At 57.9% G+C, this 42,331-nt stretch carries 33 protein-coding genes and 8 pseudogenes (1 of these 41 cut by a window edge); 28 read left to right on the top strand and 13 right to left on the bottom strand.

Translation table 11 applies throughout. The features are described from left to right. From J2Z31_RS27185 to J2Z31_RS27175, 3 genes and pseudogenes are all read left to right on the top strand, one after another. Window positions 1-95: pseudogene (locus tag J2Z31_RS27185) on the top strand (transposase zinc-binding domain-containing protein); the annotation flags it as partial. 845 nt (window positions 96-940) lie between these two features. Further along, window positions 941-1,348: a site-specific integrase gene (locus J2Z31_RS27180; protein ID WP_209606515.1), complete on the top strand. Its 408-nt coding sequence runs from the start codon at window positions 941-943 to the stop codon at window positions 1,346-1,348. A gap of 63 nt (window positions 1,349-1,411) precedes the next feature. Beyond that, the gene (locus J2Z31_RS27175) at window positions 1,412-1,795 is read left to right on the top strand and encodes a tyrosine-type recombinase/integrase (protein ID WP_328243665.1); all 384 of its coding nucleotides are present in this window, start codon (window positions 1,412-1,414) and stop codon (window positions 1,793-1,795) included. A 398-nt stretch (window positions 1,796-2,193) separates the two neighbouring features. Here the strand turns inward: J2Z31_RS27175 and J2Z31_RS27170 are convergent, their stop codons facing one another. The 6 genes from J2Z31_RS27170 to ehuB form a co-directional block, all read right to left on the bottom strand. Beyond that, complete coding sequence (locus J2Z31_RS27170; RefSeq protein WP_209606511.1) at window positions 2,194-2,937, bottom strand: GntR family transcriptional regulator; 744 nt, start codon at window positions 2,935-2,937, stop codon at window positions 2,194-2,196. 35 nt (window positions 2,938-2,972) lie between these two features. Next, window positions 2,973-3,791 (bottom strand): aspartate dehydrogenase, encoded by an 819-nt coding sequence (locus J2Z31_RS27165; protein ID WP_234939706.1) that lies wholly within the window; start codon window positions 3,789-3,791, stop codon window positions 2,973-2,975. Window position 3,792: 1 nt separating this feature from the next. Beyond that, the gene (gene ehuA, locus J2Z31_RS27160; protein ID WP_328243664.1) at window positions 3,793-4,608 is read right to left on the bottom strand and encodes an ectoine/hydroxyectoine ABC transporter ATP-binding protein EhuA; all 816 of its coding nucleotides are present in this window, start codon (window positions 4,606-4,608) and stop codon (window positions 3,793-3,795) included. Next, complete coding sequence (gene ehuD / locus J2Z31_RS27155) at window positions 4,608-5,273, bottom strand: ectoine/hydroxyectoine ABC transporter permease subunit EhuD (protein WP_209606509.1); 666 nt, start codon at window positions 5,271-5,273, stop codon at window positions 4,608-4,610. The genes ehuA and ehuD overlap by 1 nt, the downstream gene beginning before the upstream one ends. 3 nt (window positions 5,274-5,276) lie before the next feature. Then, on the bottom strand, window positions 5,277-5,942 hold the full coding sequence (gene ehuC / locus J2Z31_RS27150; protein ID WP_209606507.1) for an ectoine/hydroxyectoine ABC transporter permease subunit EhuC: 666 nt from the start codon (window positions 5,940-5,942) through the stop codon (window positions 5,277-5,279). 69 nt (window positions 5,943-6,011) lie between these two features. Further along, the gene (gene ehuB / locus J2Z31_RS27145) at window positions 6,012-6,926 is read right to left on the bottom strand and encodes an ectoine/hydroxyectoine ABC transporter substrate-binding protein EhuB (protein WP_234939705.1); all 915 of its coding nucleotides are present in this window, start codon (window positions 6,924-6,926) and stop codon (window positions 6,012-6,014) included. A gap of 55 nt (window positions 6,927-6,981) precedes the next feature. Between ehuB and J2Z31_RS27140 the strand changes: the two genes are divergently transcribed. The 3 genes from J2Z31_RS27140 (at window position 6,982) to J2Z31_RS27130 (ending at window position 9,913) form a co-directional block, all read left to right on the top strand. Further along, window positions 6,982-8,235, top strand: coding sequence for a M24 family metallopeptidase (locus tag J2Z31_RS27140; protein ID WP_234939704.1), 1,254 nt, complete (start codon window positions 6,982-6,984; stop codon window positions 8,233-8,235). Window positions 8,236-8,298: 63 nt separating this feature from the next. Then, on the top strand, window positions 8,299-8,514 hold the full coding sequence (locus J2Z31_RS27135; RefSeq protein WP_209606505.1) for a hypothetical protein: 216 nt from the start codon (window positions 8,299-8,301) through the stop codon (window positions 8,512-8,514). A gap of 79 nt (window positions 8,515-8,593) precedes the next feature. Beyond that, the gene (locus J2Z31_RS27130; RefSeq protein WP_328243663.1) at window positions 8,594-9,913 is read left to right on the top strand and encodes an amidase; all 1,320 of its coding nucleotides are present in this window, start codon (window positions 8,594-8,596) and stop codon (window positions 9,911-9,913) included. A gap of 374 nt (window positions 9,914-10,287) precedes the next feature. Here the strand turns inward: J2Z31_RS27130 and J2Z31_RS27125 are convergent, their stop codons facing one another. Continuing rightward, complete coding sequence (locus tag J2Z31_RS27125; protein WP_234939703.1) at window positions 10,288-11,298, bottom strand: GlxA family transcriptional regulator; 1,011 nt, start codon at window positions 11,296-11,298, stop codon at window positions 10,288-10,290. A 161-nt stretch (window positions 11,299-11,459) separates the two neighbouring features. Here J2Z31_RS27125 and J2Z31_RS27120 point away from each other — a divergent pair, with 161 nt between their 5' ends. From J2Z31_RS27120 to J2Z31_RS27075, 10 genes and pseudogenes are all read left to right on the top strand, one after another. Continuing rightward, a complete protein-coding gene (locus J2Z31_RS27120) occupies window positions 11,460-12,698 on the top strand; it encodes an FAD-dependent oxidoreductase (RefSeq protein ID WP_209606500.1) in 1,239 nt (412 codons plus the stop codon). Between the two features lie 19 nt (window positions 12,699-12,717). Beyond that, window positions 12,718-12,984: a sarcosine oxidase subunit delta gene (locus J2Z31_RS27115; protein ID WP_234939715.1), complete on the top strand. Its 267-nt coding sequence runs from the start codon at window positions 12,718-12,720 to the stop codon at window positions 12,982-12,984. Then, window positions 12,981-15,866 (top strand): 2Fe-2S iron-sulfur cluster-binding protein, encoded by a 2,886-nt coding sequence (locus J2Z31_RS27110; protein ID WP_209606496.1) that lies wholly within the window; start codon window positions 12,981-12,983, stop codon window positions 15,864-15,866. Before J2Z31_RS27115 ends, J2Z31_RS27110 begins: the two co-directional genes overlap by 4 nt. 1 nt (window position 15,867) lies before the next feature. Next, the gene (locus J2Z31_RS27105) at window positions 15,868-16,488 is read left to right on the top strand and encodes a sarcosine oxidase subunit gamma family protein (protein WP_209606494.1); all 621 of its coding nucleotides are present in this window, start codon (window positions 15,868-15,870) and stop codon (window positions 16,486-16,488) included. After that, entirely contained in the window at window positions 16,436-17,587 is a 1,152-nt protein-coding gene (locus tag J2Z31_RS27100; protein ID WP_209606492.1) for a threonine aldolase family protein, read from the top strand. The genes J2Z31_RS27105 and J2Z31_RS27100 overlap by 53 nt, the downstream gene beginning before the upstream one ends. A gap of 47 nt (window positions 17,588-17,634) precedes the next feature. After that, window positions 17,635-18,645, top strand: coding sequence for a threonine/serine dehydratase (locus tag J2Z31_RS27095; protein ID WP_209606549.1), 1,011 nt, complete (start codon window positions 17,635-17,637; stop codon window positions 18,643-18,645). Between the two features lie 66 nt (window positions 18,646-18,711). Continuing rightward, the gene (gene purU / locus J2Z31_RS27090; RefSeq protein ID WP_209606489.1) at window positions 18,712-19,596 is read left to right on the top strand and encodes a formyltetrahydrofolate deformylase; all 885 of its coding nucleotides are present in this window, start codon (window positions 18,712-18,714) and stop codon (window positions 19,594-19,596) included. Next, complete coding sequence (locus tag J2Z31_RS27085; RefSeq protein WP_209606487.1) at window positions 19,593-20,504, top strand: bifunctional methylenetetrahydrofolate dehydrogenase/methenyltetrahydrofolate cyclohydrolase; 912 nt, start codon at window positions 19,593-19,595, stop codon at window positions 20,502-20,504. The genes purU and J2Z31_RS27085 overlap by 4 nt, the downstream gene beginning before the upstream one ends. An 82-nt stretch (window positions 20,505-20,586) precedes the next feature. Further along, on the top strand, window positions 20,587-20,997 hold the full coding sequence (locus J2Z31_RS27080; RefSeq protein WP_209606485.1) for a RidA family protein: 411 nt from the start codon (window positions 20,587-20,589) through the stop codon (window positions 20,995-20,997). 285 nt (window positions 20,998-21,282) lie between these two features. Beyond that, window positions 21,283-21,442, top strand: a pseudogene (locus J2Z31_RS27075) (MFS transporter); the annotation flags it as partial. A gap of 1,184 nt (window positions 21,443-22,626) precedes the next feature. Here J2Z31_RS27075 and J2Z31_RS27070 read toward each other — a convergent pair. Then, a pseudogene (locus tag J2Z31_RS27070) lies at window positions 22,627-23,411 on the bottom strand (ISNCY family transposase); the annotation flags it as partial. 478 nt (window positions 23,412-23,889) lie between these two features. Here J2Z31_RS27070 and J2Z31_RS27065 point away from each other — a divergent pair. Next, window positions 23,890-24,546 (top strand): TetR/AcrR family transcriptional regulator, encoded by a 657-nt coding sequence (locus J2Z31_RS27065; RefSeq protein ID WP_209606483.1) that lies wholly within the window; start codon window positions 23,890-23,892, stop codon window positions 24,544-24,546. Window positions 24,547-24,976: 430 nt separating this feature from the next. Here J2Z31_RS27065 and J2Z31_RS27060 read toward each other — a convergent pair whose 3' ends face one another. Together J2Z31_RS27060 and J2Z31_RS27055 are read right to left on the bottom strand one after the other, a co-directional pair. Then, window positions 24,977-25,276, bottom strand: coding sequence for a hypothetical protein (locus J2Z31_RS27060; RefSeq protein WP_209606481.1), 300 nt, complete (start codon window positions 25,274-25,276; stop codon window positions 24,977-24,979). Window positions 25,277-25,448: 172 nt separating this feature from the next. Further along, window positions 25,449-26,324, bottom strand: coding sequence for a hypothetical protein (locus tag J2Z31_RS27055; protein ID WP_234939702.1), 876 nt, complete (start codon window positions 26,322-26,324; stop codon window positions 25,449-25,451). A 1,251-nt stretch (window positions 26,325-27,575) separates the two neighbouring features. Here J2Z31_RS27055 and J2Z31_RS27050 point away from each other — a divergent pair. The 3 genes from J2Z31_RS27050 to J2Z31_RS27040 all read left to right on the top strand — a co-directional run bounded on the left by J2Z31_RS27050 (window position 27,576) and on the right by J2Z31_RS27040 (window position 30,641). Next, a complete protein-coding gene (locus J2Z31_RS27050) occupies window positions 27,576-28,382 on the top strand; it encodes a response regulator transcription factor (RefSeq protein ID WP_209606480.1) in 807 nt (268 codons plus the stop codon). 841 nt (window positions 28,383-29,223) lie between these two features. Continuing rightward, a complete protein-coding gene (locus J2Z31_RS27045; protein ID WP_209606478.1) occupies window positions 29,224-30,111 on the top strand; it encodes a MurR/RpiR family transcriptional regulator in 888 nt (295 codons plus the stop codon). 251 nt (window positions 30,112-30,362) lie between these two features. Further along, a complete protein-coding gene (locus J2Z31_RS27040) occupies window positions 30,363-30,641 on the top strand; it encodes a transposase (RefSeq protein ID WP_234939701.1) in 279 nt (92 codons plus the stop codon). A 239-nt stretch (window positions 30,642-30,880) separates the two neighbouring features. Here J2Z31_RS27040 and J2Z31_RS27035 read toward each other — a convergent pair whose 3' ends face one another. Both J2Z31_RS27035 and J2Z31_RS27030 read right to left on the bottom strand, forming a co-directional pair. Next, a complete protein-coding gene (locus J2Z31_RS27035) occupies window positions 30,881-32,113 on the bottom strand; it encodes an MFS transporter (RefSeq protein WP_209606476.1) in 1,233 nt (410 codons plus the stop codon). A 695-nt stretch (window positions 32,114-32,808) separates the two neighbouring features. Further along, a pseudogene (locus tag J2Z31_RS27030) lies at window positions 32,809-33,345 on the bottom strand (IS66 family transposase); the annotation flags it as partial. A gap of 254 nt (window positions 33,346-33,599) precedes the next feature. On the opposite strand from J2Z31_RS27030, the pseudogene J2Z31_RS27025 reads away from it, so the two are divergent. The 5 genes and pseudogenes from J2Z31_RS27025 (at window position 33,600) to J2Z31_RS27010 (ending at window position 40,199) form a co-directional block, all read left to right on the top strand. After that, window positions 33,600-34,955: pseudogene (locus J2Z31_RS27025) on the top strand (transposase). Between the two features lie 351 nt (window positions 34,956-35,306). Next, window positions 35,307-36,710 (top strand): annotated as a pseudogene (locus tag J2Z31_RS30095) (condensation domain-containing protein); the annotation flags it as partial. Window positions 36,711-36,947: 237 nt separating this feature from the next. After that, window positions 36,948-38,000: a KamA family radical SAM protein gene (locus J2Z31_RS30090; protein ID WP_408022068.1), complete on the top strand. Its 1,053-nt coding sequence runs from the start codon at window positions 36,948-36,950 to the stop codon at window positions 37,998-38,000. Window positions 38,001-38,376: 376 nt separating this feature from the next. Beyond that, window positions 38,377-39,372, top strand: a complete 996-nt coding sequence (locus tag J2Z31_RS27015; protein WP_209606471.1) for a D-alanine--D-alanine ligase family protein — start codon at window positions 38,377-38,379, stop codon at window positions 39,370-39,372. A 67-nt stretch (window positions 39,373-39,439) separates the two neighbouring features. Beyond that, window positions 39,440-40,199, top strand: a pseudogene (locus J2Z31_RS27010) (IS5 family transposase). Between the two features lie 26 nt (window positions 40,200-40,225). On the opposite strand, the pseudogene J2Z31_RS27005 reads toward J2Z31_RS27010, so the two are convergent. Continuing rightward, a pseudogene (locus J2Z31_RS27005) lies at window positions 40,226-40,399 on the bottom strand (IS5/IS1182 family transposase); the annotation flags it as partial. A 233-nt stretch (window positions 40,400-40,632) separates the two neighbouring features. On the opposite strand from J2Z31_RS27005, the gene J2Z31_RS27000 reads away from it, so the two are divergent. The 3 genes in view from J2Z31_RS27000 to J2Z31_RS26990 are tightly spaced (at most 11 nt apart) and all read left to right on the top strand, a layout consistent with a single transcriptional unit that may run on beyond the window. Beyond that, the gene (locus J2Z31_RS27000; protein WP_209606470.1) at window positions 40,633-40,839 is read left to right on the top strand and encodes a hypothetical protein; all 207 of its coding nucleotides are present in this window, start codon (window positions 40,633-40,635) and stop codon (window positions 40,837-40,839) included. Between the two features lie 2 nt (window positions 40,840-40,841). Then, the gene (locus tag J2Z31_RS26995; RefSeq protein WP_209606467.1) at window positions 40,842-41,144 is read left to right on the top strand and encodes an ABC transporter permease; all 303 of its coding nucleotides are present in this window, start codon (window positions 40,842-40,844) and stop codon (window positions 41,142-41,144) included. An 11-nt stretch (window positions 41,145-41,155) separates the two neighbouring features. After that, window positions 41,156-42,331, top strand: partial view of a M81 family metallopeptidase gene (locus tag J2Z31_RS26990; protein ID WP_209606466.1) — the 5' portion only. It continues 306 nt past the right edge of the window; only the first 1,176 of its 1,482 coding nucleotides appear in the window; its start codon is at window positions 41,156-41,158; its stop codon lies off the right edge, out of view.

The raw sequence follows: 42,331 nt of genomic DNA, 5'->3' as shown, positions 1-42,331 counted from the left end.
CCCGCTGCCAATCGCTGGCCCGAGCGCAATGGCTGGAGGATCGCCGCGCCGAGCTCCTCGACACTCAGTACTTTCACGTCGTCTTCACGCTGCCGTTTCATCGTCATCCAGTTGCATCGCTCGGCCGCAAACCAGGTCGGTCTCCGGAAGGTGCGTGCCGACCGCGCCCACCAGCGCCTTCGAGAAGATCAACGGAGCCAATCGTCACCACTTTGGACCCGGAATCCGCGCTGGTTTCGTCCCAGCGCTCCACCAGATGCTGCGTCAACACCGTCCTGCGACGGTCTTTTCCTTGGATGGGCACCATTCAATACCCATAGGGCCCCAGACGCGCCCGCGGCTTAGCCCAACACGTTTTTAGCGCACCGTCGCTAGCTTAGGCGCGCTCGTCAACGTCGACACAGGCGACGCCACGCTAAAAACGCTCTGCACTATGCCCACCCGAATATTATGCGCAGCTCACCGGCAAAGTTAGCCAGTTTTCTTCGGCAGATCAGTGAGATGGTTTCCGGCATTCAAACTTTGCGCTGCGCATAATTCTTCCGAGTCCAATCAACTCGGTAGGAGATCAACATGCAAGAAGCGATCACCCTTCAGTCACAGCCGCGCGCTTGGCTGGAGGGCAGTATTCTTCGCCCCTGCGTTTCGCAGTACGGTGACCACCTGCAGCGAAGGCGATATGCGGTGAACACGCAGCGCGCCTATGTGTGCTGCCTCGCGCACTTCGCCTATTGGCTGACTGAGGAGGGTATGACCTGGAAGCGATCGGCCAAGGCGCCATTATGCGCTTTCTCTCGGACCACCTGCCGGCGTGCGCCTGCTCCGAGCCGGTCCGTCGTTTGCGCCATGAGCTGCAGGCGGCACTGGGCCATCTTCTGGAGGTACTCGATGCCGGCCGCGTGGTACTGCAGTATCCCGCAATTCCGCCATCGAACAGGAATTGACGCGCTTCGATGCCCACATGTGCAACGTCTGGGGGGTGGCGGACAACACCTGTCGGAAGCGTTGCCGAGTGGTCGGAGGATTTCTTGTCGAGCATTTCGACGAGCAGCCGATCTCCTTGGCGACAATCAGCGCCGTATCCATTCGCCGCTTCGTCCTTGGCAAACGAGGGCGAAAGCCCACCACCATCGCCGCGATCGGCGCCATCATTGGCTGCTATCTCCGCTTCGGCAGCATGTCCGGCGACCGGGTGGATGAACTGGAGGCCGCGATTCCCCGGGTCGCTCACTGGCGGTTGGCATCATTACCGGAGGTGCTGACCGACGCCGAGATCCACGAACTGCTGAGTTCCTTTGATCAGGCGTCCCCTCGCGTCTGCGCGCCAATGCGATGGTGCGGTCTCTGATCGATCTCGGTCTGCGATCGAGCGAAGTCGTCAAGCTGCAGCTTGACGACTTCAACTGGGTCGATGGCACGATCAAGCTTGTCGGCACCAAGAGCCGACGCGCGGATGCTCTGCCGCTACCGGCAAAGACGAGTGGCGATTGCAGTCTATCTGCACGAGGAGCGACCCGCGACGTCGAACCGGGCCATATTTGTTCGCCATGTTGCCCCCTACGACGAGCCGATCCCGAGCAGGAGTGTCAAACTTGCGGTGCTGGCCGGCTACCGAAGATGTGGATGGACGCGGACCCGTGTCCACATGCTCCGCCACAGCATGGCGAGCCGACTTCCACGAGCCGGCGCGTCAATGAAGGAGATTGCGGACATCCTGCGGCATCGAAGCCTCGACACGTCTGCCATCTATGCAAAGGTCGATCTGAGCAATCTTGCAGCCGTCGCCCTACCCTGACCCGGGAGCGCACAATCGACGCGCGCACCATGTTCTCGCTGGCAGAGGCCTATTTGTCCGAACGTCGCCTCCCTTGGTTTCGCCCTCAGAATGGAGGGCCACCAAATCAGCTCTTTCGCCGTGTTCGCCGACGAGCGCGGCCATAGTGGCCCGCTCACCAACGATATCGTGCTGAACTGGGTGCAAGGCCGGGCCAAACGGGCCAGTGCCTTCTCATGGGCCCGGCGCCTCGAGGTCCTTCGCCCGTTCGCAAGGTACCCTAGCCAGCCTCGAGCCGGACACCGAGTTCCCCGACACCGCGGCCTTTGGTCGTTCACACCGCCGCCGCGCACCGGACATCTATTCAGAGTAGCGAGCTCCCCAGAGTGCGACATACTGAGTCCAGACGCAGCCCACGGTTAAGCCGCACTTTCCATCGCATCTAGCCTCGATAGCACCATTGCTAGGTGGGACTTATGCACGGTGGCCACCAGTCTAACGTCACGCAATTCCAAGCTTCTCCGTATCATACGAAGTTCATCGAGAAGCTCTTCAACCTGCTGTCCGAAATCCATCTTGTCGAGAAGCAAGAACCAGAATCTGGCTGACTGGAAAAACAAGATATCGTTAAAGTCCCTGAGCGGGCCGTTGCTGCTCAGACCATGCAAGACCTGATGTAGCCGCATAATTATTTCGGCAAACTGCCTCTTGTCTTTGCTGCCCATCAGTTCGCGGCACTCCCGTTCTAGGTCCTGGATGTCGTTGAGAATATCGTCACCGACCGGGAGTGGCGAGGATTCGGCCATTGCATCCATCAATCGCATGCGAACGATATAGATGTCTCGCATCGAACCAAGGTCGATCGATGTGACCTCAGTGCCGTTGCCATGCTGACTGATGATCAAGCCGTCATATTCCAAACGTTGCAAGACCGTGCGTAGAGGCGTTCTGCTCACACCGAACTCCGATGCAAGTTCCCGCTCATTCAAGCGGCTGCCAGGCTGATAATCGAGGAGACATATCCGGCGACGTAACTCCAGATAAATCTCCTGCTTGCTCAGCTTGCCGGCGGCCTGGCTCTCGACTTCGGAAGTCTCGTCGTGATCTTTGTTCAAAGAGGCGGTGCTGCTGCTTGTCGATGCTGGTATGCCCGTCCTTGTCATAACGTCCCCTGCAGATATTGTGGCCGATTCCGGTATCACGTCCCAATGCGCAATCCAGCATGCAGCTGGCGCAAATACGCGATAACGCTCTGCGATGTTATCCGACCGGTAGCCGGGTTCTCGTGACTGGGGCGGTTTTGAATCGACATGGAGAAATCTGAACTGTCTGACCGAACACTCACCGTGTGGGTATTAAGTTGCAGACTGGGATCCGCCCAGATTTCCATCTTGGTTCGCTCCGGGCCGACTCCCGCCAAACTCACAGCCGCGGCCACATTCACGTTAGCCGGAAACTCCTTGGCAATTTCGCGGACCGTGCCTTTCAAGATGCAAAGTGCCTCGTCGAGTTTGTCCAGTTTCAGCCCGCTGCGGACTATATATGGCGCGCCAACGAGACTGCTTGGTGGCTTCCGAGTAACGATTTTCACCTCATGGATCATGCCGACCGCCGCGGCCTTGATTGCATCGAGGCCAAGCATGGCGCCAGACGGTATGACGATGCGACCGCCAGACCGGCGGCTTAGCTCTATGAGATCATCTCTTCCGAGAAGCTGGCTGCCAGACATCGCGACGAGGATCTTCCCTGCCTTGAGCGTTGGAACTGCAACCGCATCGAACATAGATGGTGGGAGCGCTTCGAGTACCATGTCGCACTCTTCCGCCATATCTTGCAGCGGCACATTCGGAGCTCTGTTAGACAGAAAGACGTTGAACTCTGCCGCACGTTCGGCGCTGCGCGCCGAGATTGCCGTCAATTTGCAGCCGGGTATATCACCACGGTCCAATGCCTGGGCCACTGCAGAGCCAACAGCACCGATTCCAGCGATACCTATCTTCATTGCCACCCGATCCATGTTAATCTGCTGCTTTGACTGCACTCAAGAACTGTTGGGTCCGCTTGCTCTTGGGATTGGCGAACAGCTCCTCGGGCGTATCTTGCTCTTCAATTTTTCCGCCGTAGAAAAAGCAGATACGGTCAGAAATATCACGTGCAAATCCCATTTGATGAGTGACCATCAGCATCGTCAAGTTGTGCTTGGTCACGAGGTCCTGTATGACGTTCGTGACCTCTCCAATTACTTCGGGATCGAGAGCGGAGGTGACCTCGTCGAACAACATCACCTTTGGCCTCATCGCCAGTGCTCGCGCAATGGCGACGCGCTGCTGTTGACCGCCGGAAAGACGCGCGGGGTGCTGGTCTTTCTTTTCGATCATTCCCACCATCGAGAGAAGTTCTTCGGCGCGCTCTTTGGCTTCGCGGCGAGAGAGGCCGAGGACTTGCACCGGCCCCTCCATACAGTTCTCAAGTGCCGTCATATGAGGAAACAGATTGAAGTGCTGGAAGCACATCCCTATCGAAGAGCGCGCCTTGCGCAGGTATTTGGCGTCAGCCGGCACCAGAACGCCGTTCTTCGGCATGTGGGTGAGCGGTTTTCCATCCACGTAAATAACGCCCCCGTTGATCGTCTCGAGGGTCATGAGCATTCGTAGCACGGTGGTCTTACCTGACCCGGAAGGGCCGATGACGGTGACCATTTCGCCAGGTGCTATGTCCAGATTCAGGTTATCCAGTACCACGAAGTCGCCATAGGTTTTGCGCACATTCATGAACCTCACCATTGGGACCTCGGGTCCGGTAAGCTCGAGGGGAAATGAGGAAAGGGCTTCCATCAGTACATTCCTAACTTGCGGCGGATCCACGCTTCGAAACCGCGAATGGACGCAGCGGAGAACAGCGAGATGACTAGAAATACGACGCCGACGATCGTGTATGGCTCGAGATAACGGTAATTCTGACCGCCGATTGCAGTTGCGGCTTGCATGAGTTCCGCCACGCCGATGACCGACAGCATTGGGGTGTCCTTAAAGATGCTGATCAGATAGTTGCCCATCCCTGCAACCGACAACGGCAGCGCCTGGGGCAGAATTATTCGTCGATAGGTCTGCGCAGTGGTGAGGTTGATTGCGGTGCAAGCTTCCCACTGACCCTTCGGAACCGATTCAATCCCGCCTCTATAAACCTCCGAGAGGTAAGCGGCATAATGCAGGCCGATAGCAATCATGCCCGCAACCCAGGGGCTCAGCGAGACCCCATACTCGGGGCCAACATAGTAGACAAAGAAGATCTGCAGCACGAGCGGCGTTGAGCGGAGAAATTCAACGAGTTCGCGGACTGTGACCGTTAGAGGGCGAAACGGCGTGCGCTGGGCGATCGCAAACACTAGACCGAGCACAGCTGCGATTGCGTAACCGAGTCCCGCTGCCATAAGGGTATTTAGCGTCGCCCACAGCAGCCGGGGGAGGATTTCGGCGGTAAATTGCCAATCCCAATGCATCGTTCAGCTCCTTCCCATTCTACGGGCCATCACGTGCTCCAGCGATCGCATGGTCGGCGTGACGAGGAACCGAGCAAAGATGTAATAGATGACCAGTGCCGTGCCGAAGGTCCACGTAGAGAGATAAGTCGAGCTGTTCAGTTGCTTAGCTTCGAACATCAGATCAGGTACCGCTATGAGAGCAACGAGTGCAGTGCTCTTGAGCAATTCGATCACAAGGTTGCCCCAAGCCGGCAGCATGATAACAAGCGCCTGAGGGATGATGATGCGCCGCATGCGCTTTGCAGGAGACATCGATAGTGCATAGGCTGCCTCCCACTGACCGCGCGGGACTGATTTGATCGCTCCTTGGACAAGCTGAGCTCCGTAGGCGCCAATATTGAGTCCAACCGCGAGAAACCCTGTAAAGAAGGGCTCCAGTGTTATCCCGAAAAGCGGTAGCACGAAAAACAGCCAGAAAAGCTGCACCAGGAGCGACGTTCCGCGAAAGAACTCCACGTAAACGACAGCGGCCCCCTTCACCGCAGCGTTGGACGACAAGAGCATAAGACCGAAGACGAGCGCGAGCACAGTCGCCAGGGCCAAAGAGCAGAGAAACTGTAGGGCGGTGACGAGCATCCCGTCTACAAAACGGCCGCCGTAGTCGGAGAGGAATGAGATGTAAGTCATTGCAACTCACTTTAGCAAAAAAAGTGGGCGAACTGCACGCATAGCAGCTCGCCCAACCCTTGGGAGCTTTTATCTATTTGCGCAAATCCAATCGGTTTTCGCGTCACCCGGAAGCTGGGCCTTCGTGTACTGAAATTTGCCTACTGCTTCCAGCATCTCGGGAGTGCCGAGATATTTTGCCTGTGCCTCATTATAGGCCTTCAGGAAATCCTTATCTTCCGGCCTGAAGGCAATTGCCACCCAGTTGAAGGTCCACTCCGGTAGGGCGGCCGAGTCGGTCACCTCGATTTCGTCCGGCGCACTCTTTGCAAGATCCTTCATGGCGAAATCGTTGCCAGCGCCCGCGTCTGCCCGCCCTGCCTTTACGGCAGCGAGAACCTCCGTGAGGCCCGGGACCTGCATTATCTTGTCTTCGGCAATGCCCTCTTTGAGTGCAGCGTCGACATTCACGAAGCCGGAGACCGTTGCCATCGTTGCGTCGTTTTTCTTGATGTCCTGGTAAGTGTGGATGCCCTTGGGGTTACCCTTCTTTACAATGAAGGAGTCACCGAATTTACCCATAGGCTCGGCGAAACTCACGTTTGCGCAGCGTTTTCCGGTGATGTACATGCCACCGGTAATGATATCGAACCGGCCCGCCTGCAAGCCAGGGATCAGGCCGCCCCAATCGGTCACGACCGGCTCGATATTCGTGTAACCCATGGATTTCAGCACACCGAGCGCTAGGGCATTGGCGAAACCCAACGGCTCATTTTTGTCGCCCGGGTAAGCCCAGGGAATCTCATGTGCGAAGCCGATCCGGATCGGCTTTCCTGCCTTGGCTCGGTCGGTCAGGTCATCAGCCTGGCCGAGAGAAGCGCTAGCAAACAATGCAGCAGCTGTCGTGAACGCCGCGACGATGGTTCTGATTCTCATTGGTTCCCCTTTTTTGGGTTTGATGCGGAATTGCCTAATTGGTGTACCACTGAACGCGGGGTTAAGCAAGAGCTCTTCACCATGACGCCTACAGAATCCCGCACTTCTGGGCAGAATGGCCGAATTGACAAAATTTCGCTTGCGGTCTTTCGGGCGCGAGACTACTAAAGGTATACCACTATTGTGTTTCAGCGTCGTCATTACTAGGAGGGAAAAACCTATGACGTTCCAATCGCCTTTTCCGAAAGAGGAACTTGATCGCCGTCTTGCGAAAGCAAAGAACGCACTGGCTGAAAACGACCTCGATGGGATCGTGATCGCCGTCCCGGAAAACATCTATTACCTCACTGCGCTCGACCATTGGGGCTTCTTTGCGGCTCACGTTCTCGTCCTCAACCGAAATGGAGAAATGGCGCTCAGCTGCCGCGCCATGGAACAGATCACCGTTGAGAACCAGGTCACGAATGCAAAGTTCTATGGGCACAAGGACCATGAAGAGCTTTCGGACTATGTTCACCAGGCCATGAAAGATCTCGGTCTCGCAGGCAAGCGAGTGGGCATCGAGAAGCGCAGTCTCTTCCTCACGGCGCGCCATGCCGAGCGTATTCAGGACGACCAGACGGGCGTTCAATGGGTGGATGCTTCCGGTATCTTGGACGACATTCGCCTGATCAAATCGCCGCTGGAAATGGAATACACCCGTAAAGCGGCACACGCCGTCGACATGGGCACGCTGGCAGCGGTTGAGGCCGTGCACGACGGCGCGTCTGACTACGAAGTCGCTGCAGCCTATCACAGCAAGATGATTCTCGAGGGCAGTGAATACCCCGGTTTTGGCCCGTTCATCCGTCCCACCAGCCGCCTCGGTGAAGAACACACAACCTGGCGCGGCGACGTATTTAGGAATGGCGATGCGGTCTTCCTGGAAACCTGCGCCGCTTACCGGAAGTATCAGTCGCCGATGGGCCGACTGGTTTATGTCGGAAGTGCACCCAAAGGCGTGGAGCAGTCTGCCGAGCTCGCGATCCGCGGAATGAAGGCGATCTGTGAGGCGCTAAAGCCGGGCGCCAAGGCGGGCGATGCCTACGATGCCTGGCACGAAGTAGCCGCGAGCGCAGGTCTGGTCGATTATCACCGCCATCACTGCGGCTATCTGGTAGGCATTGGCTTTCCGCCGAGCTGGACGGGCGGTTCGATGGTGACAAGTCTCTTCCCCAAATCGACCCGCAAAATCGAGGTTGGCATGGTCGTTCACGCCCATTCCTGGTTCACGAACACCAAGGTCGCCGACTACTTCATCTCCAACACTGTCATGGTTACGGATAATGGCGGAGAGATCCTGACCAACAAAACGCCTGAGACCTTGATCGTGCGCTAAGCGTCCAAGCGTGCGCTCGCGACTCCGTGGGCGCACGCTTGCTGCTGACTCTGTGAGGACCAGATGCAGAAACTCCAGAAAGACACTTTGATCGGCATATGCGCGCAGATGGCCTCGCATAGCTGGTCGGACGCGGAAATAAACGAGCTCGTTGATCCGCAGCTGGGAATAATCACGGGCTTTCAGGATCTCCTGAACGAACTTGAACAGCTCCGAAAGATTGATCTCGGAACCACCCCTCCGGCCATGAGCGTCCAGGGCGCGAATCCAAATGACTGACAATATCGCATTCAAAGACGTTAGGAGCCTAAAACAGCTGATTTCCGGGGGGCAGATTACGCCCGCGGAGCTTGTTGACGTGTTTGCCGAGCGGATTGACCGCCACAACGCGGTGTCGAAGGCCTTCATCACCCCGACGATCGAGGCAGCAAAACGGCAGGCCGCGGGCCTGTCTCGCGACGAGCTAGGTGAATCTCCTTTCGCCGGCGTGCCGTATGCCTCGAAGGACCTGTTCGACGTTCAGGGCGTCCTGACAACGGCTGGATCGCGGGTCTTCCATGATCGAGTGGCAAAGAGCGATGCTTATGCTGTCGCCAAGCTTCGCGCAGCCCACGCGATCAGCCTGGGCAAGACAAACCTGCATGAGTTTGCATATGGAGCAACAGGCGAGAACGAGTTCTATGGCACCTGTGTAAACGCGTACGATCCCACGCGCCTCGCAGGCGGGTCGTCGAGCGGGTCGGCTGCGGCCGTGGCATTCGGTCTGGTTCCCGCGGCACTTGGAACAGACACGGGGGGTTCCGTTCGCGCGCCCGCCGCGCTCAATGGCCTTGTGGGTTTGAAGCCGACGATCGGCCGGGTTCCGACGTCAGGGGTGGTACCTTACTGCTGGACGCTCGACCACGTCGGGCTAATGACCCGGACGATCGCGGACTGTGCAGATCTCCTGCGCATTGTCGCTGGCTACGATTCATCGGATCCCGCTTCGGTCAACCGGCCAGTAGACAATTACAGTGACGCGCTAGGACAAGACGTCTCGAGTCTTCGCATCGGCATACCTAAAAACTTCTACTATGAGCGCGCCGACGATGAGATTCTTGCCGCCCTTGAGAGCGTCAAGGAATATCTCGTCGTCGCAGGTGCAATTTTGGTGCCCGTTGCGTTGCCGGATATGGAGCACAGCCGCACCGTCTCGCTCACCGTTCAGATGCCGGAAGCGCTGAGTGCTCATTCGGCATACGTGCAGCAACGCGGCGATCTTTACGGGGCAGATTTCCGGGCGGGGCTCGCACTCGGGCAGTGCATTCTGGCGGAACACTATGTCAAGGCCAAGCGGTTCGTGGAGGTTTATCGACAGGAAACGAACAAGCTCTTCGACGATGTTGATCTGATCCTCACCCCCGCCACGCCGGAAATCGCCCAAAAGGTCGGGACGGTCAAGGTGGCCAGGAATGGCGTGAACGAGGCGATCGGCAACGCGATCACGCGTTATACGACGTTCTTCAACATGACCGGTCACCCGGCGCTGACAATGCCATGCGCAATGCACTCGGAAGGCCTGCCTATCGGGCTGCAATTGGTCGGACGCTACTTCGATGAAATGACTGTCCTTCGGGCCGCGCATGCAATCGAGCGGAGCGGCCGTTTTTCCATCCCGCTGCCGAGTCTAGGGTTGTGAGATGCGGGCAGCATTGAGAAGAGCCTGCGGGTGGATTTTCTCCCGGCCGTTTGCGACCGGGAATGGAGCTCACACTCCCATCATGCCTGGGGAAGGGATCCCCGCTGCGGTGCGATTGATTGGGCCACGTTTCAACGAAGACTCCGTTCTGCACGTTGCGCAATCGCTCGAGCGAAGCCACACAGCCAACGAGCGGCCGTAAGGCGGCTTGAAAAACCGCTTGACGAGCTGGGTGTCCGGGTTTGAGTACTTGGACACCCGTCACAACGATCAAGACATCCGTCTGATTTCACACTTCTAACGCGCATTCTGACAGACAGTTTGGGTTGGAGTTTTCCGATCAGCCTGTTGGCGGACTGACACCACCGCTTCATCTAACGCAGCACAGTCATGCTTCTTTGGCTCTCCATCCGGCGGCGCCGAGGGGTAACATCAAACTGTTTTCGAAAAGCTCGGGAAAAATGCGATAGACTCGAGAACCCCGCAGCAATCGCGACCTCGGTTATGGGCAATGTCGACTGCTGAAGCAGCTCATTTGCTTTCTCCAGCCGCATCCGCCGATAGAATTGCATTATCGGTTCACCGATTTGTTCATTGAAAAGTCGTTGCAACTGCCTCGAACTTAAACCGGAGAGGTCTGCTATCTGTTGCTCGTTCAACGGGTCGGCGATATGGCTCGCCATCAAATCGGTGGCAGCAATCAACGCTGGGTGGGTGATGTTGAGTTGCTGAGCCAAGGTCGCTCTCTGTGGCTCGGTCGCTAATCGCATATGCGTATGGATGAACCAGTCGCTGACGGCTTGAGCAAATACTGTCCCATGCTCGGAAGCAACGATGGCAAGCATCATGTCGAGCGCTGCTACGCCCCCTGCGCAGGTATATCGATCGCGGTCGATGACGAAGAGGCGCCGCTCTACAAGTAAGTCAGACGACAGCTCCTCGAGCGCCTCGATATGCTGCCAATGAACCGCAAATCGTCGGTTCTCCATCAAGCCCTGCCTGGCAAGGATCGCCGGTCCCCCCGAAATGCCGCCGAGTTTTACCTTTCGGGCGTTGAGCTTCCGGAGATATCGGTTCAGTTCGGCATCTTCATAGCTCATCGGGTTCCCGCCCGCGACAACGAAAACAAGGTCGAAATCCAAACCTGACTCTGCCATCGACAGAGTGTCGAAGCCGCCTCCGGCCGTAGATCTGGCGAGCCCCCCGTAGGTCGAAACGAAGCTGATCTCGTAGAGCTTCTTGCCCGCGAGATGATTTGCTGCTCGCAGCGGCTCAACGGCCGAAGCGGTGGCCATCAGCGAATAACCAGTCGTCAGAATGAACGCTACGCGCATTTCCAGAATGGTGTACCTCCAAATTGAAAATTCGAAAGCGAGAAAGGTCATATGGCGGGATATCTACTATTCATGTCCCTTTTGGGCAATAAAAATCTCCAAGGTATGCCACTCTCCTCCTGAGCCCGTTGATGAGTGTGGGGCGGTCTCGATGTCGCGGCGTCTGCAAGAGCGATATTCAAACCTGCTCAACAGGTAACAGGACCCGAGTTATGGTGTTTGCCCTTCTGAAGTACGGCATCTCGAAACGGTACCCGGCGCGTCAGGAAGTGCCGCTCACGCCCGATCTCAAGGCGCACTATGACGTCGTGATCATTGGCGGCGGCGGGCATGGTGCGTCACTGGCCTATCACTTGGCCAAGCATCACAACATTCGAAACGTTGCGATCCTCGAGAAGGGTTATCTCGGCGGCGGCAACACGGCCCGAAACACGACCGTGATCCGATCGAATTACACGGACCAGCGTTCGATCAAGTTCTACGCCAAGTCGCTCAGACTCTATGAATCGCTTTCGAACGAGCTGGACTACAACATGATGTACTCCCGTCGGGGGCAGTTGACACTGTCTCACTCCGACGGAGTATCGCGGTCACTCCGCCTGCGCGCGGACGCCGGCGTCTTCTGCGGCGAAGCAAACGAGATCCTCGATCGCAAACAAATCAAAGATCTTGTTCCTTCCCTCAATCTCGACATCAAAGGCATGCCCATCCTTTCCGGCCTCTGGCATCGGAACGCAGCGATTGCCCGCCACGACGCCGTCGTCTGGGGATACGCTATCAGGGCATGCGAGCGAGGTGTCGAGCTCCACCAGCGCACCGAGGTCCTCGGCATGGAGGTCGCAAACAATAAGGTAACGCGAATCCGGACCAATCGCGGTGACCTCTCGGCGGGTGTTGTAGTGCAGTGTGTTGCTGGGTATTCGTCCGTCGTCGCGAAGATGGTCGGTTTGAAGTTGCCAATACGCAGTTACCCGCTCCAGGCGATGGTGACCCATCCCATCAAGCCGTTTCTCGATCCGATGGTCTCGTCGACCGCTCTCCACTGCTACATCTCGCAGTCAGCCAGAGGGGAGCTCGTCATCGGCGGCGGATCCGATCCGTACGAACTCTACAACACGCGATCAACCCTCGAACTCAAAGAGGGGCTTGCGGCGTCGGCCGTGGAATTGTTCCCGTTCATCGGGGAACTGAAAGTCTTGCGCCAATGGGCGGGTATCACCGACATGACGCCTGATTACAGTCCAATAATGGGCCAAAGTCCGCTCTCGAATTATTGGCTGGACGCCGGCTGGGGGACATGGGGCTTCAAGGCGACGCCCGCAAGCGGCTTCTTCCTGGCGAAGGCCATTGCTGACAATCGTGTTCCCGAGGAAATCCGCCCATTCCCACTGGATCGCTTCGAACGCTTCGATCTGGTCAACGAAATGGGCGCTACCGCCGCGAGCCATTGAGGAGCCTAAAGTGAAAATCATGACATGCCCTCTCAATGGGCCACGAAACATAACCGAGTTCCAGTGCCATGGCGAAGTCCACCAGCACATCGACCCGACGAGCGCCAGCGACAAGGAGTGGTCCGATTACCTCTGGATGTCCAACAATACGGCGGGCGTCGTTCGCGAATGGTGGTGCCACACGCCGTCGAACTTCTGGTTTCTTGCTGAGCGCAATACGGTAACCGACGAGATACTGGCGACTTTCGCCGTACCTGCGGATGGTCCCTTGGGGGAGGTACGATGAACAAGCCGACACAGCGGCAGGGGCTGCTTATCGATGCTTCGAAGAAGATCAAGTTCACGTTCGATGGAAGGGAATACGAGGGCGTAGCCGGGGACACCATTGCGTCAGCGCTTGCTGCGAATGATGAGTGGATACTGTCACGCTCGTTCAAGTATCATCGGCCGCGCGGTATCCTTACCATGGCCGCGCAAGACGCCAACACGCTTGTCCAGATCGGCAATGAGGTGAGCGTCTTTGCCGACCGCCACCCCATTTCTGAGGGTCTTGCGGTTCGTGCGCAGAATGTCAGCCACTCTGCCCGCAAGGACAGAGGCTTTGCGATGAACCGATTTTCGCGGTTCATGCCCGTGGGATTTTACTACCGGACCTTCTTCAAGCCGAAGGGGATCTGGGAACGAGTTTGGGAGCCGCGGATAAGAGCCAAGGCGGGTCTAGGCAAATTGGACATCAGCAAGCCCACGGAAGGGTATTATGACAAGGCCTACGGCTGGTACGACGTCGTTGTTGTCGGCGCCGGACCCGCTGGCTTGGCGGCCGCGATAGCAGCTGCGGATGCAGGCGCGTCGGTGCTCATCGTTGATGAAAACCCTATAATCGGTGGTGCGCTGAGCTATGCGCGTGTGAAGACCGAGCGCGACCTTGTTCACGAGGCGAAGGTTCATCCGAATATCGAGATCTGGACCAACGCGACGTGCAATGCCTGGTATGCTGACAACTGGCTGCCTGTCATTCGTGGCAACCGCTTGTACAAACTCCGGGCGAAGCAGGTCATTCTCGCCACAGGCATGATCGAGCAGCCATCGCAGTTCCGCAATAACGACCTGCCAGGCATTATGCAGGGGTCAGCGGCTCAGCGGCTTATGCGCCTCTACGGCGTTAAACCGGGAAAGCGCGCAATCGTGCTCGCATCGAACGACGATGCTTATGGAGTGGCCTTAGACCTTCTCGATGCTGGCGTTCGTCTCGTCGCTGTGTGCGATCTTCGAAGGAGCGATCTCCGCGGACCGAACCGTGACGAGTTGAAAGAACGCAATGTCGAAATCCTTGACGGCTGGTGCGTCTGGGACGCCATGCCTGAGTTTGGCCACAAGCACGTCCAAGCAGTTGAGGTCGCGGAACTGGATGCATCTGGGAATGCTGGCAAGATCCGCCTCCGGTTCGACTGCGACCTTGTGTGCATGTCCGTCGGCTATGTCCCCGCCTACCAACTGCCGCTCCAGGCTGGAGGCAAGCTGGAATACGACGATGTCTCGGCTCGGTTCACGATTTCAGGGCAGGATGATGCCGTCCTGCTCGCCGGCTCTGTCGACGGCTTTTTCGACATCGATGCCTGCATTGCAGATGGATTTGCGCAGGGCGCACGGGCAGCGGCCAACTGCGGCTTGTCGATCTCAAATCTGCCCGCACGGCCGGCGCGTAGTTCTGTGTCACCTAACCATCCCCGCCCGATCTTTCCGCACCCCGGCGGAAAGGATTTCGTCGATTTCGACGAAGACTTGCAGGTCAAGGATATCAAGAACGCTGTCGCAGATGGTTACCGCGAACTTGAACTTGTGAAGCGCTTCTCAACCGTCGGAATGGGTCCAAGCCAAGGGCGCCACGCAGCCTTGGCAACGGCGATGCTCGTATCAAAGGAAACCGGTCGCACGATCAGCGAGGTGGGTGTCACAACAGCTCGGCCTCCGGTGACGACGGAGAAGATCGCGACCTTGGCGGGCCGGAAGTTTACGCCCATGCGTCGTACGCCGATGCACGAGCACCATTGCGCCGAAGGGGCTTCCTGGCTCTTGGCCGGAAACTGGATGCGGCCGGCCTTCTATGGACAAGGACCGGACGACAAGAAGATCATCGCTGACGAGGTGCGCAATGCGCGAAACAATGTCGGTATGATCGACGTCTCGACGCTGGGTGGGCTGGATATACGCGGTCCGGATGCCACAGAGTTCCTGAACCGAATGTACACCTTCGCTTATGCGAAGCTTCCCGTTGGCAAGACGCGCTACCTTTTGATGACCAACGAGGCCGGCACTGTCATCGATGACGGTGTTGCATGCCGAAGAGGCGATCAGTACTTCTACGTCACGGCCACGACCACAGGCGTAGATCGCATCTATCGCAACATGCTGTGGTGGAATGCTCAGTGGCGGCTTGACGTGGATATCGCCAACGTCACCGCGGCATATGCGGGGGTAAACCTCGCGGGTCCCAACGCCCGCAAGGTCCTTACAAAGCTGACGGACGACATCGATGTGTCGGCGGAGCAGTTCCCCTATCTCGCCTACCGCGAGGGTAAGGTCGCCGGAATCCCGGCGCGTGTGTTCCGCGTCGGATTCATCGGCGAGTTGGGCTACGAGATCCACGTTCCTTCACGCTACGGTGCGGAACTGTGGAATGCGATTAGAGAGGCGGGGCAGGAATACGGGATCAAGCCGTTTGGCCTTGAAGCGCAGCGCGTGATGCGGCTCGAAAAGGGTCACGTCATCATTGGTCAGGACACCGACGGCATGACGACGCCGGAGGAGCTCGACATGAGCTGGGCGGTGGCGAATTCCAAGCCCTTCTTCATCGGCAAGCGCAGTCTTCAGATCCGCGGAAAGACTCTGTCGAACCGCAAGCTTGTTGGGTTTTCTCTTGATCGGATGCCCACGTCCGGCTTGCAGGAATCCAATCTGGTCGTGAAAAACGGGCAGATCGCCGGCTTCATCACGTCGATTACCTGTTCTCCCACGCTTTCGAAGGTCATCGGTCTCGCCTACGCCGACCGAGCGGACGCGAACCTCGGAGGCCGTATCACGCTGCGATCAAGTGACGGCAGCCAGCACCAAGCCGAGGTCGTCGCACCGCATTTCTACGATCCGGAAAACAAGCGGCAGGAGATGTAACATGGCTGCCATCGCACGAAGCCCCTTTGCCGATCGCCTCGAACAGTCTCGCGTTCCGCGCCAACCCGGGAACGTGCTCATCCATGATTACACGCCCGTAGGTAGGACGGGGTTTAAGGGAGCCGGGACGACCGATTGGCTTGCTTCGAAGGTTTCCACTCTCCCGGAACGCCCGAACAGAGCCGTCACCCTTTCCGATGGCACTGTAATTGGTCGGCTTGGCAAGGAGGAGTACCTTGTCCTGAACGGTCGCAACTCGATGAGCGACATTTGTGGCGAACTAGACGCGTCTTGGGCTTCGGAGAGCGCTGGCGGTGGCGCCCGCATGGGCTATCCGCTTCCGCGGGCAGACAGTCATAGCTGGCTCTTCATCAAAGGTGCGCGTGTTTCGGAAATGATGTCGAAGATTTGCGGTGTTGATCTCCGTGACAAGAGCTTTCCCCCCGGCGAAATCGCTCAAACGATCGTGGCACGTATCGGCGCTGTGCTGATCCGTGAGACCGGCGCCTCTGAAGGTCTTCATCTCCTCACGGACTTTGCCTCTGCCGACTACCTCTGGGAAGTGCTGGATGATGCGTCTGCCGAATATGGTGGCGGCTTCGTTCCAGCCGGGAGGAAGTGACATCGCTACCTATCACTTCAATTCAGACAACGGTGCGCCTGTCTGCGATCAGATTATGAACGCGTTGCTGAGCTGTAACCAAGGCTCCGAGACTGCTTACGGCGCGGATCAGTATACCGCGAAGCTAGCGCCCGCTTATTCCGAGTTCTTCGAGCGCGAGACCTTCGTGTTTCCGGTAGGGACGGGGACTGCCGGCAATGGTCTGGCGCTGGGCGCCATTACGCCACCATATGGCACCATCTTCTGTCATGAGAGCGCACATATCGTAACGACGGAAGGCGGCGCGCCCGAATTCTATAGCGGGGGTGGACGGATGACCTTGTTGCCGGGCGAACATAACAAAGTATCGTCGGCGACCTTGCAACAGGCTCTGCAACGGCACGGAATTGGCAATGTGCATCATATGGCGGCGAGCTCAATCAGCCTCACCCAGGCCACAGAGGCGGGTGCTGTTTATGGCGCGGAGGAGCTGAAAGAGTTAACTGCAATAGCACATAAGGCCGGACTGAAAGTCCACCTTGATGGCGCGCGCATTTCGAATGCCATTGTTCATCTGGGTCTAACCCCAGCAGAAATGACCTGGAAAGCTGGCGTCGACATTCTGACGTTTGGCACAACGAAGAACGGTACAATGAATGCCGAGGCGGTCATTACGTTCGATCCAGAGATAGCTCGCGTGCTTGGCTTTATGCACAAGCGGGCAGGGCACCTGTTCTCAAAGATGCGCTACATGTCGGTGCAGCTATTGAGCTATCTGGAAAACGATCTTTGGTGCGCCAACGCATTGCGCGCGAACGAAAACGCGGTTCGAGTTGCGAGCGCTTTGGCCCAGTGCGCTGACGTTGTATTGGCTCATCCAGTGCAGATCAACGAGGTATTCGCCGTCCTGCCGCCACGGCTCTCGAATGCTCTTCGAGAGAAGGGCATTCACTTACGACCATGGAACCTGGGCGGCAACGGCGAGGGATTCCGCCTGGTCATGTCCTACAGCGACAGTTCCGAGCAGATCCAGCGGTTTGAAGACGCCTGCCGCGAAGATGCCGCGGCTTGGAATGTCGGCCCTAAGGACGCCATACCAAGCACCGTGCGGCTGGACTGACAAGGTTTGAACGAGTGCGCGACGATCTCAAATTGGAAAGTAATGCGATGCTAGATTTCACGATGATTGCCAAGGCCGCCCAAATCCTTGAAGGAGTGACCCGTGTTACCCCTCTGTTGGAATCGGAACTGCTCAACCGAAGACTTGGTTTCCGCCTCCTGGTCAAAGCGGAGTGCCTGCAGCGCACCGGATCCTTCAAGATCCGGGGTGCCTATGTAAAGATCGCGTCGTTGAGCGACAAAGAGCGAGCAGCCGGTGTGGTCGCCTTCTCATCCGGCAATCACGCCCAGGGTGTTGCCGCTGCCGCGGCGGAGTTGGGTGTTTCCTCGACTATCATCATGCCTGACGACGCCCCTGCTGTGAAGCTGCGCAACACCGCCCAATATGGTGCACGAGTTGTCACATACGACCGTGTGACAGGAGATCGGGCCAAGATCGCACGTGATGTGGCGGAAGAAACCGGCGCAACGCTGGTTCCTCCCTATGATGACTATGTGCTGATGTCCGGGCAAGGGACCATTGGTCTGGAGGTCGCCGACCAACTGGCACAGCTCAATACGTCCGCCGACGCTCTGGTGTGCCCGGTCGGTGGGGGTGGGCTCATGGCCGGTATCGCGACTGCGATGGCTGAACGGGCTCCCCAGACCAGGATCTACACTGCAGAGCCGGAAAACTTCGACGACACTAAACGATCGCTTCTTGCGGGTGAAAGGATCGGGAATCAGCCTGGTCACAACTCGATTTGCGACTCCATCGTAACGCAGATTCCTGGTGAGAAAACATTTCCGATCAACAAGAAGCTTGTGGCCGGAGGGTTCTCGGTGTCGGAGGCCGACGTCATTTCTGCAATGCAGACCTTGGCGGATCATATGAAAATTGTTGCCGAACCGGGCGGCGCTGCTGCTGTTGCGGCGGTCTTGCGCCATGGAGAAAAATGGAAGGGAAAGACCGTCGTTGCAGTGGTGTCGGGCGGTAATGTCGATCTTGATACGTGGCGAGGGTATCTGAACACCCACGGGCTAGGATCGCCGTCGGGCCCCTCGTCAGACCTGAAGTAATAGCGCGTTCTTTCCACCGCTCATCAACTGAGCGGACGATGTCCTGTAACCTCACGAAGGGAAGCAATGACCACTTATGTCCTAACCGCTACTTGTCAGTCGACAAGAGGAATCGTCGCAGCCATCTCAAGTTTTCTGTGCGAGATGGGCTGCAATATCATCGACAGCTCGCAGTTCGATGACCTAAGTACGGGTCGCTTCTTCATGCGGGTCTCCTTCGTTTCAGAAGACGGGACCAGCGCGGACGCACTTACTGAGGGGCTGAAGCCGATCACCGAGAAGTTCCAAATGGAGACCGAGCTCTATCTTCAGACCCAAAGGATGAAAGTTCTCTTGATGGTTTCGCGGTTCGGGCACTGCCTGAACGACCTGCTTTACCGCTGGCGTATTGGAGCACTTCCGATCGATATTGTGGGGGTCGTCTCCAACCACTTCGATTACCAAAAGGTCGTGGTCAATCATGACATTCCGTTCCACCACATCAAGGTCACCAAAGAGAACAAGCCGAAAGCCGAGGCTCAAATCATGGAGCTCGTCGAACAGACGGGTACGGAACTGGTTGTGCTCGCACGGTACATGCAGGTTCTCTCTGATGCCATGTGCGAGAGGATGTCAGGGAAAATTATCAATATCCATCACTCTTTCCTGCCGTCCTTCAAGGGGGCAAACCCCTATAAGCAGGCTTATGAGCGCGGGGTGAAGCTCATTGGCGCAACTGCTCACTATGTCACCACCGACCTTGATGAAGGGCCGATCATCGAGCAGGACACGGTCCGAATCACGCATGCACAGAGCGCCGACGATTACGTTTCGATCGGCCGCGACGTCGAGAGCCAGGTTCTTGCCCGCGCAATCCACGCGCATATCCATCACCGCGTCTTCTTGAACGGAAATCGTACTGTCGTCTTCCCGGCAAGTCCGGGCAGCTTCGCATCGGAGCGTATGGGATGACGGGCTCGACAGTAATTGACGGTACGATGATTGCCGCGTCCGTGGTGGAGAACGTAAAAACCGCGGCCGCGGCTCTCGAGACGGAGCATGGCGTCAAGACAGGGCTTGCGGTGATCATCGTTGGAGACGACCCGGCGAGCCACACCTATGTGGCTGCAAAGAGCCGCGTGGCGAGAGAGTGCGGCTTTGCCTCTGTCCAGCACACATTGTGCGCGGACACCACCCAGGATGAACTCGCAGCTCTGGTGGAGACTCTGAATAGTGATCCGCATATCCACGGTATCCTGGTCCAACTGCCGCTCCCGAAGCACTTGAATAGCGAACGGATCATCCAATCGATCTCGGCCGAGAAGGACGTTGATGGTCTGGGGGTCGTAAATGCCGGAAAGCTCGCAATCGGCGACACGAAGACCGGGCTCGTGTCCTGCACACCTGCCGGTGCCATGGTCTTGGTTCGCCGCATCCATGGAGCGGATCTGTCAGGCCTCCGTGCGGTCGTCATTGGCCGCTCGAACCTCTTCGGAAAGCCGATGGCGCAGTTGCTGCTTGGTGCGAATGCGACTGTGACCATGGCTCACTCCCGCACGCGAAACTTGGCCGATGTTTGCCCGGAGGCAGACATATTGGTGGCCGCCGTAGGCCGACCGGAGATGGTCAAGGGCAACTGGGTCAAGGAGGGGGCGACGGTTATAGATGTTGGCATCAATCGCATTGAGGCGGCAGAGCGGGGCGAGGGCAAGACGCGCCTCGTGGGTGACGTCTGCTTCAATGAGGTTGCCGAAGTAGCAGCGGCGATAACGCCTGTTCCTGGCGGCGTTGGTCCAATGACGATCGCCATGCTCATGGCAAATACGGTTACGGCATCCTACCGATCAGTCGGCCGAGACTTCGAAAATACCGGATTGTAGCAAAGCAAGGTCAAGGATCATTATGAGGAGGATTAGTATGGGAGGGGACGCCGTTGGTAGCTCGTCTTGGGGGCGAACGCTGATGCCAAACGGAAACTACGTACTTGCGAAGCGCCATCACGACGTGGTGTTCACGTCGGGTATGACGCCTCGGGCAAATGGAATTCTTACTCACACTGGCACCTTCACCAACGACGTCGATCTGGAAGACTGCAAAGAGGCGGTAGAGCTCGCCGCGTCGAATGCGATGGCAGCAGCGCGGAGGCTGCTAAACGGCAAAGAGAGGATCGACAGCATACTGGCTATGACGGTTTTCGTGTCAGCGAGCGGAGATTTCAATCAGCATTCGCGCATCGCTGACCATGCTTCGAACTATCTTTTCCGGGAGCTTGGTGAAAGAGGGATTGGTGTTCGAGCAGCAGTTGGAGTGGCTTCGCTACCCGGCGGAGCGATCGTCGAAATCCAGATCACAGCGAGCGTGGCCGACGGATGATGTCTGATGCCAGATTTGCCCGATCCTTGGGGCCCAGGAAGAACTGGCCTTCGAAGATGCTCGGCTCATTCAGAAAAGAATCACTGCCCAAATGGCCGTCCAGTTCCATACAGGAGGGTCGTCGCGCCTAGCTCAGAGTTCCCGTCTGCCTCGCAAGGGCAGCACCTTGGCTGCCGCCGAACAGGTCCCGGCGGCAGCCACTTTTTTTGTGTTTGCCGAGCCCCTATTGGGGTCCAGGTGGAGGTTTTGAGAGTCACAGAGACATGCGGCGCGAAGACTCTTCCCCTGTCCGGTTCGGTGACTCTCGCTCCGCTGCACAACGCGGCGTTTCGCTCGATCTGGACTTCAACGCAGATCGCAAATCATCAGTGGGCTCATGGCCCCGATTTCCGCATCAGACCCTATGGTCGCGCTCGTGCAGGCATCAACCACCTTGCCGGCGTTCAGCTGATAGCGCGCGTTTCGAGATCCATGAGGATGAATCGATGATGAGACCAGAAATTGACGAGCAGCAGCGTTCGCACCATACTTTCATGCTCGGTGATGTTGTCACAGCCTCCGCAATCAAAAGTCCAGCAGGTCGAACATGGCAATGGCGTGTCATGCTTTCGTTCTGTATCGATCGGACTGCCGACCTCCGACCAGCAATGATGTGCTGAACAGCAACGGTCTTGCGTAGGTCGACCACAGCGGCGGACCATACCGCTCTCTCTGACGCTGGTGGACAGGCGGCTGACATGGGCCGCCGGGCTATCCCCAACGAGGCCACCGACTAAGGGAGCGTTCAAATCCAAGATCACCATCGATTAGGAAACTGCTCGTCGGCTGTTCACGCTGATATCGCTCGCCCCGAATTGCTTGATGAAGGATAAGGCGACATAAACGAGCCGCGGATCTGCACGTGCCGTTCGCCATCTACGCTACGCACAAGTAAACCCATGGGCATTGCACCAAATGATCTCTCGAGCGGAGTCGAAGGGACACGTCTTGGTTTCAACGTTGGAAAAATCATGCCTACGCTGGCTGTTCAAAGGTCGGAGCATGAAGGACATCGCTCGGCTTGAGACAAAAAGCGTGAGCGATATCGAAGAATGCCTCGGAGCGCGGTGGTCTCACTAAAGGCAAAGACAATCGAGGACGCGCGTCGGAAGGCAGGCATTTCGGCCTCTGACTGACAGCAGTGAGAGCAAGCTGAGGGCAGGCCGAAAGCGCTTTCATTGTCGAACGATTCGGCGATGGCTCTCGCAAACATGCCCATCGATGACTGTTGCAGGGAGCAGATATGGTTTTGGGCCTGAAAGATACCCGCCAAGAGGTTCGAGAATAACCCCACGGTGGGGGCCGTCTTGCTGAGACCGTCTGAGACTGCAAGCACTTCTCTATTCGGCGGCTGGGGTCAAGCGCTCTGAGCTTTGCGTTCTTGCCAGCGTTAGATGTTCTTCGCGGGGCTTGCTTCTCTTCGGGATCGGCACTTTGGCCCTCCCACCATGGGATCGGAAGGACAGCCGTCTGCTCGTTGATGAACTTCAGACCTGGCTCGATCTGAGCGTACAAAGCTGTCGCGCAATTCACCGGTTACCGAGGCCGATCGATTACATGCTGAAGCGCTGCGACGGGTTTACGGCCTTCCAGGCGGTTCTGCAGCGTCCGGTTGATGCGCTCGACCCGACCCTTCGCCTGACTCGAGTTTGCGCAAAGAACCTCGATGTTTAACTTTGAAAGCGCACGCCCGAACTGGGGTCATGCCTGGCCACCCTTGGCGTCTTCTTCGCCACCGGGAACACCGAATGCTTGTCGGAATAAAAGGCGACCGGAGCGCCGTGATCCTTGAGATAAAGCTCCAGCGCCTCGAAATACGTAAATGCACTTTCCGCTCGTACGAACCGCAACTGCATAAGCTTGCCGGTCGCATCGTCGATGAACACCAGCAGTGAACATGGGGCACCGCGATCTTCGAACCAGCGATGCTCGGAGCCATCGATCAGCACCAGCTCGTCATAGGCCTCGCGCCGCAACCGCGGTTGATGAAACGTGCGGCGCTGCTTGCGCGACAACCACAGGCCGGCCGCAGACATCCATTTGCGCAAGGTCTCGCGCGACACCGTCAGGCCATCATGCTCGGCCAGCTTCTCGGCCGCCAGCGTCGGACCGAAATCCGTATAGCGCTCGCGCACGATCGCCACGGCGTAATCGCGCACGCCGTCGCAAATCCGATTGTTCGACGGTCGCCCGATTTGCCTTGTGCCGGATCGATGCCGCACCGCCAGCGCTGATCCGATCCAGCAGCCGACGCACGTGCGCGTGCTTAAGCCCAGGACATGCGCCGCCGACACCATGGTCATGCGGCCGTCGATCACCTTCGACAAGACCTCAATCCGCTGCAGGTCGCGCTCGCTCATCGCAATCAGTCCCATCCGCAATCTCCCACGTCATCAAAACGCGGGGAGAGTGACATTCCAACTTTGCAGGAACAGGACACTTTAACTTTGCGGCTACAATTACTGACCGCATATGAATTCTTATGAAAGTTTCATTACCGGTGTCATCAAGATTTTATAAATACGTTGTTTCTGAAATTGCCTGCCACTGCTATTCCTTTTGTCCATACAGTCTGACTTGGCGGCCTGTCCGATGTCACAACGGAGTGTCGCTGACCCATTGGGGAGGGGACCTCCAGATAGGCTTACTGGAGTCTTTGTATGGGCTCCCACGTCGGCCGCCTTCGTATTAAGGGGCCCGACAATCGGATGCGTTGTCAAAGATGGGGCTAACGTGGACCTTGGGGCTTTGGCCTGTCGATCGCCGTTAGCGAGCAGGTGATGAAGCATTGAGGCACGACGTGCTAGCACTTCGTGGCCATCCACGGGTTCCGAAGAAATCGACTGGAAGGCCATGCCAAAAATTATCGATGTTGAGCAGACCCGCCTTCGTATTGCGAAGGCGGCATGTAAAGCGATAGCGGGAAAGGGCATCTCCGCAGTTACGATGATCGACATCGCTAAAGCCGCCGGTGTGACGACGGGAATGATTACCCATTACTTCGAAGGCAAGGCGGACATTATCGCAGCTTCCTTGCGCGTTCCTTTTCTTAACATGGAACGCAAGATCGGACATCTGCTGGAAAAAGGAGAAACAAACCTCGCGACCCTGCTTGACGCGGCGATACCAGCGTCGATATCTCATTTCGAGGATAGTGTTATCTGGGTCAATTTCTGTGGGGTGATTGCCGCCGATCCTGAATTTCGCAGGCTCAATGCCGCGCTGCATCGCGAGGGAACAAAAATTTACGACCAAGTCATCCGCGCGGCTTGGCCAGAGAGTGACGAGTGGCCGACTGATGTCTTCGAGATTGCGCTGCGGTCGATCGTGACATTTCTCTTCGGCCTAAGGGCCGGCGGCGTGACAAACCGTGCCATTTGGACAACTTCCGTTCAGCGGTCACAACTGGAACTACATTTGCGTTTGGTTCGCTGTTGGGCGCAACAACAAGCGCTTACGAATTGTGGACGGGAGTTTGGTTCAGGACCAATTAATTCTGTTCATATGTGATTCACGACTTCTGTTGAAGAAGCCTGTGGTGTTTCTGTTGAGCGAGCGGCAGGGCGGATTCATTTGTTTACCCCGGTTGAACTTTCACGATCGCTGGGGCAACCGCGCAGGATGGGCTCCTGCTGCCAAACCGCGATGACCCGCGTCAACGTCACGCAACGGCTGGATCTCGCAGTCGCCGCAGCAGGGCGACATCTTCCCTTTGGCGCTCGCTCAATCTCGCCCCATATGATCCGGCACGCGACAGCAAGCATCTGCTTCGGTCCGGTGTCGATTATCACCGTCGTCGCGCTTTGGTAGTGGGCATGAAGATACCGCGACTAAGCACATGTACGCGGAGTCCGATAAATTGATCTACAGCGCTCCACCCTGCAAACCTGGGAAAACGACGGAGTTGATCTTGTTGGCGAGGTCGACGTCGTATTTCGGATCATCCAGTTGGGCGATGCTCTTCCGGTTCTTTTCGCAATTCTCGAGCATCGACCGACGGGCGGCGAAGGCGAACGGAAGCTATCTGAGATGGGTGAGGGATGACCAGCGCTCCGGCGATCGAGTAGAAGATTTCATCGGGGACAATTTTTCCGTTCTCGTCAAAGGCCCTAGAGCGATGCATTCGAAAGCCGAACATGCTGCCGCTTTTTGTCGAAGATGACGTCACGGCTGGGTCGAAGGAAATCGTTTTTCCGTCGGTGAGGCCGAAGCGATCATTTCCAGTTCTTCTTCGTGCCACCGATTGCTGCCTCCATCATCATAGGCCGCAAGCGGCCACAACTCAACCTAGCTTTTCAGCTGTGCCTGATCTCAGATATTTCGATCACCATGGCTTCGGTGTTCTGCAAGCTGTCACGAGCCCAATGTTCGGGGGCACGACCCTCACGGGAGCGGCTGCCATGGCCAACCGATTAGTCGCAACTAGTTTCACCGCTCGCTGAACGCAGAACTCGACCGTAAGGCACTTCGCCGGGCGGTGCAGAAATGTAGCAGGATGCGTAGACATAGCCGGTCGTGCGCTCCAAGTGATCCTCTATGCCGAGTTCGGCCATAGCAGTCAGGATCGCCTGCCGTTCCGTCGGTGTGGAGAAGCGGCGCTGGCGTTGTCTAAACCGGTCTACAAGCCTCGTTTCCAACCCAAAACACCGTACGGCCGCGGAGATGTCGTCATAGCTGAAGGGGTGCATTGCAAAGGCGACGACCCACGGGCGTGATGCCGCCGAGGCGTTATACACGCGTACAAAGGTTCGCTCTGTGGCGTAGCCCACGCACCCTGTGCTGATGATGATGTCTGCATCCGCCAGTGCGCAACGCTCCGTGACCGTCAAGTCCCGGGCTTCCAGATTAGTCTCAATACCGGCGTCCAGCAGGCCCTGGTTCCGCGCATAGCGAACCGCTCGGAACGACGGGTCCACGCCGACGAACTGGAGGTCGTCACGAAGCCCTCGATTGCGAAAGAAGTCGCGATGTTCGATTTCGTGTCGGCGCGCGAGCGCTCCGCTCGATCCCAGATAGGCAGCATACAGATCGTCGAGATCGAGATCGGCACGCAGTAAGGCGGCGTTTACGCCATATGAGCAACCGACATCGATGATCTTCAATCTCGTCTTCTTTCGAACGCGTCGATAATCGGCGAAAATCCTTTCGAAGATCGGCTTGGCCCGATCTGGGATGATATAGTCTAAGGCCAAGTGCGCGCGAAAATAGGCGTGCGGCCACTTGCGGTTATATGCTCCCGAGAAGTCGTGCTTCGCCTGCTGAATGCTGCTGCGCACCGCACTCGCCATCACGATTGTCCTCCTCACTACCTCTTGCCTTTGGTGTCGCAAGTGACGATCTTCCGCCCGGAATGCGTTTTGACGCAGACCTGACACGTTTCGTTCCTTCGTTCCATCGATCGCCGTTAAATTCCGGCGGCAGTTGCTGCCGCTTAGCAACGGGGGCTTCAATATTCATGCCAGTTGCCCGTGAAGGCGCCGCAGAATTAATTTTGCATTTCTTTCAAGGACTAAATGGACGTGTAGTAAGAAACCAGGCCGACTCGGCGTGCCGGGGACGCGACTAACCCTACAGTAGGTGTCGGGCGTCCGGCGTTATCCGAAGAACGGGCGGACATGAATCCTTCGCGAGGGACGCGGAAGTCACGCCCCATTCAAACGAGTCCCACGGTTTCAGTTGTTCGACAATGCGGTCATGCGAAAAATAGCAGTACCAGTAGTAAAACTCGGTGCGTCCGCGCGGTCGACCCCCCGTCAACCGAGTCGGCCGTTCAGATACGCCCAGTCTGCATCGAGCGAATGGGCCTTGATGCAATCCACGTACAGCTAGGAACCATGCCGAGTCCAGCGCTGTGGATCCGATGTCATCGTTCCGGTCGATGGATCCCGAGCAGTCTCCGGGTCGCGACGGGTGGGATGGCAGGTCATCGAGGGCTTGAGGACTGGCACCTTTCAGCGAGGCTGATTGGCGATGCCTCACAACCCGTATGCGTTGCGCATATTAAGAGGTTATTGCCGATAGCCAGCCGACCGAAGTCCCACTGTACAGTACATCTACTGGTCAGCTTTGTCACACCCGCGACAAAGCTTGTTGAGCCAATCTCTTATGTTGCATCTAGCTAAATATCTGAAGCGCAATCGCAAAATATTATTTCAACGCGATCAGCCAGTTTGGCGCGGGTTTTGAAGCTCTTCACTGGGACGCGGCGGGACTCCGATCCGGATTCTCAGTGCGGCTAAGACGCGCCGGGAAGAAGCTATCCTCGAGGATGACGAATAAGACAAGGAAAAATGCGACGATGTCGAATGCCGCCGCTGTTCCCACCGCTCCCCGGACGCGACCAAGCAGCTTTGCCACTCTCTCGTCAGGTGTCCAGTGCGGTGCTGCGCGCTCGGGTCGCCCAGTTGCACTGTCTTAGCCTGCGCGACGTGCAAAGGTTTGGCTTCGAGACGCTATGGAGGTTCGCCACGCAGTGTTCAGGCTATTCGGCGGTTGCGGTGGCCGCAGCCGTCAAAGCTATCTGAAATGGCGCGAGCGTGATGGACGCGGCCTCGAGGAAGGAATTTAGTCAGGCCCTGGGGAGACCGTGCCTAGCTAACTCACCGACGCGGTCGAGGGCAATTTGTGTTTTGGAGCAGGTAGCGCTGATGAAGCCACGGATCCTGATCTATTCGCAAGACGTTGAGTTCTATTTAGTCTTCAGCCACATCCTAGCGGTAGACGGCTTCGTGGTTGCGCTGGCCGGCGGCGTGGAGGAGGCGCTTGCATTGGCCGACGAATGGGAGTTGCAGGCCGTAGTGCTGGACTGTCAGCCGGCAAGCGCGGAAGGTTCCACCATCTGCGCCCGGCTTAAGCGGGAATGTCGGAACGGTCCCCTGCTTGTCGTTGCGCTCATCGCGCCCGGGGCCGAAAGCCACCACTTTGATCTCTGGAAGGCCGGCATCGACGAGAGCTTTGTGCGTCCGATGGCGCCAGCCAAACTGCTCGACTACCTGCGAGCGAAGCTGGCGCCGGTGCAGCCGGAATCTAACGGCATCGAAAACGGCAGATCCCTCTGCTGTGGCGACATTGAGATGAGGCTCGATGCCCAGCGGGTTTGCCACAATGGCGATGAGATTCATCTCGGACCGATCGAGTTCAACCTTCTGCGGCATTTTCTTCAAAACCCCGGCAAGGTCTTTAGCCGAGACGAGCTGATCGGCGCTGCCTGGCCGGAGAATATCCATATCGGTGAACGCACCGTTGACGTGCATATTTGCCGTCTCAGAAAGACGCTCAGACCGGCCACGCCCATCATCCGCACCGTCAGGTCGGCCGGCTACGCGCTTGAGACGTCGGACGGCTGAACAGGCGGCGACGCAGCTATTAACGATCTCTTTGTACTGCGGCGAGATAGCGCACGCGGATGAGGCGTCGCTGCGTAGCTCGAACTGGCCCGATGATCAAGACAATCACGGTAGCCGTTCCGGTGCTGCCCGGCGGGTCATAGAAGGCCGGGGACCGATGAGAAACTCTGTCGGCAGCGCCTTGATGAGACACTGCTGTCAGTGGACGGAAATCGGTGAACGCTGGGAGGCCATGCTTCGAAGATGATCCGGATGGAGGCGTTTTTGCCTGCTTCCCTCCAGAACAGGAGGAACGGGGATCAGCATGCCCTTCTCAAAGATGCGAACCTCGTCCGGGCGGTTATCCGCAACCCTTTTAGTGTCCGAAGCCGGTCAAGACTGTCCGAAATCCGACCAAAACGTCGCCTGGGCCGTGCCGTCAGGTACGGATAGATGGTGCAGTGCGGATGGTGCGCCTGGCACACATCTTGCTTTGATGATTTAGTGGGGATGTCAGCGGTGCCCCGAGGAGTTCAGTGATCATGGACCAATTTCATGAAACCCTTGCTGCTTGAGTTCGCAAACGATCTCATCGCCGCTGATATGCACTCCGCTGCATCCGGCAATAGAATCTTGAGGCGCCTGAGACAAAACCGTGCCAGATGCTGGTCACCGACGTTACAACTGTGTGCGATCTCAGTGGAATTGCCTCTCGGCGGCGGTGCAGCGCCTGCCGGCGCGATCCGGCCAGTGCCGGCGAGGGCATCACGTGCTGTCGCGCGTCCCCCGATCAAGACGTCGCGCTTATCATTGTACGTGAAAGAAACGGCCATATTGCCGGTTCTCGATTAGGAATACCGGAATGGATGTTCCCGTCGCAAGTGCCATCAAGAACAGCTACGAGCTGTTGCCGCGACAAATGAAGGTTGTTGCACGTTGGTCGCTCGACCACCCAACGGAGGTCGCACTGCTGTCGATGAGGGAGCAGGCTCGCCGAGCAGGAGTGCCTCCAGCGACGCTAACGCGGTTCGCAAAGCGCCTCGGCTTCGATGGTTTTAACGAATTGAAGGAGATGTTCGCGGACAGCATCAGGGAACGACCGAAGAGCTTCGCGGGGCGGGCAGAAGAATTAACGGCAAGACGAGAGGCCGAGGGAGATGGCGCCCTCATCGGCGATATAATCAAAGCCTTGGGGGGCCATCTAAGCGAGCTCGCGCAGCCCTCCGCAATCAAGGCGCTAGCAGGAGCCGCCGATCTCATGGTGGAATCACGACACATTTTTTGTATCGGCCTGCGCTCAAGTTTTCCTGCAGCCCATCTGATGCACTATGTAGGATCGTTGCTCGGCTCGCCCACGATATTGATTGACGGAATAGGCGGAACGGCCAATGATGCCCTCCGAATTGTCACTCCTCGGGATGCCTTGCTAGCGGTCACTGTTGCCCCGTACAGTCGTTACACAATGCAAGTCGCCGAGTTCGCGGTTTCGCGTGGCGTGAAGCTAATCGGTTTGACGGACAGCGAGTTATCTCCGATTACTAAAATTTCCGAAATTGTGATCCGCGTTCCGACCGAAATGCCTTCGCTAGTTCATACCATGACTCCCGCATTCGCAGCGGTGGAGTGCCTCGTGGGACTGATTGCCGCCAAGCGCGGAAGCCGCGCGCTTGAAGCGCTGGCGGCGAACGAAGCACACCTCACATCCTTCGATACTTATGTCCTGGAGACACGGCGCATGCGCGAGTTGTGATTGACCTGGGTCAGAGCGGCTAATTCAGATCGCTTATTTGCTGGTCGCGAGAAGGCCACATTTCGAGGGTCAGGCTGTCGACGACATTCATATGCGGTCGGCGCAGCTTAAAATCACGGCGGCGGTGTCAGCAGGAGTCAGTTAGGGTCAGAGTGCTGGTGCAGCCGCCCGATGAAGCCCATTTGACCGTAAGCGCGTACGGACCCCCACGTATCATTTGGCGCGCTGATGGGAGATTTTCTGCAAGAAGCATGCGGAGAATCCTAAGCGACGGTGTGAATCAGCCGCGAACATTGGAGGTTTTGACGGCGGCGCCGGTGCGGGCGCGGCGCAAGCCGCGAGACTGGCCGAACGAGGAGAAGGAGCGCCTGATTGCCGAGACATTGTTGCCTGGAGCCAATGTCTCTGCGATCGCGCGCGCTGAGGGATTGTATCCCTCGCAGCTTTACGGGTGGGGGCGCAAGGCACTGTCGTCGGGTTGCGCCCCTGACGGAAACCGCGAAGAAGAAGGTCAAGTTCGCGCGCGTTGAGCCGGTGGCAAGTCCTACCGTGGAAATCGTCATCGGTGATGTCGTGGTGCGCGTCGCCGGCGATATCGAGTCGGATCACTTGGCGAAGATACTGCGGGCGGTCCGCAAGGCATGTGTCGTGCCAGCCGGTCATGTCATGCAGATCGTTCCGATAAGTCTGGATTTTCGCGAAGCATGTCTTCGAGCTTGTCGGACGACGCAGTGCACAAGCTGTCGGTGAGGGCGGACTGAAGAGCGATTTACAGCAACGGAACTTCCGGCCGCCGGTCTGTATCGGGAGGGATAGAGGCGGTTGCTATGGCTGCAACGACAGAGGCACTTCCAGCCAAAACGAATGTGGCTAACAAGGATTGCGTGACTGCTGTCCCCGCAATGGCTGAGCCCAGCGGGAAGCCTGCGATGTTCAGGCTTATCGAAATGGACATTACGCGGCCAAGCTGTTGCGGATCGGTGCGCCGTTGACGCAACGTCAGCAGCGAGACAGTGATTGGACCGGACATCACACCGGCGAGCATCAGGCCGATTGCCAGACCGCAGATACCGAACTCCGCTGCAAGCGGCCATGCTGCAAAGCCTGTGATGAGCATTCCGGCGGCCATGACACGTCTCTCGCGTCCAGTGGTGCGCACATGCCCAGCGACGAGCGCACCCACACCTCCGGCAATACCCGTCGCAGCCCACAAAAGCCCCGTTACTGAACTGCCGACCGCCGTGGCGTAGTGATCAGCCACGAACACCGGAACCGCCACGTAGAGGGCGCCCCACGTGATCTCATACAGTGAATAGGAGAAGGCTAGGCCGCGGAGCGTCGGCTGCCGCGATACCAGCTGAATGCCTTCGATCGCTTGGCGCAGGAAAGATGTCTGTGTGGAAGCCAACCCCGGCAAGCGTTGCACGCGAGACAAGCAGATTGCCGCACCTGCATAGCCTGCGGCGATCATGGCCATCGCAGCTTCCGGCCCAAGCCAAGTTACGACCACGCCCGCCATCGCCGGCCCAACGACATCGACGATAGCATAGATCGCGATGTCAAGCGCATTGGCCTGATCAAGCGTGTTGGGGGGAACCAGGCGCGGCAACAGAGTACGGGTCCCCGCGGCGCCCAAAGGGCCGGACAGCGAGAACAGCATCACCAAGATGAACAGGATCGGCGGGCTGGACCAACCTTCCCAACCAGCGAAACTGATCGCCGCGATGAAAACAGCGCTGGCGATCATGTCGATTCTGACCGCAATTGTCGGTCCTACGCGGTCAAGCAAAACGCCCGCAACAGGGCTTACAGCCAGGCCGGGAACGATCGCTGCGAATGTAAGCCACCCTGCCAGGGCTGGAGACGAAAACTGCGCCAGCACGAACAGGACCAATGTGAGTACGAACATGCGTCCGGCCAAACGGGATAGGGTCGCAGCAAGTATCAGAGGGAATAGGCCAGGAATCTTCAAAAGAACAGGGTATGAGTTCTGCCGTTCCATTGTAACCTTCATGGAGTAGTTAGCTTGTTAAGCATCGAAAGAGCAAGGATGTTGAAAGACTGCCTTGAATGATGGCCTGGTTTGAACTGATGCATGATCAATTGCATCAGGATGACCACGTCTGGCGTGTGCGGCCGATGCCGGACTGGCCCGCTTTCAGATGCGATCCCTCACCCTGGGGCCGAACTGGAGTTCTAGCGGTGGCTCGGCACTTTTAAACGGAAACGTCGGCCGCGTGTACCTACCTAGGAAGGCAGTATCAAACAGACAGCATTATAATATGCTTACACGCGGTATTTCGGCATCCCCGTGAGTAACTTGTCGTATCCGGTTGCGATCCGGCGGAACTGCTTGAGCTTTGCCAGCGTGTGGGCATCTGACCCGAACACGTATTTTGCTGGCCCGGAGTGGACGTAGCCACTTCCGATCGCTACAACGCAACCGAGAAGCTCGCGATCACTCCGGGTATCCAGTATTGGGGCGACCTCGGTTTCGTCAGTTATGCTGATCAGTGCCTCGGTGGTCTGAAGTGGACTATAAGATCCCCAGGGCTTGGCCTCACACGGTTCGGCTCAGTACACCAGTCGCGATCTCGGCCTATGCGGCGTCTCCGCTCCATTGATTTTCCAGTTGCAACGGTCAAGTCTAGAGCTTGCAGATGGTCCTATGAGCACGTCGGGGAGTCCCGGACGAGCTCATTCTGAGGTGCTGATCCGTTGCGCATAGGCCCAGGGCATGAGGGCGTCGAGGTCTTTGGCGAGGTGGCCATTTGCGAGGCTGATGAAGAGATCGCGCAGATAGGCGTATGGTTCAACGCCATTCATCTTGCATGTGCCGATCAAGCTTGCGAAACGAGCCCAATTCCGGCCGCTTGACCTTGGTTGCCCGGCAAAGAGAGCATTGCGGGGGTTCATGGCTGGACTTCTGATCGCGTTTTCGACGACGGTTGGAGTCGATGTCGATGCGGCCGTCGTCCAGGAACAGCCGGAAGCCGGCCGGGCGCTTCAGCATATAGGCCATGGCCTCGCCGAGTCGGACTTGCGCGAGACGCGCGCGGCCTGAGCTGCCAGCCAGGTGAAGAACTCGTCCACCAGCGGGCGGGTCGAGTTCTGGCGGACAGCCCGGCGATGATCGGGATCACAACCTCGGATGCTACCCTCGATCTTGTAGAGGGCAGCGACGCGCAACCACGCCTCGTCGACCATGGGCGAACCCTTCTTCGGCTGGGACTGGCGCGGTACTCCGTCCGGTAAGCCTTATAAAATCCGACGAGTTGCAGGAAAATGAAGATTAGATTGCGTGTTCCGAAGCCGATATGGCCTCCGGAAAAGCGACGCCGCCAGAGCCAGCATAGCGAACCTGAAAATTGGCGAGCAATCTGCGAATGTCGAGCGTCGTCCGAAAATCATCGGGAGTGTTGAAAAAGTCCCGCTTGAAACAGCCTGAAGCACTGGTTCAGTCTTCTTATCGGAAGGAGATTGAGTCGATGATGGGCGAGCAAAGTGTGATGCAGGAGGAGCTGTTCTATGGCTTCAGTCTGGAACAGCATGTGCCGGCGGATCACCTTCTCAGGGCCATCGACCGCTTCGTTGACCTTTCCGGTGTCCGCCAGCACCTCGCGCCGTAGTACAGCCCGATCGGCCGTCCCTCGATTGACCCCGAACTGCTGATCCGCATGCTGATTGTCGGCTACTGCTTCGGCATCCGCTCGGAGCGGCGGCTGTGCGAGGAAGTCCACGTGAACCTGGCCTATCGGTGGTTCTGCCGGCCTGGCCTCGAGGGCGATGTGCCGGACCATTCCACCTTCTCAAAGACGCGTCATGGCCGCTTCCGCGATGCCGATCTCTTGCGCGAACTGTTTGAGAGCCTCGTGCGGCGCTGCATGAGAGAAGGCCTCGTCGGCGGCGAGGGCTTTGCCGTCGATGCCAGCATGATCGTGGCGGACGCCCATCGTCAGCGTGGGATCGAGACAGCCGAGGACCTCGACCCCAAAGCCAAGCGGGCTGTGGGAGAGTATCTCGCCACCCTGGATGATGCCGCCTTCGGAGCCGCCACGCCGGTGGAGCCCAAGTTTATCTCGCCGGTCGACCCAGCGGCACGCTGGACCGCCTCTTGGGGTGGCCCGGCTGTCTACGCCTATTGCACCAACTACCTCATCGATGTAGAGCACGCCATCATCGTGGACGTGGAGCCCTCAACTGCCGTACGTCAGGCCGAGGTGACGGCCGCTAGACCATGATCGAGCGCACTCACGACGAACTCGGCCTGTGGTCGGAACGGCTGATTGCCGACACCGGCTACGGCTCGGCCGAGATGCTGAACTGGCTGGTGCATGAGCGCGGGATCGAGCCGCATATCCCGGTGTTCGATAACTCCAAGCGCAAGGACTGCACCTTCTCGCGTGAGGACTTCGCCTACGACCATGCAAGCGATAGCTACCGCTGCCCAGGTGGTAAGCTTCTTCAGCATTACCGTCGGCGATTCTCGACACCGCGGACCGGTGTGGAAAAGGACAACACGCTACGTTATCTGGCAAGCAAGCATGATTGTGACGCCTGCGTACTTAAGCCCCGCTGTTGTCCGAAGACGCCGGCGCGCAAGGTAACGCGCTCAATCTATGGCTCGCGACATCGCCAAAACCGACGCATACCAAACGTCACGCTATCGCCGAAAGAAGCTGGAGATGCTCTTCGCGCACCTCAAACGCATTCTGAAGCTCGATAGATTGCGACTACGCGACCCCTGCGGTGGCCGCGATGAGTTCCACCTCGCCGCCATCGCCCGGAACTTGAGGAAATTGGCCAGGATCTGCGTTCCGCGGACGGTGATCCCGGCCAGTTAGGGCGAGGAGGTCACGTCGACCTCAATTGCGACGCCCTGAGCGAGCTACCCTTTCCGGATACAAGCCTGACTTCTTCAACACTATCCATCGTTGAGCAGACGTTCGAGTTTGGCACGAGAGGCGACCCCGTCATTCGACGCCCCGCTGCGTGTTTATCTGTGTCAGGTTGAAGACGTCGTTGGTTCGCATCCTGACACACTGAGGCACAAGTGGTCCGCCGGCGCGGTGCGAAACACATGGTTTTGCCCTCTTGCTCACACAGCCTCTTCGTTGGCACGCCGCTTGCGTGGACACGGTGAAATATCCGTTACCACCATTACGGTCTCGCAGTCTCCGGCCAAGGAGCTCCAGATGAAACCTACTCAAACGATCCAGACCAATGCGATAGACACTGCACTGTTGAGTGTGGTCCCGCCAATCGAGGCTTTGCCGCGTCCGTCGCGGGTGCCGCTGTCATTCGCCCAGCAGCGACTTTGGTCCCTTTCGCGAGTGACAGGAGGCAGCGAGGCCTGCCACATCCAGATGGGGCTTCGGCTTCGCGGCAAGCTGGACGACGCGGCCCTGCAGTCAGCTTTGGACGGGCTGGTCGCGCGTCATGAGGTGCTGCGGACCACCTTCAGAGTGGAGGACGGCCAGGCATTCCAGCGAATCGGTTCGGCAGACGTCGGCCTGCCGCTGAAACGAGACGATCTAACGGCGGCAGAGGATATGGAGTCGTCGCTGGCTCTTTTGCGCCATAGCACGTCAGCGGCGTTCGACCTGGAAGCTGGGCCGCTGATCCGCGGGCGGTTGGTGCGCCTGGCGACGGACGATCATGTGCTGCTGATCACCATGCACCAAATGGTCTCGGACGACTGGTCGCGGAGGATCCTGACACGCGAGCTCAGCGAGTTCTACGCCGCGGCCCGGGAGGGCGGTTTGGATCGGCTGACGCCGTTGCCGGTGCAGTATGCGGACTACGCGCTTTGGCAGCGTCATTGGCTGGCGGGCGAGGTACTGTATCGTCAGTCGGAATACTGGCTCCGGATACTGGCGAGCGTACCAGCAGTGCTGGAGTTGCCGACGGACCGGCCGCGGCCCGCGCAGCGGGACTACAGCGGCAGCTACGTCGACCTCGTGGTACACGAGCCTCTGACCACTCAACTCAAGGCGCTGAGCCTACGGCATGGAATGACGCTGTTCGTGATTCTGCTCGCGGGCTGGGCCCTCGTGCTGGGGCGATTGTCGGGTCACGACGAGTTGGTGATCGGCACGCCGGGCGCCAACCGCACTCGCTCGGAGATCGAGGGGCTGATTGGCTGCTTCGTCAACATCCTGGCAATGCGGATCGATCTCTCGGGCAATCCAACGCTGCAGACATTGCTGGAGCGGGCGAATGTCGCCGCGCTTCGGGCGCAGGCGAATCCGGAGCTGCCATTTGAAGAGGTGATGGAACGCGCCAATCCGCGGCGCAAGCTGGGTCACATCCCAACCCTCCAGGTTATACTTGGTTGGCAGGACAGTGCTGGGGCTGCGGCGGAGCTGCCTGGATTGGAAGTCGAGTACCTTGGCGGGGGTGACGATCGTGTCGCGCAACATGATCTTGCGCTTCAGGTTGCTATGGTCGGTGAGGAGATCCGCGGGAGGCTGATCTACGCGACCTCGCTGTTTGAGCGGAGCACGGTCGAGCGTTTAACGAGCTATTTGCATCAGGTGCTAACCCAGATGGTGGCCGACCCCGGGCAGCGTGTCTGGTCGGCGCCGCTTCTTTGGGCGGAAGAACGTCACTGTCTGCTGGTGGAGCCGAACCCGACAAAAGCGGCCCTTCCGCAGGACGGCTGCATTCACGAGCTGTCTGAGACGCAGCCGGAGCCAAACCCGGCGGCGATCGCGTACGAGGACCAAAGCCTGAGCGATCATGGGCTGAACGCGCGGGCGACCTCGGCGACGCCTCGCGTTTGCCCACCTCAAGCACCGCCCACGATCGCGGATCCGCGTTCACACACTGCGCTAATGAATTTTATTGAGGGAACGCGCGTCGTTCCGGAGAGTGAGCTGCAAGCCAACAACATCACGCGCTATCATGTCACTCCCTTCTATCGTGAACAGATCACCAACAGTGGTTACTATGAGCAGCTCAAGTATATTATAGAGCCCTCAGTCGAGGAGTTCGAGAGTCCCGGCAATTTGGATACGAGCGGCGAGCACGATAATACGGTCGTGCCGGGACTTCAGCACAAGTACGCCCAGACCGGGTTGTTGCTGGTGACGGACCGTTGCGCTTCATACTGCCGTTACTGCTTTCGCAAACGCCTTGTCGGCAAGGACTCCGATGAAATCGCACCTGATTTTGCCCAGGTTGCGCAATACATTGCCGGCCATCCCGAAATGACGAACGTGCTCCTATCGGGAGGCGACCCGTTCGTGCTCAGCACTGGCAGGCTCGACAAGATCCTCGATCATCTGCTGCCGATCACACATTTAAGTTCGATTCGATTCGGCACGAAAATGGCCGCCTACGAGCCCAAGAGATTCGACGATCCCACTCTAGCAGCTCTGTTCCAGCGGATCCATGAAGCAGGTAAGGTCCCAGTAATCGTTACACATTTCGACCACATCGGGGAAATTTCGATCGATGCAGAGCATCGCATTCGATCTTTGCGGGCACAAGGTGTGCAGTTCCTTAATCAGTCTGTACTTCTTTCGAAAGTCAACGACGATCCTCAGATCTTAGCTGCGACATTCGCAAAGTGTCACCAAATAGGTGTTCGCCCCTATTATCTCTTCCAAGGCAGGCCTGTGAGAGGCGCATCGCACTTTCAGGTTTCACTGCGGCGGGGTCTAGAGATCGCGCACGGCGTCAACCAGAGGTTAAGCGGTATCCAAAAGACCTTCAAATACATCATGTCACATTACACGGGAAAGATCGAAATCCTCGACCTTGGAGCCGATGGCCGGATCTATATGCGGTATCATCAAAGCAAGGCTCCAGAGAAGATCGGAAAGATATTCTCCCGGCCGCACCTCGAGGGCGCATGCTGGTTGGACGATTTGCCCCAAGGATGAGGTGGAGGCAATGCTGATTATCGACCCACAGCGAGGGGAGCGCATGCGAGCGGCGGCGCGAGCAGCGCGCCTGCACGATTTCATAGTCTCCCGAGCTGCTGGACCACAGGCGCAGGAATCCGGCGGTCTTAGTCGGGAACTTGTGGAATACTGCCTGAATTCGTCAGAAACCATTTGCTGGCGCCTTCGGGACGGTGTTGGCGCCTCTGGTCTCGTACTTTTGACGAGCTTGCCATGCGCGTGGGACCTCTTCCTGCGTTTTCCGGAACGGTGCTGCGGCCGTGTCGCTTGGCGTGGGTCCAACTAGCCCGTTCCCATCGTGCAACCGAAGCCGAGCAAATGAACTGACGGCGGACAAACATCGAAGGAGTAGCTTATGCGAGTCGCTATCGTGTGGAACCGTGATGTTACGGGGGTGATCAATCGGTTCGGTCCGTCTCGTCCGGAGGAACTCCCCCAAGACGTGGCAGAATGTGTGGTGACGGCGCTGCAAGGAAGCAGCCATGAGACGCTGCTGTGTGAGGGCGATAAAGGACTACTAACCACGCTCGAGCGGTTCATGCCACCCGATCCACGAGGCCAGCCTTCGGGAATCGTCTTCAACTTGGCGGACGGAATCCAGGGCGAGTACCGTTACACCCACGTTCCGGCTATGCTCGAAATGGCCGGTGTGCCGTACACCGGACCGGGCCCTCTGGGGCACGGGCTGTCGAACGACAAGGTCATCGCCAAAACGCTCTTCCGCGATAAGGGCGTGCCGACTCCGAACTTTCGCGTGATGCGGTGCGGCACCGAGAGCACGGGCGACCTGAGATTCCCAGTGGTAGTAAAGCCGCGCGCTGAAGAGGCTAGTATCGGAATGAAGCTCGTACATGAACCTGCTCAGTTGAGGCAGGCCGTGGAAGGAATCGTCAGGCAGTATTCGCAGGACGCGCTCGTGGAAGAATACATAGAAGGGCGGGAAATCTGTGTGGCGCTGCTTGGAAACGAAGAGCTCGAGGTGTTGCCTCTGGTGGAGCAAGACTTCGGTGGCCGCGCAAGGCGTCTTATGACTTGGGAAGCGAAATATGTGGCGGCCGAGGCGGTGCCGAAGATTTGCCCGGCGCAAATCGGGAGCGGGCTTGAGCTCCTGCTGCGGGATATTTCGATTGCGGCCTTCCGCGCTTGCCAGTGCCGTGATTATGCGCGAGTTGACCTCCGGATCGATCGCTCCGGCCAGCCCTACGTCCTGGAGATCAACCCTATCCCGGCGCTGGGTGTGCGCGCCTCTTTTGTCCGAGCCGCGACGACCGCCGGATATACCTTCTCGAGTTTGGTCAATCGCATCCTCGATATCGCCCACACGCGGTATTTCGGCGTCGGCATCCCCTAGGTCGTGTGGACTCTTGGGATTCCCAAGGCTGAGCAAATCAGATTCAAGGCTGCTTTTGGAGGCAGTCATGGGTGTTCTGGATCGTTTGATTCTCAGCGACGATCAGTGGGAGCGGATAGCACCGCAGGTTATTGGCGACGAGCGGACGCGCGGTTCGTCTGGCCGCGACAACCGCATGTTCGTCGAAGCGGTGCTGTGGATCGTGCGGACCGGTTCGCCTGGCGCGATCTGCCGGAGGTGTTCGGCGAGTGGAATAGCGTATTCCGTCGCTTCAGCCGCTGGAGCCAGAAGGGCATCTGGTGGCGCATCTTCGCGACGATGTCGGACGACCCCGACTTCGAATACCTGATCGTCGATTCCACCATCGTCCGCGCCCATCAGCACGCCGCCGGCGCAAAAAAGGGGCTGAAGATCAGGCCCTTGGCCGCTCACGCGGCGGCTTAAGCACCAAGATCCACATGGCCGTGCGCGGTCTCGGCTGCCCGGTCCGCTTCACGCTCACTGCAGGCCAGAAGGGCGATGCACCGCAAGCCGACGCTCTGATCGAGGGCCTGCCCGCCGACATCGTCATGGCCGACGCTGCCTATGACAGCGATCGCCTGCGCCTCGCCATCGCCGACAAGGGCGCCGTGGCAGTGATCCCCAACAACCCCTCGAGGGCGCGAAAATACCCGCTGGATAAGCACCTCTACGCCCAGCGGCATCTGATCGAATGCTGCTTCTCCAAGCTCAAGCAGTTCCGGCGCGTCGCCACCCGCTTCGAGAAAACCGCCAGAAACTATCTCGCCGTCGTCACCATCGCAGCTATCGTGCTATGGATCAGATAATTGTCCACACGACCTAGAGCGTCGAGTTATAAACTTTGACGCAACATTCTAGCGGCGGCGACCAACTTTACGGCGGCAAATAGTTTCCGGGTGTTGGTCGTATCTGGTTGCGATGCCCGGAACCGTTCGATCCTGTTGAGGAATCGCTCCACGAGGTTCCGCTGTGGATAGACCCAGCGCGAGGAAACGAGCGAGCGCTTCCAAAGGCCTTCAGCGAGCATGCCTCCAACGTATAGCCGGTGCCTGGGCGCGCCCAGTTCGAGCGGATGAAACAATCGCATCACGACAGACAACTACGGAATAATTGTTGCATAACCCTCGGCTTTAGGTTTACGGTGTAAGCACTCGATCAGAGCTCGAAGTGGACAGGGCACCGATCGAATAGATGTACCCGTCATTGCGAGCATCGAAGGAAGGAGAACAAAGCTCGGGCTTGGACGCGCTGCATAGCTGGATGCGCGCGAAGATCTCGGAACGCTGGACGCCGCTCGAAGCGGAAAACAAGAGTTTGGCTGTCACCACCAAACATAAAATGGGGAACAAATATGCAAATCAAACTGACAAGGCGCACATTCAACCGGTTGTTAGGAACAATGAATTTGTAGCTGCAAGTAGGTCTTTCGGGGCGACTGACGTGTGATCATGCGTCAGCACATCCTTCCGAACGTCCTCGGACCGATCATCGTGATGAGCAGCTTGAGCATTGCAGGAGCGATCCGGGACGAAGCAAGCCTCAGCTTTCTGGGCATGGGTATCCAGCCGCCGGATCCGAGTTGGGGAAACATGATTCGAGACGGCATTGGGGTTATCCTCCAGGCCCCCTGGATGACCGTTGCGCCCGGGCTTGCACTTATGCTGAGCGTGCTCGCCTTCAACATGATTGGCGGCTCTCTGCGCGACATCTTCGACCCGCGAGACATTGCCGCCACAATCGAGAAGAAATGAGGAGCTCTTCTATGAAAGTAGGCATCGCCGGATTCATGTTAGAATCGGTCACCTTCCTGCCGAACCTAACCACGTTGGAGGACTTCGAACGCACGGAGTGTCGGGGAGACGCTATAGTACAGCGTTGCCGCGGAACAAATACCGTGCTTGGCGGCTTCATTGACGTCTGTGACCGTGAGCGCATGGAGATGGTACCAATTGTATGGGCCGGAATCACCGCTGCAGGCCGAGGCCCGGCCGCAGATGACGCGTTCGATTACTATTGCCAGGTCATTGTTGAAGGACTGAGAGCTCACCGTGGCTCGCTCGACGGCGTTCTACTCGATCTGCACGGAGCGTGCACAACTCCGATGCGCCTTGACCCTGACGGGGACCTCGTGCGCCTAGTACGGAGCGAGGTTGGACCCGACGTTCCGGTGATGCTTGCCCTCGATTATCATGGCAACCTGGACGCATCGACGATCTCCGATGCAACGGCTACCTTCGGCTATCACTACTCTCCCCATATCGACATGGGCGACACTGGCAGGCGCGCGGCGGAATGCCTCGTCAGGACCTTACGAGGAGAGATCAATCCCGTGACAGCAATCGCCCGACCAGGCGTCATGGTGCCAAGCATCTTTAGCGCGACGAATTTGCACCCACTTTCGAATTTCGTCGACCGGTCCATCGAGCTCCCCCAGACCACTCCCGGATTGTTGGACGTTTCGGTGTTCGCGGGATTCTCATATGCGGACGTGCCGAACTGCGGATTCTCGGTCGTCGTCGTTGCCGACGGCGACCAGAGTCTTGCCGAGCGGACTGCAATTGACATGAGCGACAGCATCCGCCGGGCTCGTCGCGAGCTCCATATTCCTGGGCTAGTTCGGAATCTTAAGGACGGTGTGGCTTACGGGCTCGAAAGGGCAAGATCGGCCAAGGCGCCGATTGTCCTGCTTGAGCATGCCGACCGGATGAATGATTCCACCTACGTGCTTCATGAGTTGCTTCGGCAGGAGGCCAATAACGCCGCCGTACCATTCCTCTGGGATCCCGAAAGCGCGGCCGCGGCATGCAGAGCGGGCGAGGGAGAAACTATCTACCTCAAGCTTGGCGGCCACTCGTCAGCGAGATCGGGCGGACCAGTAGAAGTCGCGGCGAAGGTGCTACAGGCGGGCGAGAAAAGCTACCACGTCACCGGTCCAATG

The sequence above is a fragment of the Sinorhizobium kostiense genome, from assembly GCF_017874595.1.
GTDB lineage: Bacteria > Pseudomonadota > Alphaproteobacteria > Rhizobiales > Rhizobiaceae > Sinorhizobium > Sinorhizobium kostiense.
The sequence above is the reverse complement of the archived record's forward strand: the minus strand, read 5'-3'. Positions and strand labels throughout refer to the sequence as shown.

Coding starts and splice junctions, on each gene's coding strand:
- J2Z31_RS27175 (WP_328243665.1), top strand. CDS start 1,412: ATGGCACGATCAAGCTTGTCGGCACCAAGAGCCGACGCGCGGATGCTC.
- J2Z31_RS27170 (WP_209606511.1), bottom strand. CDS start 2,937: ATGACAAGGACGGGCATACCAGCATCGACAAGCAGCAGCACCGCCTCT.
- J2Z31_RS27165 (WP_234939706.1), bottom strand. CDS start 3,791: ATGGATCGGGTGGCAATGAAGATAGGTATCGCTGGAATCGGTGCTGTT.
- ehuA (WP_328243664.1), bottom strand. CDS start 4,608: ATGGAAGCCCTTTCCTCATTTCCCCTCGAGCTTACCGGACCCGAGGTC.
- ehuD (WP_209606509.1), bottom strand. CDS start 5,273: ATGCATTGGGATTGGCAATTTACCGCCGAAATCCTCCCCCGGCTGCTG.
- ehuC (WP_209606507.1), bottom strand. CDS start 5,942: ATGACTTACATCTCATTCCTCTCCGACTACGGCGGCCGTTTTGTAGAC.
- J2Z31_RS27135 (WP_209606505.1), top strand. CDS start 8,299: ATGCAGAAACTCCAGAAAGACACTTTGATCGGCATATGCGCGCAGATG.
- J2Z31_RS27125 (WP_234939703.1), bottom strand. CDS start 11,298: ATGACCTTTCTCGCTTTCGAATTTTCAATTTGGAGGTACACCATTCTG.
- J2Z31_RS27120 (WP_209606500.1), top strand. CDS start 11,460: ATGGTGTTTGCCCTTCTGAAGTACGGCATCTCGAAACGGTACCCGGCG.
- J2Z31_RS27115 (WP_234939715.1), top strand. CDS start 12,718: ATGACATGCCCTCTCAATGGGCCACGAAACATAACCGAGTTCCAGTGC.
- J2Z31_RS27110 (WP_209606496.1), top strand. CDS start 12,981: ATGAACAAGCCGACACAGCGGCAGGGGCTGCTTATCGATGCTTCGAAG.
- J2Z31_RS27105 (WP_209606494.1), top strand. CDS start 15,868: ATGGCTGCCATCGCACGAAGCCCCTTTGCCGATCGCCTCGAACAGTCT.
- J2Z31_RS27100 (WP_209606492.1), top strand. CDS start 16,436: ATGATGCGTCTGCCGAATATGGTGGCGGCTTCGTTCCAGCCGGGAGGA.
- J2Z31_RS27095 (WP_209606549.1), top strand. CDS start 17,635: ATGCTAGATTTCACGATGATTGCCAAGGCCGCCCAAATCCTTGAAGGA.
- purU (WP_209606489.1), top strand. CDS start 18,712: ATGACCACTTATGTCCTAACCGCTACTTGTCAGTCGACAAGAGGAATC.
- J2Z31_RS27085 (WP_209606487.1), top strand. CDS start 19,593: ATGACGGGCTCGACAGTAATTGACGGTACGATGATTGCCGCGTCCGTG.
- J2Z31_RS27080 (WP_209606485.1), top strand. CDS start 20,587: ATGCCAAACGGAAACTACGTACTTGCGAAGCGCCATCACGACGTGGTG.
- J2Z31_RS27065 (WP_209606483.1), top strand. CDS start 23,890: ATGCCAAAAATTATCGATGTTGAGCAGACCCGCCTTCGTATTGCGAAG.
- J2Z31_RS27055 (WP_234939702.1), bottom strand. CDS start 26,324: ATGGCGAGTGCGGTGCGCAGCAGCATTCAGCAGGCGAAGCACGACTTC.
- J2Z31_RS27050 (WP_209606480.1), top strand. CDS start 27,576: ATGGACGCGGCCTCGAGGAAGGAATTTAGTCAGGCCCTGGGGAGACCG.
- J2Z31_RS27045 (WP_209606478.1), top strand. CDS start 29,224: ATGGATGTTCCCGTCGCAAGTGCCATCAAGAACAGCTACGAGCTGTTG.
- J2Z31_RS27040 (WP_234939701.1), top strand. CDS start 30,363: ATGCGGAGAATCCTAAGCGACGGTGTGAATCAGCCGCGAACATTGGAG.
- J2Z31_RS27035 (WP_209606476.1), bottom strand. CDS start 32,113: ATGGAACGGCAGAACTCATACCCTGTTCTTTTGAAGATTCCTGGCCTA.
- J2Z31_RS30090 (WP_408022068.1), top strand. CDS start 36,948: ATGAATTTTATTGAGGGAACGCGCGTCGTTCCGGAGAGTGAGCTGCAA.
- J2Z31_RS27015 (WP_209606471.1), top strand. CDS start 38,377: ATGCGAGTCGCTATCGTGTGGAACCGTGATGTTACGGGGGTGATCAAT.
- J2Z31_RS26995 (WP_209606467.1), top strand. CDS start 40,842: ATGCGTCAGCACATCCTTCCGAACGTCCTCGGACCGATCATCGTGATG.